This window comes from Pantoea phytostimulans (assembly GCF_046118715.1).
GTDB classification, from domain to species: Bacteria; Pseudomonadota; Gammaproteobacteria; order Enterobacterales; family Enterobacteriaceae; genus Pantoea; species Pantoea phytostimulans.
Genome location: NZ_CP173698.1, coordinates 1,037,765 through 1,095,435, shown reverse-complemented (window position 1 = coordinate 1,095,435; position 57,671 = coordinate 1,037,765). Strand labels below are relative to the sequence as shown.

Sequence of the window (57,671 nt, the reverse complement as noted above, 5' to 3'; positions counted from 1 at the left end):
GGACACGTTTCCCGACGACGGATTCCTCGGTGAAGAATATGGATTGCAGCCGGGAAGCTCGGCGTATACGTGGGTGGTCGATCCGATCGATGGCACCAGCCCATTTTTGAATGGCATGCCGAACTGGTGCGTGTCAGTGGCGGTACTGCATGAAGGCGTGCCGGTGATCGGCGTGATTTTCGCGCCTTTTTATCAGGAGTGTTACGTGGCGGCGTTGGGCCAGGGCGCGACGATGAATGGCCGCACATTACAGGTTGATGCTACGCGAACCTTACAAAATCATGTCACCGGTTTTGGGGCGAACAGCTATGTCAGCCCGGAAAAAGTTGGCGAAATCCTCGCGTCTCTGCTGGCTGCGGGGGGCAATTTTATTCGCATCGGTTCGGGTGCGCTGATGCTGGCGTGGGTAGCGGCAGGACGCGTCGTTGGCTATTACGAACCCTATATGCACGCCTGGGATTGCCTGGCGGGTTACTGTTTAGTGAAAGAGGCGGGCGGTTGGTATCATCCGTTTAATACCGAAGGCGAACGCATTACTAAGGGTGCGCAGGTTTTAGCGGTGGCACCGGGCGCCGAAGCCGATTTACGGCGCATTGCCGGTCTCTGACTCCTCGACACCGCAGGCCGTTAACCCCACCTGCGGTGTTCATTGACATCATCTTTGCGCCACTTCGATGCAAAGCGAGCGTCTCTTCTGTAAAGCTGCCCCTCCACCGCCGTAAAGACCATTACCCCGCTGTGCGATCACCTCCCGCTTAAATCATTTATTAGTTCAACTAAATAGGCTCATAAATGAATAGGCATAATGGCTAGAAATATTTCTGTTAGGATTTTTATTACACATCCTTGGTGTGGTTTTTGTGCTGCACAGTAAAAAGCACGCGACGAGAAGCTTGTCGGATTTTTTAATTTTAGCCGGTCGGTGTTTTACACCTTTATGGCCATTTCCCTTCACTGGACCAGGTAATCGCAATGTCTGAGAAAATAACTATTCAGTTGATGATCAACAATGAGACGCAACACCTGACTATTGATCCAAGGGTAACGCTGTTGGATGCGCTGCGTGAGCATTTGCAATTAACCGGTACCAAAAAGGGGTGCGATCAGGGTCAATGTGGTGCTTGTACTGTGCACGTAAACGGGCAGCGCGTATTGAGTTGTTTGACGTTAGCGGCACAAGCGCAAGGCGGGAAAGTCACCACTATCGAAGGGCTGGCGGATAAACAGGGCAAACTGCATCCGGTGCAATCCTGCTTTATGGCCAATGATGCCTTCCAATGCGGTTACTGCACGCCGGGCCAAATCATGTCTGCCGTCGCCTGCATCAAAGAGGGACACGCAGGTAGCGACGCTGAAATTCGGGAATATATGAGTGGCAATCTCTGCCGCTGTGGTGCGTACCCCCACATTGTTGAGGCGGTAAAACAGGCCGCAGCAGAAATGTCAGGGGATGCATCATGAATGAGTTTATCTTTAAAACCCCCGCCAGCGCCGACGAAGCCGTTAAGCTCAACGTGGCTGAATCCTCACGTTTTTTAGCTGGGGGGACCACGCTGCTCGACTTAATGAAATGCAACGTTGAAGCGCCGCCACAGCTGGTGGATATTTCCCGCTTAACCACGCTGCGCGACATCAATTTCAGTCACGATACTTTACGTGTGGGCGCCCTGGTTCGCATGAGCGAGCTGGCAGCAGATAAAGAGTGTCAACGTCTGGCACCTGCTATCTATGAAAGCCTCTGGCAGGCAGCCTCACCGCAAATCCGTAATATGGCGACCATTGGCGGCAATTTACGGCAGCGTACGCGCTGCGGCTATTTCCGCGATCCCGCTACGTTCCCCGCGTGTAACAAGCGTCAACCCGGATCGGGCTGCTCGGCAATTGAGGGAATCAATCGCGGTCACGCTATTTTAGGCGCCAGCGAAGCGTGCGTGGCGGTTTATCCGGGTGATTTGGCCGTGGCGTTAACCGCTTTTCAGGCGCAGGTGATCCTCCGCAATAGCCAACAGCAGGAACGTCGTGTACCGGTTGAAAAGTTCTTTCTGCTACCACGCGACACGCCACATCAAGAACATGATATTGCCGCCGACGAGATGATCGTCGGTGTAGAGGTGCCTTTGTCTGCCGCGTTACGGCAGTCTCACTATTTGAAAGTGCGCGATCGCGCATCTTATGAATTTGCGGCGGCCAGTGCGGCGGTGGGCGTTGAGATGCAAGGCGACATCATTAACGATGTGCACATTGCTATCGGCGGCGTGGCCACCAAACCCTGGCGTGCTTATGAAGTGGAAGATGCGTTGCGCGGTAAAGCCTTCAGTGAAGTGCTGATCCGTCAGGCATCCGAGTTGGCGGTGATTAACGCCAAAGCGCTGTCGCATAACCAAGCCAAAATTGTCCTGGTTCCGCGCGTCATCAGTCGGGCCTTATTAGCGGTAGGGAAGCCTTCATGAAAAATTACACTGACAAAACGCGCAGAAATTTGCTCAAGGCCACTGCCGCTGTATCGGTGATGGCCGCAGGAGGTCACCACGTGAAAAGCGTTCGTGCCGTACAACAACATCAACTGCCCCTTTCTGAACAGACGCCGCCTCAACAGGGTTTAGGTGCTGCGCCACAGCGTAAAGATGGCACGTTAAAAGTCAGCGGGCACGCCACGTATGCCGCTGAACATCAGGTTGAAAACGTGCTGTATGGCGTGGTAGTACAATCAACTGTCTCCAGCGGCCGCATAACGGCAATGGAGACACAGGCGGCCCGCCGCGCAGAAGGCGTACTGGCCGTTTATTCGCACCTCAATAGCCTGAAAATTAACAAACCGAGGTCGATTCCTGAGGGCGGTGCTGCCCAAACCACCTATCTCCCGATTCAGAACGATCGCATCATCCATAACGGGCAGAACATTGCCTTGGTGGTTGCAGAAACCTTTGAGCAGGCAACACATGCCGCCTCCCTGATTAAAGTGGCGTACGCCGAGACGCCTGCGCTGATTTTCCCGGAAGACAAAGGCGCTAAACCGCAGGATCAGGATTCGCTGACGATCACCATGGGAAATGCGCAGCAGGCAATGGAACAGGCCGAGGTGCGAATTAAAAATAAATTTATTACGCCGCGTGAATACAATCAGCCGATGGAACCGCACGCCTGTATCGCGCACTGGCAGGATGACAAGCTGACCGTGTGGGAACCGAGCCAATGGGTGGCGGGCGCGCGTACCGCCATTGCTGAATGGATGGGAATCGATATCAGCAAGGTTGAGATTATCTCGCCTTATGTTGGCGGGGGTTTCGGGTCAAAAGCGTCGCCTGCCACCCACGTTGCGCTCGCCTGCGTGGCCTCACGTGAACTGAAGCGTCCGGTGAAAGTCGCGCTAACGCGCCCGCAGACCTTTACCGGTTTTGGCGGCCGTGCGTCTACCCATCAATCTCTGGAGATGGGCGCAACGCGCGACGGTAAAATCACCGCCATTATCCATGATGGCTATAACGAAACGTCCCTTGATGATGTGTTTGCCGAAGGCACCAACCGTGTCACTGCGCGGATGTATGCGATTGAGAACGTGACCTCTCATCATCGCGTTGTCCCGATTAACACCGTGACGCCTGGATGGATGCGCGCGCCAGGTGAAAACCCCAGCGCGTTTAGCCTGGAAGTCAGCATGGATGAAATGGCCTATGCACTGAATATGGATCCGCTGGCGTTGCGCATAAAAAACTGGGCCGATCACGATTATCAACAGGGTAAACCCTGGAGTTCTCGCCAGCTGAAAGAGGCGTATCAAAAGGGCGCTGAAGCATTCGGCTGGAGTAAACGCAGTATGGAACCGCGTTCGATGCGCGAAGGGCGAGAGCTGATCGGCTGGGGAATGGCCAGTGGAACCTATCCAGTGAACCTGCAACCGGCGGAAGCGACTCTGGTTCTGCAACCGGATGGACACCTTACGGTGAAGAGCGCGGGGGCGGATATCGGGACCGGCACTTACACTATCCTGGCGCAGACCGCAGCCGATGTGCTGAAAATTCCTCAAGATCGTATTCAGGTTGAACTGGGCGATTCGCGCCTGCCGACAGCGGGCGTGGCCGGCGGGTCCCAGTTGGCAGGTAATCTCACTGCGGCCGTGTTTAAAACGGCGCTGGCGTTACGTGAACGTCTGTTCACGCTGGCCATCGAAACCCCTGATTCACCGTTGTTTGGCACACCGCGTGACAAGTTAGTGGTCATGGATAACGGCGTGGCGATGACTATGCGTCCCAACCGTAAAGTGACGTTTGAACAGTTGCTGTCACTAGCGGGTTTACCTTCGCTTGCACTTTCTGCTGATACCTTTAAAGGTAATGCCTCCGCTGAAGAGCGCGACAAAATGCTCAGCGCACTCAATACCATTACGCGCCCAGAAGATGTTTCGGCACATAGCTGGAGCGCGCTGTTTGTTGAAGTTCGCGTGGATGAAGACTTTGGCACAGTACGCGTGAAGCGTATGGTCGGTGCTTTTGACAGCGGAAGGCTCTATAACCCCGCGCTGGCACGCAGCCAGTGGATAGGGGGAATGGTGATGGGACTGGGGCAAGCGTTGTTGGAAGAAGGCACCCTTGATCCGCGTAATGGTCGGGTTATCAATAATAATCTCGCCGATTATTTGGTGGCGGTGAGTGCAGATGTGCCAGAAATCACTACGATTGATGTCGGTCAGCCAGATTACAAGGCTACAACGATGGGCGGCAAAGCGGTGGGTGAACTGGGTATTGTCGGCATGGCTGCGGCAATCAGTAATGCGGTGTTCCACGCAACCGGTAAGCGCGTACGTGAATTGCCCATCACCATGGAAAAACTGATTTGATTGGATACTGCGCGCAGGGCTTTTGCCTGCGCCTCGTTTGTGGCCTTTACCTCGGTACGCATAAATGAAAGTGGCAATTTTGGTGATGGCTGCTGGCTTCGGGCGGCGTTTTCGCGAGCAGGGCGGCGGTCAAAAACTGTTGGCTGAGATTCAGGGGCTTCCCATGTTATCGCATACCCTGCGCCACGCCCTGGCGACGGGCGCCGACGTGTACGTTGTTACCCAGCCAGAAGATCGGGCGATACACGCGCTGCTCAACGGGTGTCAGCCCATCTATTGCCAGAGCCAGGGGTTGGGTGAGTCGATTGCTGCAGGCGTCCGTGCAACGGCGGACTATGACGGCTGGATTATCGCGCTCGGTGATATGCCGTGGCTAAAAACATCCAGCTATTTGGCTGTTATACATGCGCTAGCGACTGAATCCATAGTCAGGCCGCTGGTGAATGCTCAGGCCGGTCATCCGGTGGGCTTCAGTCGAATTTTCTATCCCCAGCTGGTGGATTTGCACAAGGATGAAGGGGCGCGTTCGATACTGGCGGCGCATCCCGCCACCTTAATTACGTTGCACGATCCCGGATGCCTTAACGATATCGATTATCCCGTCAACCTGAACTCGGGAGAACAGAATGATTACGCTTGATCAACGGGTTATTGATTGTGCTTTGTGCTGGCATCAGTTGCAGCAGCCGGTGTGGCTCTGTACCGTTTTGCATACGTATGGCTCGTCACCGCGTGCGCCCGGCACCATGATGACCATTAACATTCAGGGTGAACATTGCGGCTCGCTTTCGGGCGGCTGTATTGAGGAAGATTTTCTGCAACAGCTGGCGTCAGGTGCCTATCGTGATAGCAGCCAAATTGTGCGTTATGGCGAAGGGGGATTACGTCCCAATGTGGCGTTGCCGTGCGGCGGCAGTGTGGATGTGTTGATCGAGTATCTTCCCGCTGACCCGGAGAGTTATGCATTGCTTACCGCCATGCAAACCGCGTTGATCGGTAAACAGCATCTGGTAAAGAATGTGCAGCTTGGGCAACGCGCCGCGTGGGAGATCGTTTCTACAGCGCATGTACTGCCCGCGTTATCGCATCAGCAGAATCAGGTCGTGATCCCCGTGGGTGCGGTGCCGCAACTGTTGATTGCCGGTTATTCGGTGGTGGCGTTTGAGTGCATTCGGCTTGCGCTGATCCTCGGTTTTAGGATCACCGTCTGTGAACATCGCCCCGAGCAGCTGGCTGAAACAGAACGCCATTTTGGCGCGGAATATCATGTCACTATTGTGCCGCAGCATCCGGCTAAGTGGCTGGAGAATCATGAAATCAGCAGTAAGGTGGCGATACTTTCTCTGACGCACGATCCGCGTATTGATGAACTCACCATGATGGAGGCGGTTAATACCCCTGCGTTTTATCTCGGTGTGATGGGTTCAGTTAAAAACAGCGCTAAACGCCGACAGCGGCTGGTGGAGATCGGGGGACTGAGTGAAGAAGAGCTGACGCGCATTCAGGCGCCCGTGGGCATTAGGATTGGCAGTAAAACACCGGCAGAGATCGCCTTGTCGGTGATGGCAGATGTGGTAAGGGTCAAAAACCTTTAACCGCTGAAGTGGGTTAGCCCGCAACAGGGCTAACCCAACACGTTAATTAATTTCTGTCGCGTATTGTTCAACTGGCGTGATTTTCTTAATCAGCTTGTTATCAAATAAAAACTGCTCATAAGCCTGATAACGCGGTTTATCTAACGTCGCAGGCTCCGTGGCAAACAGCGGCAGCGTCTTCATCCACGCCTGATGATTCAACGGGGTATTTAACTCAGGATGCTGACGAGCAAAAACCTTCCAGCTCTCTTCAGGGTGCGCACGTAAATAGGCTGTACCTTTCTCCAGCGCGATAAGAAACTTTTTGATCTTCGGTTCGGCAACGGCATCGCGGTTAGCCACAATAATTAATTCATCGTAAGCCGGGACGCCATAATCCTCGACGTTAAGCACGACCGGATCTTTACCCTGCAATGTCATCTCCAATGCTTCGATATTGCGGTAGCCGCCAATCACGGCATCCACCTTTCCGGTTAACAGGGCGCTGGTGAGCTGAAAGTTTACGTTGATCAGTTTGACTGCGTTTGCGTTGAGATTTTCATGTTTGAGCATGGTGGCCAATGTCGCCTGCTCGATGCCGCTCACAGAATATCCCACGGTTTTACCGTTGAGATCGGCTGGCGTCTTAATGCTTTTATCCAACGAAATAACGGTGTTAAGCGGCGTGTTAATTAAGGTGCCTACGCGTACCAGCGGCAAACCCTGATCGGCAAAAAAATGGATTTGCGGCTGATAGGTAATGGCTAAGTCGGCCTGTTTAGCTGCCACGAGGCGGGGCGGTAAAGCGGGATCGGAAGGGGGAATAATCTGCACATCCAGCCCCTGTGCGCTAAATGCGCCGATCTGCTCAGCCACCATGATCGGCGCGTGGTCGGGATTGATGTACCAGTCGAGCATGAGCGTGAGTTTTTCATTGGCGCTCGCGCTGGTGGCTAAAACGGCGCTGGCAATCAGGACGGTTAGGCGCATTTTAAACAGGGTTTTACGTTGGGGGTTGTGGTTATTCATCGTTGTCAGGTATCCAGTTGATCACACGTTTCAGCAAAGCATCAATCACGCTCCAAAGCAGAAGCGTCATCAGCACCAAAATAAACAGGGCGGCAAAGCACATATCACTCTGCATTCGAGCATTGGCATTCAGCATGACGTAGCCCAATCCTTCAGCCGAACCGACCCATTCGCCGATGATCGCGCCGATCGGTGCCACGGCGGCGGCCATGCGCAATCCTGAACCAAACGCAGGCAAGGCCGCCATCAGGCGTACGTGACGTAACTGGGCATACGGCGAAGCGCGCAGGGTGCGGGCTAAATCGAGGTAGTCGTTATTGACGCGGCGCATACCGTCGAAAAACGTAGATGTGACCGGAAAGAAGATCACTAACACTGCCATCACCACTTTTGCGCTCATGCCAAAGCCAAACCACAGCACCAGCAGCGGGGCCAGCGCAAACACCGGAATCGCCTGGCTGGTCAATACCAGCGGCATCAGCCAACGTTGCAGCCGTGGCGAGTAGATCATGCACAGCGCCAGGCTACAGCCGAGCAAGACACCGATGACGAATCCGCTGGCAATTTCTGACAGCGTAATCAGCGAGTGGTAGGCCAGGAACGGCGCATTATCCCAGGCGGCAAGCAACACGGCGCGCGGCGCGGGCAACAAGAAAGCAGGGATGTCACCCCATTTTGTTGCCAGCCACCAAACGCCAATCAGGCCGATAAAAACGCTGAGCCCACGCCTGCTGCGTGCAAGACGATTGTGTTTCATCCTGCCGCCTTGATCAGTCGTTGCAACAGCTCAGCCTGACTTCTCATCGAATCAAGATCGTCGGGCGCACGCGGCGGTAATCCAGCAATGCTGTGCGAGTCATCAATGCCGAAAGGATAGGGTGAAAGCACCAACAAACGGTGACTCAAGCGGCAGGCTTCAGCGGGATCGTGGGTAATCAGCAGCACGGTATGTTGTGCCAGTAATTCAGCCGCCAGGGTTTGAATTTGCGTGCGGGTAATGGCATCCAGCGCGGAGAACGGCTCATCCATCAATACAATCGGTTGCCGTTCATAGAGGGTACGGGCCAGCGCAGCACGCTGACGCATACCGCCGGAAAGGGTGGCCGGCAGGGATTTTTCTTCGCGGCTCAAGCCTACACGCGCCAGCAAATGCCTTGCCCAATCGCGATCGACTTTTTCGCCCCGCAAACGCGCGCCCAGCGCCACGTTATCTATCACCGATAACCACGGATAAAGCAGATCTTTTTGCCCCATCCAGGCTATGCGGCCCGCCAAGGGTTGATTATCGCTGCCCGTCACCGAGCCAGAAGTGGGTGGCGCAAGGCCAGCAATAATGCGTAACAAGCTGCTTTTCCCTGCACCGCTGGCACCCAGAAGCGCCACGAATTCGCCGCCGGTGATATCCATATTCAGCCGGTCAAAAATGATCTGCTCACCGAACTTTAAGCTGAGATCGCGCACTTTAATACCGGGAATGGCGCTTAGCGGCTGCATGCGGAAATCAACGCGTTTGAGGTGTTACCGGCATTGAGTCCCATTTGCCAAAATGCGCTCTCTAAGCGCGTTGCAGTGGTGAAGATATTGGCTAGCGCATCAAAACGGCTTTCACCACCGCGCTGGCGTGCGATATTTTCAAACAGCGTCAGCGAAGCCTGCACGCCAGCCAAATAGCTTTCATCGCCATAGTTTTGTATCCAAGCAGCATAGGGATTATTGCGCATCACAGTGGCGGGATTGTTTAATAAACCAAGCCCAATTTCGGCATAACCTGCGACACAAGGCATCAATGCCGCCAGCAAATCCAGCGCATCACCAGAATGTCCAATATCCAAAACGTAGCGGGTGTAGTTCAGCGTTTCTGGTGCTTCAGCGTCGTTGACGATGTCGCTTTCGCTCAATCCCCATTGCGCGCAATACGTGAGATGCAAGGGCAGCTCACTGACAATAGCGTTGAGGGATGTGGTTGCCGCACGCATTTCGGGTAGCGTGTGGAGTTTGCTGACCAACAAGGCGTAAGCGCGGGCAAAATGCAGCAGGAAGAGATAATCTTGCGTGAGGTAACGCTGAAAAGCGGCGTGCGGCAGGGTACCCGCAGCGAGCTGTTGCACAAAAGTGTGCGAGACATAATCGTGCCAGTGTTGACCCGCTTGCTGGCGAAGACGGCCATATAAGCAATCATTGAACATTGAGAGAGACATGGGACCTCCAGTGATAAGTGGAGATCCGGGCATACTGAGGTAAGAACAGGCATTTGCTGAGTGCAATATTGCCAACCCGTCCCTTCGCTGGCATGACCCAGATCAGGTTCAAAGGGTTCGGCTTACGCCATCTCAGCCCATTTCAGGACACCCCTCGGAGACACTTTTTATACGTCAATTAAAGGGTGAATTCAACGTGTCGATATTGTGGGTTTGGCCGAGTTAGCCACGCTTACTGCAAATTTCCCTCTGCTTTTAACAGAGAAACCTCTCTTTAACTCTTCAGGAGCACGTCATGGATTTGGATACACGCTATTCGCTACAAACGCTTTCGCCACCGCAATGCTTCCGTTATATCGCGGGCCCCGTTTTATCTGATGAAACCCTGAAGCAACGCGTGGTTGAAGTGGTTAATATGATGAAGCAGCACGGGCTGGCGCACTTGGTTATCTATGCAGATAAAGAACATGGCGGCAATTTTGAGTATCTGGCGGGGTTTATTCCGCGTTTTGAAGAGGCACTTTTAGTACTCAGTGATCAAGCTGCTATTAGTTACATCATAGGTAATGAGAACCTCAAACTTGTGCCTTATGCACGTAATGCAGGATTACCTCTGCATGCGCCGATCTTTTCGCTGCCCAATCAACCCATGACACATGAACAGCCGTTAGAGACGTTGCTCGCGAGCGCAGGTTTAATCGCTGGGCAAAAAGTGGGCGTCGTCGGGTGGAAGCTTTTCACCGGCAATGCTGAGCAGCGAAGCAGCCTGTTTGATGTTCCTGCATTTATTCTTGATGCGGTTAAGAAGGCGGTAGGGGGACAACATTGTGTTGTTAACGCAACGGGGATATTTATCTCGCCTGAATATGGCGTTCGCCGCATAAACCGGGCAGATGAAATCGCTTTTTATGAATATGGCGCCAATTTGGCCTCAACCAATGTCCTTAGCGCGCTGGACAGCATTGAACTCGGCAAAAGCGAAAAAGAGATCGGCCATTTGCTGGCTGCCGACGGTCAACCGAATAACGTTATTATGATTGCCGCCAGCGGGGATCGCTTTGCGCATGCCAACCTTTATCCTTCGGATAAACGCATCTGCCTGGGCGATAAGATCTCGCTGACGGTTGGCTTCAAAGGTGGACTCACCAGTCGCTCAGCCTATGTGGTTGCCGACGACACCGCGTTGCCCGACGCGGTTTCTGACTGGCTGACGCAGTTAGCCACGCCCTATTATCATGCCGTGGTGACCTGGCTCGAGAGTTTGCGGGTAGGCATCACGGGCGGAGAAATGTATGCCATTGTCGAGAATGTTCTACCAAAAGCGCGTTATCACTGGCATTTGAACCCGGGGCATTTGGTGGCGGATGAAGAGTGGCTTTGCTCACCAATCTATCCTGATTCCACAATTCCATTAACCAGCGGGATGCTATTGCAGATTGATATTATTCCCTCTTTGCCGGGTTATGGCGGCAGTAACATAGAAGATACGGTTGGGCTGGCAGACATTACATTGCAACAGCAGCTAGCGGCACAATTCCCCGAAGTATGGAAAAGGATGGAAATTCGCAAACGTTATTTGAAAGAGGTAGTAAATATTAAGGTTTCAGATGAGGTAATTTTACTTTCTAATACGGTAGGTTATCTGCGTCCTTTTTTGTTGGATAAAACTCGCGCACTGGTTCGCGTTAAGTAATGAGCAGGTCGCATTTACATTATGACTAACAGGCGTTAACGATGAGCAGTGACATTAAATCTTTATCTTTTCTTGGACCACGAGTCGCTATTATAGGGCCATCTAACAGTGGGAAATCGACGCTGGCCAATGCGATTTCTCATAAAACATCTTATCCCGCAATACACCTTGATCAGCTTTATCATTTACCTGGCACGCATTGGCAGGCGCGACCTAAATCGCATTTTTTAGACCTGCATCGGGCGGCTATCGATCAAGAGTGTTGGATTATTGAGGGTAATTACTCCAGCTGCCTGAAGGAAAGAATGGATCGCGCAACAGGCGTAATTTTACTGGATATCAGTTTACCCTTGATGCTCATGCGTTATTTCCGACGTACCGTCTTCCAGCGTGAACGAATAGGTGGCGTGCTGGCAGAACATCAGCGCGATCGCATTAATAGCGACATGTTGAAATATCTGCTTTTCACCACCCCGAAGAATAGAGCGCATCACCGGGCGATATTTGATGAATTAACGACGCCAAAAGTGGCCTTGTTATCAGCAGAGCAGGTGAAGCGTTGCTGGAAAGAGTGGGCGTTGAAATGAACCCGCTGCAGCGGACGTCAGTGGTTAAAAAGAGAAGGGGGTATATAACGAAGAAGCCAACGTGTTGGCCACAGGCATAAAATGATTTCCATATAATACAGGCTATTGGGTCAAGCAAAGTTAAACAGATTAATCTGCTTCTTAACGGATAAGGCGTAATAAAGATACGCCCAACGTGCTATTTTCAATGAATCTGAATGTTATTTACTGAAGGTTTAGACATGCGCGTAAATAATCTGCTCGAAAATTTTCGCATAATAGAATCATGAGACTTAAGTGATTGATTAACGTTATTATCACTCTGTAATAAAGGTGAGATTTTATTACTTTTAAGCATTTTCTAACAAGATTGTTATAGCTATATGTCGATAATTCCTACTTTTATTGTCTGCCTTTTTGCAGGTGCTTACCCGTTAAGGTCAGCGGCCTGGCAGATATTGCAGGAGGTATTTATGGCGATATTTTTACCGCTATTACGATTGTATGGCTTTTCCGTCGCCGCAGAGTCGCGAAGGGCGCAGATCGGGTCTATACCTAACGGAATTATCCATTTTTTCACTCTGGCCGTAGGCTAATTATGCTGCACAAAACTAAATATAATAATCTTACGCTGTGCTTCAAAGAGAGTCGTGTTCCGTATAACGAGATCCTGGAGGATTTTGTTCATTTACGTCTTCCGATACGTAAAGTGTTCCGCAACAAGGACAATACCAAGGTCATGCTGGTCCAGCACCAGGAACAATTATATATATTGAAAGTATTCAAGCCCAACGGTAAAAAAATCGAAAGGGTGCTTAAATCCTTTTTCAGAAAGGATTACTTTTTAAGTCTGATTCAACTCAACGACGAGCTCTGGTCAAGAGGCATGCGTTTTCAAAATGACGTTTACCTGTTAGCGCAGCGCAAACAGGGTCCTTATACCGATCTCTACATTATGTTGAATGAATACATTCCCGGCACGGTGCTGAATGAGTTTGATGTCATTCCTGAGGTAATCAAACAGGACCTTGTGCATAACATGGCGTTATTGCATCAACATAAACTCATTTCTGGTGACGCCCATAAAGGCAACTTTATCCTTTCTGAACACGGGCTGCGTATCATCGATTTATCCGGTAAGAAGTTCACCCGACGCAGAGTGGCAGAAGATCGCTTGGCGCTGGAGAGTCGTTTCAACATCAAGGAGATAGAGAGGGACTTTTCCTACTATCTGCTCAAAGCGAAATTCCACCTCCGACAAAAAATCAAAAGCGGTAAGCATGTTCTGGCGAAGATGTTTGCCTTTTAAAGGATATTTTCGGCAAGTGCGCAGTGTTTCTGTTTCGGCCAAAAAGTGACGCTTGCTGAGCTTTTCTGCGGCAAGTGCAGGCCGAAACCGGCGTAACTTTCGCGTAGCAGCGTCAAAATGGTTAGCCTGAAAAAGAGCGGTAAAGCTGACATATCGATATAGCCAAACGCGGACATCTGAATTTAGCCGCCATAAGCTAAAGTACGCATAATGTATATTATGTTAAATAGGATAATGAGGAACTTCGCCAATCTTGGGTTTACACGCACACTATTCTCTTCAGTCTTCTACTTAGCGCTGGATTAACTCTTCTGGCTGGTTTACACGCCATAACGGTAAGCCAGCGCTATGTCAGTATTTTTCTATATCACTTCACGATACCGAACGCCCGCTTCAGACCGCATAAAAAATGACATACAGCTTACGCATCTGTGTTTCGATAACCCCCGTGCCTTGGGTAGTTCTTCCAAAGAAAAAAGACTCTCCTGTATAACTATAAATAAATTTCGATTCGCACCTTCCCTGCCGCGTTTGCAGTTTCGCTGATGGCGTCGCTACGTGAATTGTGAGAAGTTTGCAGCACTCGGCCCTGCAAACTTTCGCGTAGTGACGGTAAAAAAAAGCCCGTCAACGTGCGTGCTGTTTGAGTGCCGGGCTGCCATGATGTTTCCTCATCCTCATTGCGCCAGGTACTTACCAGACAACAGGCATAAAAAAACCGGCTGCGTTAGCCGGTTTTCTGTCATTGCCTGCTGATTCAGCCAACAAGGCTCTCTAACGGAATATGGAACTGCTTGTGCAGATTACGAATCATTGGCAGCGTGAGCTCGCGTTTACGGTTAAGCACTTCATAGACGCGATTCTGCCGACCAATTGCCGGAGCCAAATCTTTTGCAGTCAGTCCCATCTGATCCATACGGAATTTAATAGCCTCAATCGGGTCAGGTGGCGCAATTGGGTAATGCTTTGACTCATAGTTTTCAATAAGCAGACACATTACTTCAAAGAGATCGCTTTCAGGTGAGCCCAGCACAGGCTCATTATCAAACATAGGCTCCACAATGCGGAGCGCCTCTTTATAATCCTGCTCGGTTTTAATCGGTTTAATATTCATGTCAGGGCTCCAGTGTAACTGTATTGGCGTCTATCCTGTCGTATTCTTTATGCGTACCGATAAACTTAACAAACAACCTTTTATGAGCATAAGCAACGGAAACAATTAAACGATAGTCGTTTCCTTTTATGTTAAATACAACACGGCTGTTTTTTAATATGCTCGCCGTTCCATACTGCGCCTTTATATCTACCGGGGTTTGCCAGTCGGCCTTTTTAACTTCATCTACCCAGGCGCGTAACGGTTGTTCTGAATCAGGATGAACCGTCCAAAAATCCTTTAATGGTGCGAGTGCAATAATGTTCATGCGGGTATAGTAGTCCCGCTGTGGGATATCTGCAACAATAAAATCCCACAGCGGGACTATCTTACTATGGACAGTGCTCAACTCTTTAATTGTGCAGATAATTTATCTTTTTTACGGTCTTCGATGATTCCGGCTCTGACAGCGTAAAGGTTTCGTCCAGCACTTCCAGAGAGTTTGACGTCCCATCATGGCCCATGCTGCCGGTTTGTAGATCCGCCCCGCTTAGTACCACTGATACGGCGCGGCATCGTTTGAAGCCGCAAAAAGCGGGTTTGGCGGCGTGATGAAGGCGGTGAACATGCGAGTAAAGGCTACAGCAGAGAATCTGTTTTACGTTTTTTAGGCCGTTTCACATCCGTTTTTAAAAAGAGGTTATTGGTTGCGCCCGCCTTGGTTAAAGAACGGCTGATCGCCGCCTGCAACTCAGGAAACTCGCCAAACAGATCTGGGTTTGCCAACTGATCGCTAATCAAATCAGCGAACTCTTCCAATACGCTGGCAGGTTTAACGATTTTAAGTTCGCGACCAAATTTGATCAGGCTATCCCGGTCTGGGAATAGCTTGCTTTTATTCATTTTCAGCGCCATTTCTTTATCGTTGGTAGGATAGATAAACGTGTTAACCACATCATAAAGCGGCGAAAGTGTTGGGGTCGGCTCACCGTTTGCGGAATATAACAGTGAGAAATTCTTGAGATGCGCATCGCCGTTGCCCACCATGCAGCTGAACAAAACGTAGCGCCAATAAAGCTCAACCTGAGACTGATCGCGTGTAAAAAGAGCGACAATTTTGGCGCCGGTTTCATAAGAGCCGGCGTACTTATGATCAGAGGTTTTCCCCGCCAGGACGCAGAAATCTTCCATCGCTAAACGCTTATCGCCCGCGATATCGAAACGCTCCATGATAAACAGCTCTTTATTATCGGACAGCCAAAACGGCGCAACCGGTAATCCACAGGTTTTGGCCAACGACATGCAGATAAATTCATTTTCTGCCAGCCGTGGATACTCTTCATCGCCGGTTTTCGCGATCAAATTGGGATAAAGCACTGCGCCTCGGCTTTCCGTGCTGATCATCACTTTGGGTTGTACACCGGAAATAGAGGTGTTGAGCAGATATTTATTCAGTAGATATTCGAATGCGCTCTCTTTGTGATCCCATTTCAGCAGCTCTTCAAGCTTTTCTGGCGCTGGCGTGGGCAAATCAATATTGCTCACGTATGAGAGTGCACCGATGCCCGTATCCTGCTGCAAAGCAAGAAACAGCATGTCTGAAATGTTTCCCACGTAGCGGCGTAGACGTTCAGCAATATGATAGCGAACGTAGCCTTCCGGGATATTCATTTCAAAGATGTTGAACAGCCGACTGGCGTTGTAACTCATTTTGTTGTCGGGCTGCATGGTCAGCGACACGCGCCGCCGACGGGTGTCAGCATAGGTGAAATTGTAACTGCCGTGTTCGTGGATGAGCTTGCCGCTGTATTCACCGCCGTTATACACATCGATATGACGTACAGGTTGTGAAAGCTGTTTGAGGTCAGTCATCGTCAAAGAGCGCCTCAAGTTCATCCAACTGCGGTAAACCTGAAGACTGAACGGTTAATATCAGTTCCACCGCCGTCAGATAAAGGGTCAAGGATTTCAGCGAGCCGGTGTAGGCACCGTTCTCAATTTCTGAAATTACCGTTCTTTGAATGCCAGCACGCAAAGCCGCAGCGGATTGCGTCCACCCTTTTGCTTTGCGTTTTTCACGGCACTTCATTCCTATCGCTTTCAAACCCGGCAGCATAAGCCCTCAAAATGTCACCATATAGTGACAATAATGCGTTATTCATCATAATGTCACTATATAGTGACACATTCAACCCGTTTTCCCTCTTAAATGCGTGACGTTAACAAGCGCGATGTTTGTAACAAACAGCCAAATAGCCTTGGTTTACCCGTGTTACCTCATCATCAGGGAATAATTAACTGTGCTTTACTTTATGCATGGAGATAAGAAACGTTTTTACACAGAAGCCCAGCGCGCAACCGGAGGCAGAACGCATTGCTCGTTCCCCGCTGGTCAGAAGCATTTGGATTTTTGGCGGCCTGCTGATCGTTGCCGTGCTGACCATTAATGCCTGGTCACTCAGTCAATCCTGGCAACGAATGATTCGCAACGCTGAGGATACAGCCATCAACCTTTCACTTTCTCAGGCGCGCCAGGCGGAAGATACTTTCTTGCAAACAGAAATTACGCTTAGAGAATTGCAACGCGATCTTCAGAGTAACATCGCCGCGGGTGCCCAGGGTTCCAGGCTGAGTTTAACCATGCGAGATCTTAAGAGCCGCCTGCCCCAGCTGCATGGCCTGTTTTTTTATGATGCCAGCGGTAAGTGGATTGCTACCTCGGCGCAACCGGTGCCGGTCGGCATTAATAACTCCGATCGCGACTATTTTGTCTATCACCGTAACAATCCGCGCAACAGTGTACATATCGGGCCGGTTATTCGCAGCCGCAGTACTGGCGAGCTCGTTATACCGGTTTCCATGCGGGTGACCAGTGCGGGTGGTGGGTTTGGCGGCGTGCTGTTAGCCACAATAAAGGTGGATTATTTCCGACATTATTACGGCTATTATGAGATGGGCAACAGCGATGTTTTGGTCTTGATGCTTGCTGATAGCACGGTGCTTTACGCCCGCCCAATGCCAGACAGTTACATAGGAAAAAACCTGTCTTCAAGTTGTCTGTTTCGCGAAATGTTGATGAAGTCTGATCGCGGTAGCGGGCAATGGAGTGCAGCGCTGGATGGAAAAAAACGCATCTTTGGATTTGCACGCCCTGAGCGTTATCCGCTGGTGGTCGCCGCCGGTTATGACAAACAGAGCCTGATAAAACAGTGGATGAAAAGCCGGGTGCAGGATGTCACGTTAAACCTGGCGCTACTGGCAGGCATCCTGATCATGATTTTTTTCATTCTGCGCCAGGCGCGCATGAATCTGCGTTATCAAGCTGAGCTGACTCAACTGCGTGATGAATTAACGATCGTGAACAACAGCTTAAAATCGATGGCAATGATTGATGGGCTAACTGGACTGGCTAACCGCAGGCAGTTTGATCTCTATCTGCACGAGAGCCTAATGCGCTCAGCTGTAAACGGGGAACCCGTTTCGTTGCTGATGATCGATGTTGATTATTTTAAGCGTTACAACGACACGTATGGTCATACTAATGGCGATGAATGCCTACGGCGTTTGGGTGATACGCTGAGTAAAATGCCCCATCGCAGCGCTGATTTAGTGGCGCGTTATGGCGGTGAGGAGTTTGCAATTATTCTGCCGAACACTCAGCAAAAAGATGCTTTACGCGTGGCTATGCGCGCTGTTGAAGCGGTCCGTAGCCTCTCGATTTCTCACCAAACAACTGACGTTCCAGCAGGTATCGTCACTATCAGTGCCGGTTGTGCCACGATCACGGCAAGTGGAAAAGAGAAAGATGTGCAACAGCTTCTCACCCATGCAGATGCTGCCCTTTACCGCGCCAAACACCATGGGCGAAATCGGGTGGCGCTATAAGAGTTCGATAATCTACAAAAGCGAATGGGGTTATTAGTGAACCGTAAGCGGATGCATAAAGCAAAAAAATCACCTGTATGCAGAGGATTGGGCGGATGTTGAAGATTCTGTTGTGTTTACCAAAACAGACTGACTTATTTAGCCTTGCGTTAATGCGCTAAATATATATCTATTAAACTTAATCGCATTATGAAATTTAAATGGAAAAAATTGCAATTTAGACGGAAAAATCAAGGAGCTATTCTTTAAAAATAAATGAGCACTACGATATTTAAATTAATTCCACGACTGACAATGCGGGTAATTTTATTAAAAATAGCGTACTAAAAAAAACATGGCCCCGACACTGAACGTGCCGGGGCCTGTGGCTAAAAGAAGCTAATCGCCCTTTTATTCAGACTTACGTCCGCCACCATGACTGCTTTGGCCGCCTTTTTTACCAGCCTCAGAAGCCTTCTCACGATCATTTGCGAAATTACCGCCGCTGTTCTGTCCGCCTTTTTTACCGGCTTCAGATGCTTTACCAGGGTTTTCCGCAAAATTACCTGAACCACCACGATGTTCGGCCATAAATTCCTCCTGAACATATTGTCATTAATTTAATGGCAAACAGCATAATGCTAATTACGCTGAACGTTTTCTTCGTGTTGCAGGATTAATAGTAGAGAAGGATGCCAGGCTTGCAAATATATTTCAGGGGATTTTTAGGCATATTTGTACAGGGCACATTAGCATGTACATTTATAAACAAAGCGGCAGCGATAAGTTTTACTTATATTATGCGGGTTTAGCGCCACGCATAGAGCGAGTCTTTACAGCTGTAAATTCACATAAAGTTACACTCTGACACCCATAGAAAATAATACCGAAACAGTTTATGCCTACGTTTTGCGACAGTTTCACCGCGTCAATCAGCCGCTGACTGACAAAAATCGGTACGAAAAAAGAATACAGAGAGTCTTGGCAGAAAGTCACCGTGCCTTATGCCCTTTGCTCAGAAGATCACGACGGCGCAGTGTTGTTACTGACAGATTTCAGCGAGAAGCCGCTGAAGGTGGAGATCAGCAAAGCGGGCGCTGAAGAACTCACGGAATAGTTGGCCGGAAGCGAATAATCGCTTTCCGGCTTTAAAAAATACCCGTGAGAAGATGATCTCAGCGGTTATGGTTATCGCGGGTTCACGGTTAAAAAAGCGCCAGGTAAATCTGCTGGGCAATGCCGGAAAACGCCGACAGTGCCCATACATTAACGTGCTTTTCCGTAACGTTTGCACAACGCCAGCAGCGCCAGCCCGGCTACCGTGAGCACGATGTTGCCGGGTAATCGGGCATCCACCGTTATCGCCTTCTCTTTTGCTTCCTGATCAAAACGTCCGTGCGCCTGATGTAAACCTTCCACTGGCTTATCCAGGTAGTCCGGTTTCGGTGTCGTGATGGGCGCTGACTCTTTCTGCCCTTCCCAAGCCTGTTTTGCCATCATCTTGTCGAGAAAGTCAGGAAAGAGAAAATGGCCCACAATGGACTGAAAGCTGGTTTTACCTACCCAAACTTCACGCACGTTGCGCTGTGAGGCGTTAAAAATAGCGTTGGCAGCCACCTCAGGTTGATAAACCGGCGCAACAGGCCGAAGCGGACGATCCAGTTTGTTGCGCGCCCAGTCAAACTGCGGCGTATTTATTCCCGGCAACTGCACCATTGTCAGCCTGACCGCGCTTTTCTCATGAATAAGCTCACAACGCAGTGAATCGGTGAATCCGCGAATAGCGGCTTTTGCAGCGCAGTAAGCAGACTGGAGCGGTATTGAACGATACGCCAAGGCAGAACCTACCTGGATAATGATCCCTTTATTGCGCGGCTTCATGAGTCGCAACGCTTCTCGGGTTCCATTGACACTGCCCAGATAAGTCACGTCTGTCACGCGGCGATATTCGTCATCGCTGAAGGCATCAAAAGGTGCCAGAACCGTACACATGGCGCAGTTAATCCACACATCAGGTGGGCCGAGTTCAGCATTAATACGATCTGCTGCTTGCGTAACCTGGCGGGCATCTGCGACATCTGCGCTGATACCGAGCGCTCGGACAGCGTACTTCTCTACGTTTTTCACGGTCTCTGCCAGACCCGCTTCACTGCGGGCAATTACCGCCACATCAAAACCCGCTTGGGCAAAGCGTTCGGCTGTTGCTCTACCCACGCCCGCCGTTCCGCCCGTAATCACCACTATACTCATAATGCCTCCTAAAGCCTGACGAGGAGCGCCAAGGCTGATTTGTCAGAGGGGATTATGTCTTTATAGACTCTGGCTGAGCAGAAGGCATAGCAGGCGTATGACGTTATCGCTCAGCAAGCCGCCAAGGGTAATGAGAAGCCAACCCACTGACAGAGAAAAACAACGGCGACAAACAGGAGCAGCGTAGGAGCCGCACAGCATGCTAGCCCATCAGTAATCAAGATTGGCAAGTAAACGCTTATATAACGGATCTCTGGCTAAGTTTTTCATTTTAACTTCACACATAATATCGAAATCTTTGAAAGATAACGCCCAGTCATTTAATGTTTCATTAAAATAGAAATCAGAATGCGCCCTTAACTTCGATTTAGAGAGACCTAAAACGTTTTGATCAGGAAAGCCTTGCTCAGGAATTAATCCCTCTTGGGAAATTGAGTAATGTAGAACGGGCCTTACGCCTCGCCACGATGCTTTGATTACTGCGATGCGAGGGTCATCAGGTTTAATAAATTCATTTTCTTTAACCCAGTGATGATGAATATCCAGCACGATTGGGCAGAGATCTTTGGCTTGTAACACATCATCAAGTGAACATGAAATCTCGTCATTCTCCACGGTTAACATACGCTGGGCTTCGGTACTGAGCTTCAAAAATGATGCCTTAAAACCGCTGAATCCAAGCTTGCCATTCATATGGATATTGATTTTGAAATCCTGAAATTCTTGACCATAACCCATTAATTTAGCGCAAGTTGTATGATACTCCACATCGTCGATAGCGCGCTCGACCACGGCCGGATTGTCTGAGGCTAATACGGTATATTGCCCTGGATGAAATGAGAGCCTGATATTATTTTTTTTGGCAACGTTGCCGCAGGCTAAAAACAGTGGGTATAAATCGGGTAATAAATTCGCATAAGGCTTTTTTGCTTCAGGAACGGTATATAACGGCAATAAATCGCTGCCAATTCTCATCATCCTCAGTGCTTCAGGTAATAAAGCTAACTGTTCCAGAGTTGAGCGAAGATGGGTTAAATTCAACGTTGCCAGATCGGCTAATACGCTTTCTCTTTGCGCTTCATTCAGGCTTAAAAACCGGGTGCGCGTAGTACCTTTCAGAGGAAAAAGTTGTTTTAAATCTGAATTGATATATTTACATACGAAGCCTAATTTCATTACTCATCCTCTTATACATCCCTTAAAAATAACAATATAAGTCTAACAAACCCGTAGCCGGGCGCTGAAAAATTTAGCGACTTTCCACTTATAGAGACGTGTACACAACGTAATGCACCGCGATGAGATGATTCAACGGCTTGCGTTAATGTGCTTTGGGCATTTGCAACAATCACAGATGCTTTCTACCCTTTCCTTCCATCACATTTATAACAAAACGTTTATCACAAGAAGATGCTTGCCCTCTGTGCCAAACCGCTTAATTAACCAGAAAGGGAGAATGAAATATGCAGTACAACAAGCTAGGTCATTCAGGATTACTGGTCTCGCAGTTCGCCTTGGGCACGGTGCCATTCGCAGGTAAAGCCGGGTTTGAAAAAACCGGTAACGTTGATGCAAAAGAAGCGCGCCGGTTTATCGACATTGCGCTGGATTATGGCGTGAATATGATCGATACCGCTGATCTTTACTCAATGGGCGGCGCAGAACAGGTTGTGGGTGATGCGTTGGGCGATAAGCGCGACAGCGTTATTCTTACATCTAAAGCGCGCAGTCCGCTGGGCGACGATCCTAACCACAGCGGTGCGAGCCGTTATCATTTAATCAGAGCCTGTGAAGCGAGCCTGCGCCGGTTGAAAACCGATCACATCGATTTATATCAAATCCACAATTGGGATGGTGTTACGCCCGTTGAAGAAACGCTTAGAGCGTTAGAGGATTTAGTAAAAAGCGGGAAAATCCGTTATTTCGGCACCTCAAACTACACGGCATGGCAAATGATGAAGACGCTGGGTTGCGCTGAAAAATATAACCTTCTCAAACCCATCAGCCAGCAAATTTATTACACGCCTGAATCGCGTGAAGCAGAATATGAACTGCTGCCGATGGCACGGGATCAAGATATTGGCACGCTGGTCTGGGGCCCACTTGGTGAAGGTTTGTTAACCGGAACGGTGCGCCGTAATGTCAAAACGCCTGAATCGTCACGTCAAGGTAATGGCTGGCCGGAACCCTATGTGCACGATATGGAACACGCCTATAACGTGATTGATGTGCTGGCTGAAGTCGGTTCAGAACTTGATGCCTCAGTAGCGCAAGTTTGTCTGGCCTGGCTCGCTACCCGTCCAGGCATCACGTCATTACTCATTGGCAACCGCACTGAAGCGCATTTGCGCGACAATTTGGCTGCCGTCGATCTGGTTTTAAGCGATGAACAGCGGCAGAAAATTGAACAAGTGACCCGTCCTGCTCCGCAATATCCTTACTGGCATCGGTTTACCAGCGGCATGGATCGTTTAGATGCCGCTGAAAAGCCATTTTTAGATGAACATCGGCAGACAATCGATAACAGAAAGGATTTGTCTATTAAATGATACGGTTAAGCCGCCTGCCGGGCGGCTTATGCCCCACACATCCCGGGTTACACCGATTGTTAGATCCTCGTTCCATCAAGCTTATTTTTAAGCGTGAAATCAGTGATCAAAGACGCTTAAACGCGTTTTAACGTTTGGTGTTTTCATAGCCCTCTATACTTTTAAGCGTTGATTGTCTTTCTGGGAGAAAAAAATGAAGATTGCGGCGTTTGATATCGGTGGTACTTCGTTGAAAATGGGTGTTGTAACTAATAAGGGTGAGATGCTGTGTCAGGAGAGCGCGGATGTCTCGCACAATTCTCGCGATAAAATCCTTAATGAAATATTGGGTTGGTTGAAGAAAAACAGTGAGTGTGAAGGTATTGCGATTAGCGTGCCGGGTTACGTTGATGCACAGCGCGGCTTTATATCCATGGGAGGCACGGTCAGAGAGTTTGATCAGTTCCCGCTTGCCGAATGGTTATCAGAAAAAACCGCATTACCGGTGAGCGTCGAAAACGATGCGCATTGTGCCCTGCTGGCAGAATATTGGTTGGGTAAAGCCAGCAAAATGTCAGATTTTTTGATGCTGACCATCGGCACAGGCCTGGGTGGTGCCGCCTTTTGTAATAACGCCTTGATACGCGGCAAACGCGATCGTGCCGGTGAGTTTGGCTGCCTCCTCACCTCTCGCCCTGCCAGCAGCAATATCATGCATTACAGCATGAGTAAGACCTGCACCATGACCGCGCTGCGCGAGTATTACAGCGAGCAGAAAGGTTTATCTACTAAAGACGTTTCTGGTAAGGATGTTTTTGATCACTATGACCAAGGCGACGCCATCGCCAGCCGCCTGGTGACGACCTTCTACCAGGATCTCTGCTCTGGCATCTTTAATTTGGCCTCCATATTTGACCCCGAAACGATATTCATTGGCGGCGGTATCGCCGAACGAGAATCCTTTTTAGACGAGGTCAAGTTTCATCTCGAATGGTTCAGTCAGGATATCTCGATTGATACGGCAACCCACGGCAATGATTCAGGCATGTTGGGTGCGGTTTATCACTTCCTGCAAAGCCAGGATGTTGATAAATGATTGCGCGGCTCCGGCATGTCGCCCGCTTATCATTAACATATCTTGCTGTTTTTGCACCCTATTCATCTTTTAAGGCGCATAAGAAAACAGTCAGTTCTATAGTTGTTGAAGGCCATTTCAGTCGGTAAAGCAAAAAGAGGTTTTCATGAGTCAACTTTTCTCCAACATCAGCATTGGTCAGTTAGCACTGGATAACAGAATCGTGATTGCGCCCATGTGTCAATATTCTGCTGACGCGGGCAAGGCAACAGCATGGCATCGCATACACCTCGGTCAACTGGCCTTTTCTGGTGCCGGCTTGCTGATTATCGAAGCAACTGCCGTTGAAGATATTGGCCGCATTACCCCGCAGGATTTGGGGCTATGGAATGATGAAACGGAATCTGCGCTTCGCACAGTACTGGAAGATATACGCCAATATTCATCTATACCGATCGGTATTCAGCTGGGTCACGCAGGTCGCAAGGCGTCATGTGCTGCGCCATGGGAAGGCGGTGAGCAGTTAAGTCTGGATGCGGGTGGATGGCAAACTGTTGCGCCTTCAGCGCTGGCCTACAGCGAACAACAAAACCCACCTATCGCCATGGATGAAGCCGCTCTGGAACGCGTTAAAAAAGCCTTTGTTGAAACCGCGCAGCGTGCCGTTCGCTTGGGGATTCAACTGATCGAGGTACATGCCGCGCACGGTTACTTATTGCATCAATTCCTTTCTCCATTATCGAATCAGCGCACCGATCAATACGGCGGCTCTTTAGAGAACAGAATGCGTTTCCCCCTGGAAGTCTTTCGCGCGGTGAGAGATGCCGTGCCAGAAAACATCCCTGTTGGCGTACGCATTTCAGCAACAGACTGGGTCGAAGGTGGATGGGATGTGACGCAATCTATCGCTTTCTCTAAACAGCTTGAATCACTGAACAGCGCCTATATCCATGTCTCCAGCGGAGGGTTGTCGCAGGATCAGAAAATTGAGGTCAAAGCGGGTTATCAGGTTCCGTTTGCCCGCGATATTCGTGAGCAAGTGACGATTCCAGTGATTGCGGTTGGGCTAATTACAGAACCGCAACAGGCAGAAACCTTGCTGCAAGAGGGCGAGGCCGATTTAGTGGCGCTGGCTCGTGGCATTCTCTACGACCCACGCTGGCCATGGCACGCAGCGGCAGAATTAAAAGGCAAAGTCAGTGTTCCGCCACAATATTTGCGCTCTGAACCGCACGGCGTCAAAGGCATACTGGAGTCAAACGAGTAATTGATAATGACTTATCGCAAAACGTGTCAGCGTCTTTATTGATGAAGGAATAAAAACGGGGCCATCGTGGCCCCGTTTTTTCATCGTACATTGGTAACTCTTAAGCGTGTCCGCCTGCGGCCTTATTCAGAATGATCACCTCTGAAGATTCAATATGCGCTGGCAGATCGGCAAAAAGCTTAACGATATGGGGCGCTTCCAGGTGCTTTTGCAGCGCCTCACGCGACGCCCACTCTTCAGTCCAGACAAACCGACGTGCATTGTCAGTGTCACGGTTGAGCTGATACGTAATGCAGCCCTCTTCCACCAGCGTCGTCTCAACCACGCCTTTGAACAGCGCTTCTACAACCTCTTCTTTGCCAGCTTTAGCGGTAAAAATAGCCACCACGGGTACGGTCATCTTTAACTCCTTGTCAAAAGGCTCACTCAAATGAAGCCCGAGCCTGTCGTTTGCAGGTTAGGGATTGTTGAGAACGCGTTGAGCGTTATGGCATCGCACTCTTGCGAGGCAATAACGTCACTTCAACCGCCGTTCGCCATGAAGCGTAGCCTCTTCAACAGGTTATGTCTGCGACATCCGTGCGGTAATACCCGTTTAAATGCGTCACGATAAAAAATTTCTTACCCCACAAACCGCTAATCCCTCTTGGTCAGGCTCTGCTAGACCTACACTCTAACGGAAGAACACCTTCGTTAATGCAGCACACTGAAGATGAAAAAGGAGAAATAATGTCGAATCAGCAACCGCAAAATCACGCATGGCTTTTGGCTTCACGTCCTGATGGCGAACCTACCAAAGATAACTTCCGTTTTGTTCAACAGCCGATTCCAGAACTGAAAGAGGGCGAAGTGCTGTTGCGCACCGCTTATCTGTCGCTGGATCCTTACATGCGCGGTCGCATGGATGACGGAAAGTCTTATGCCGCGCCTGCCGAATTGAATGAACCTATGGTGGGCGGCACCGTTTCTCAGGTCGCCGCATCAAAACATGCTGATTATCAGGAAGGAGATTGGGTCTTAGGCCAAAGCGGGTGGCAGGAATATGCCCTCTCCGACGGTTCCGGTTTAGCGAAGTTAGGCAATGACCTGCCCCATCCTTCATGGGCGCTGGGTATTTTGGGGATGCCTGGCTTCACGGCTTATATGGGCTTGATGGATATTGGGCAACCTAAAAAGGGTGAAACTTTAGTGGTTGCCGCAGCCACTGGCCCTGTGGGCGCAACGGTGGGTCAGTTAGGTAAAATGCAGGGATGCCGCGTGGTTGGCGTAGCGGGTGGTGAAGAAAAATGCCGCTATGCGGTAGAGACACTGGGCTTCGACGCCTGTATTGATCATCACAGCAACGATTTTGCTGAACAACTCGCCGCAGCCTGTTCAGATGGCATTGATATTTATTACGAAAACGTCGGCGGAAAAGTGTTCGACGCGGTGTTTCCTCTGCTAAATACCGCTGCACGCGTGCCAGTGTGTGGATTGGTTTCGGGCTATAGCGCAAAAGATTTGCCGGAAGGCCCCGACAGAACGCCGTTAATTATGGCGGGCATACTCAAGCGCCGCATCCGTATGCAAGGCTTTATCATTTTCCAGGATTACGGTGATCGTTATTCTGAATTCTTATCCGTCATGACGCCGCTGGTTGAGAACAAGAAGATTCATTATCGCGAACACGTTATCGATGGGCTGGAAAACGCGCCACAGGCGTTTATCGATATGCTCAACGGAAAAAACTTCGGCAAGACCGTGGTGAAAGTTTCTGAGTAGGCCGTTGGCGTTACGCTAAGACGCTTCACTTATCCCCGTGTCAGCCCTTTCTGACACGGGTTAACGCAGCAAAATCTCAACGCTTCGGCGCAGCGCATAAAACCCAATGAAATCCCCCTGTAATCACCGAGACGCAATAGCGGCGGAGCGTGGTTGCGTTTACTGTTGCATCCACTCTTTCCGCTGCAATTGGTTCATCAGAGGTAACAGCATGGATGTTGACATCATTACCGGGTCGATCACTGTTTTAATTGCACTCTCTGCCGGCAGTTTTATTAATGTGGTGGTCTATCGATTGCCACTACAGCTTCTTCAGCCGACGTCTCCGGTGACGCTCTGTCGCCCTCGATCCCATTGTCCAGACTGTAAAATCCCTTTACGCTGGCGCGATAACCTTCCTTTGCTAAGTTGGCTGCTGCTACGCGGTAAATGCTTTCACTGCCAGGCGCCGATTAGCCTGCGCTATCCGCTTACCGAAGCCCTAACCTTGTTAATCAGTGTCGTGTCCGCCTGGCAACTGCCACAGGATCGCTTTTTAATCATAGCGCTGGTGCTGTGTTGGACGCTGTTGGCTTTAACGCTGATAGATATCAAACACCAGCTGTTACCCGATGCCTTAACGCTTCCCTTGCTTTGGCTGGGTTTATTACTGCACGTTTATGCACTGTTGCCGGGAAGTTTAGGCGATGCGGTTATTGGCGCGGCCGCAGGTTATAGCCTGTTGTGGCTACTGGCCACCAGCTATCGCTGCTTGCGGCGTTGTGAGGGATTAGGAATGGGCGATGCCAAACTGCTGGCTGCGCTGGGCGCCTGGCTTGGCTGGCAATCTTTGCCTGAACTGCTGCTTATTGCTGCGGGAGGTGGGTTAACCTGGATGCTGCTTAATAAAGCTCTTTTCAACCAAGCCTTGTCCCGTGCAATTCCCTTTGGCCCGTGGCTTTCCCTGGCGGGTGTTGACCTGTATTTCAGCAATTGTCTATCGCGGCTGTAAAAACGTAATGCGGTATGGGGATTGCAAGCGGTGGAGCATCCATCCCAGCTGGCCTCTTTGAGTTTGATCGCTAAAAAGAACCGGTGGCACTTACCACCGGTCGAGCCAAATCGGCTCAATGGCACTTCGCTTCATGGATGACGACAAAACTGCCCTTTATTGCCGCTCCCTGAGATGCTGAGTAATCGGCTTAACTACCTTTTCACCATTAACGCCGTAGAACTGGAAAAGAGAGTCTGTTGCGGCTTCGGTCAGTACCATGATTTCGATACGACGGTTACGATCGGCCAGCGGATTCTCCGTATCCAGCGGCATGCGTCCCGCCATGGCGTTAACCTGGATAATGCGATTTTGTTCCAGGCCACCCTGCTCCAGCGTGCGACGCGCCGCTAAAGCACGATCGCCCGACAGATTCCAGTTGTTATAAGCCGCCTTGCCACTGTATTGCGCGGCGTCGGTATGACCGCTGATCATGATCTTGTTATCCAGGCGGTTAAACGCTGGCGCAAGTTCAACCAGCAACTTGCTGAAATAAGGGGTCAATACCGCGCTACCTCGCGGGAACATCATGCGATTACTGTCATCCTGAATCAGAATACGCAGCCCTTGCGGCACTTTTTCCAGCACTAAGTTGCCTTGGGTATTAAGGTTCTGCATGATTCGCATTATTAGCTGGCGTAACGCTTCCAGCTCGTTATCCGATCGACTTAACACGCTTTCAAGGCTCTCTTTGGGCGCGTTGTCTAAGGCGCTATCCAGCACGCTGTCAGCCTCCTCGCGAACGGGTTCAGACTGTGCTGCGAGGCTTTCTCCCACCAGCACTGCACCTTGTTCCCCGGAATCTTGCAGCGGATTAAAGGAAGACTCGTTAAAAATAGAGGTGCCGTGCAGCTGTGCAACGATCTCTTTGCGCTCCTCTTCTGTTACCGAACCCATGATCCACAGCACCATAAACAGCGCCATCATCGCCAGGGTAAAGTCCGCGAAGGCCACTTTCCACGCACCGCCGTGATGTGCGTTGTGCGCTTTTTTGGCCGATCGCTTGATAATCAACTTTGTGGTGGTCACCAAAGGCGCAGAACGTATTTCAGAGGTCTCTGCGCGCTTTACGCTGGACGCATTGCCCGGTAAACAGATGGCGATTGATGCCGATCTCAATGCCGGTTTAATTAATCAGGAACAGGCGCGCGACCGCCGCCGCGATGTGAGTAACGAAGCGGACTTCTATGGTTCGATGGACGGCGCCTCTAAATTTGTTCGTGGTGATGCGGTCGCAGGCATCATGATCTTGCTGATCAACGTGATTGGCGGGATTTTAATTGGCGTATTCAAACACAACTTGCCCGCCGGTCAGGCTTTTGAACAATATGTTCTGCTCACCATTGGTGATGGCTTAGTGGCACAGATTCCGTCATTGCTGTTGTCAACAGCGGCGGCGATCATCGTGACCCGCGTCAGCGATGGTAACGACATTGGCGAAGAAGTTAAGTCGCAGATTTTGGCTAAGCCGACCACGCTTTATAGCGCAGCGTTGGTGATGTTTATCCTCGCGGTTGTTCCTGGCATGCCACACACCGTCTTCCTGCTGTTCACAGCCCTGCTGGTGTTTGCCGGATGGCGTCAAAGCCGCCAGGTGGCAAAACCCACCCAGAATCCTGAAGAGATCGCAGCCCTGACTCAGGCACTCCAGCAGGAAGAGGACGTTGCGCCGATAAACTGGCAAAGCATTCCAATGGTTGAGCCGATTGGCCTAAACCTTGGTTACAAAGTGGTGCCGCTGGTTGATAGCTCACGCGGCAGCCCGCTGAAACAGCGCGTACGCGGCGTGCGCCAGGTGGTCTCTGAAACCAGTGGTGTGCTGCTGCCTGAAATTGCCATTCGCGAAGATTTTCGCCTTAAACCCGCCCAGTACGCCATTCAGATCAACGGGGTACGCTCGGCAACCGGCGAAGTGCATCCCGACCGCCTGATGGCGATCCCGACCCCGGAACAATATGGCGAAATTGATGGTGTGCTGGATACCGATCCCGCCTACGGCTTAACCGTGACCTGGATTTTGGCTGAGCAGAAAGCCAAGGCACTCAATCTTGGTTATCAAGTGGTGGATTGTGCCAGCGTTATTGCAACGCACGTCAACAAGATAGCGCGCGAAAATCTGCCTGAACTGTTCAATTACGATGACATTACTCAACTGCATGATCGTCTGGCTGCGATGGCACCCAAACTGGCTGAAGATCTCAGTCAGGCGTTGAATCACAGTCAACTGCTGCGCGTTTATCGTCTGCTGCTGACTGACCAAGTTTCACTGAAAGATATCGCCACCATCGCGACCACGCTGCTGGAATCAAGTGCCGTGACCAAAGATGCGATTCTGTTGGCTTCAGATGTGCGATTCGCGCTGCGCCGCGCCATGGTGGCGGCTATCGCGCCAGATCACAAGCCGCTTTCGGCTTACACGCTGAACAGCGAACTGGAAAACCTGTTACTCAACTCACTTAATCAGGCGCAGCAGGCGGGCAAAGTCTCGCTCGACAGCTTCCCGGTGGATCCCAATATTTTGACGCAGTTGCAGTCAACCTTGCCGGTGATCACCGAACAACTGAAAGCGCAAAACCTGACGCAGGTCTTACTGGTTACACCGCAACTGCGTCCGCTGATTGCGCGTTACGCTCGCTTGTTCGCCAGCAGCCTGCATGTGCTTTCTTACAATGAGATCCCGGATGACGCTAACCTGAATGTGGTTGGCGTGGTGGAGTGATTGACTGGACAGCCCTGACGTCATCCCTGGCATTATGTTGGGGTTGGCGTTTAAGTTTTTCTATTTTAATTAGAGTAAATCAACGACCGGTTAAAGCGTTTTCCCCTTTTTTTGCTAGCATTACCCAACTTGCAGTCAATTAAAACGGCACCAGCCGATTTTTTTGATTAGGTGAAACGTGAAAAGTTTAAGCGAGGCCGTTAGGTTATACTTACCTCTGAAATTGGATGTTTTTGTTTGTCTTTTTTAACTACCTGAAAGGTCAAAATAAAGGAGCAATAATGGACGATGCTGATTTAGCTCAGGAACGCGAGGAAGCGTTGATAACAGCCGCACTTTCGGCCAGACAACCACGACTCAAAAGTCCTGACGGAAAATGCATCTGGTGCAAAGATGAACCTGTCGTATCAGATACCGCATTTTGTTCAGCCGAATGCGGTGAAGATTACTCCAGGCATACGCGTGAGATGAAACAACGCATTAACGAGTAATTCAGTGATGACGCCATCCCAGATTTATTTAGGATGGCGTTTTTCTCTCTCTGCTTTATGGGGAAGAGACGAAGCATTGTGTGGCATCAAAGCGGAAATTAAAAACAGCGGCACTTACCAACATCACCCGTTTATTTATGTCTTAATCTGTAGATATCAGCAAAATAGAGATAACCTTTCTTTTGGTATTGTCGGTCAAGAGTGGCTTTTTCCTCCTGCGTGAGCAGGTTTCCGTTCAATAGTTCTTGTATAAACGCTTCCCGAACGTGAACTTCCATATACCAGTCGCCGGTGTAACAGTTTTTCCACGCCCCTTTATCGATATCTTTGGCTTTATAAGAGGGATTGATATGGAAAAAGAAGAAAAAGTTAAGCACGAAAAAGATCAGGCAGCAGACAATGACTTCGGCTTTGCCAAAGGTATCGACATACAGAAGCACGCCCAACGTGATGAGAAAAAGAATCCACATCAGAGCATAAAGCCCTGAATATTCCTTGATAAAGGAGATATCAAAATAGGGTTTATCGTCTCTTTTTTCTGTTGTGTTAATGTGGTCAAGTTCGCGTTGTAATCTCTGCTCTAAGGGCTCAATCATTTACTGTTATCCTGCGCGCAACGGTAATTAAAATAATTTCATGCTGCATTTTACACCTAATCACCCCCGTCTTCCAGTTTCGAAAACCCCCACTTTAAATTATAAATCAATAGGTTAAATAAAATAATAATCAGCCAAAGATCCCCTATTCACGCTGTTCTCTGCCTGGCCGCTGGAAAAGCAGTGGAAGCAGAAGACCTTGAGGCGCTAGCGGTTATTTATCAGTGCGGTTTAACGGGAGCGACGATGGTTTCGCCTTTTGCTGTGTGGCGATAACGCTGCCACCTCCATCACACTACAGGTTTAAAAACTTCATCTTTATGCGCAATCGCTGAATAGTAAGAACTGCCCTGTTTCGACCTAAGGGTAACTATTCCACTTCCTTTATTTTGAGGAGATAGCGTATGGAAAAATTTACGGGCGGTTGCCTGTGCGGCAATGTGCGTATTGAGGCTTCAGGACCTCCCTACCGGGTTGGCCTGTGCCACTGCCTTGACTGCCGTAAGCATCATGGCGCGCTTTTTCACGCCTCTGCCATATTCCCTCAGCAGGCGGTGACCATTGTGGGAGAAACGCGTGACTATGCTGGACGCTTTTTCTGTCCACACTGCGGCTCGTCTGTTTTCGCACGCTCCGACGATGAAATCGAAGTAAATCTGGGATCGTTGGATAGCGCCGACCAGTTAAAGCCGACTTACGAAAGTTGGATCGTGCGTCGTGAATCCTGGTTGCCTCCGTTTCCGCTGATAAGGCGTTATGAAGGCGACCGTGACGTCACAAGCCGATTCGAAGATTAAATCGGCGGACGTTGATGACGCCAACCTGAATAAGATCGACGTGGTCAGCGTGATTTACTGCGTAACAATAAAGTGGCTGCGCCATCCCTGAATCGTTTTAGGGATAGCGCTTTTGTCTTCCTGATTGGTCAGGTAATGGAATTCCAGTTTGTTCTGCGCATTGGGCGCAACACGCATTGCCCAAATACTGCCACTTGGGTTGTACATGATGATTGCCGCACGGCGATTGGCTTCGCCAATAACGCGCAAAGTCATGGCTTTCGCTGACACATTATCCAAATCTTGGGTGTAATGCAGGGCATTAGCTGTGGCGACATATTGCTCATATTCGTCACCTGCCAACTGGCGAAACGCACTGTCCAGTTTTTCATCGGGTAAGATTCCTGTATTCAGCAGCGTCGCGGCTGGACGGGGATCGTGATCTCCCCTTACATAAACGCCATCAGGCCGTACGTCGGTGGGGAAAAGTAATGCGCAACTGCCATTGCTTTGTGTGCTGACTTCCAGGTTGCCGTCTTGACGCGGTACCACAATCATGGCGCAATTTTCTGCCCCGTTGATATTGTTGACATAGAGCACGCCATAGTAGCGGCGCGCTTCGCTATCGATATCAATTTTGTAAGCCCCCCGTACGGCGTGCAGATCCAGTTCGGCAGAAAAATCACTGGCGTTTTTAATCACCAGACGTCCGCTTTCGCCATTGGTGGCGCTGACGTTCCACCACTCACCACTCCAGTCGATATGGCGATTAGCGTTAAACAGTTGGCCGTAACCCTGAAAATAGGCGCGCTTGAGGCAAAACGGGCTACTACAGGCTTTACGCTGTTGCAGCCACTCGGTATAGAGTTTGCCGTTGGGCTGTGCTTGCCCCACCAGCTGTTCAAGCCAGCGGGCATCTAAGGTGTGATCCAACCAGCGCAACTCGGGATCGCGACACACCATTTGTTCGGTCGGGCTGCTTGCACGCTGGCAATCAACTGCCTGCGCTGCGGTCGAGAGCAGCAAGACCAAACCTGTCAGCAGGAAGATAAAAAACGTTTTCATTTTTTCTCTTTAGTGGAACGTAAGGATAGCGAAGCGGCAGGATGCCAAAAAGGGCTGTAATTATAGGTTGAGGTGGCTGTTTTCGATAGCGCGAAGCTGAGGAATGGATGTAGAAGTATTGAATTAAATAATCGGCAAATCAGAAAGCTGAGTGCCAGACACGCTGGCACTCAGCCTGTTACGCTTACTTCAGTCGGAACGCGACCACGCTGTCACCCGCTTGTGTACCCAGCGAGCCGTGACCGCCTGCGGCGATAACCACATATTGCTTACCATCTTTACCCATAAAGGTTGATGGCGTGGCTTGTGCGCCAGCAGTCAGTTCAGTCTGCCACAGTAACTCACCGGTGCTGCTGTCATAAGCACGGAAGAAGTTATCTGCCGTTGCGCCGTGGAAAACCACATCGCCCGCAGTAACCAGCGGCCCACCGTGTGCCACCATACCCATCGGGAACCCGATTGGGAAACGACCCGGCAGGAAGCTGGTTTTCAGGTTTTTGGTGGTGCCTACGCGGCGCAGCCATTCAGTTTTACCGGTTTTCAAATCAACACCAACCATGCGTCCCCACGGCGGCGCGATACACGGAATACCGAGACCGGAAGCCAGCTGCTGGATATGAATGGCATAGTCGCCGTGGAAGTTTTCATTCCAGTAAGGCTGACCATCTTTGGTGAAGGTGCGCTGAGTGGCGGTCTCAGGCGTACGTTTGATCAAGTTGTATTTGTAGGCCAGACGAACAGGCGTCGCAATTAACATCTGACGTTCAGGATCAATAGCCACCGAACCCCAGTTAAACACCCCGATGTTGCCTGGGAAAACCAACGTGCCTTTTTCCGTTGATGGCGTCCATGGGTTGCCGTCGTAACGCAGTTCACGGAAATTCGCACGGCAGCTCATCTGATCAAACGGTGTGATGCCCCACATCGATTTTTCAGTCAGCGGTTGCGGAATGAAGTTCAGGCTGGAAACGGGCTGCGTAGCAGCAAACTTCTCGCCTTCCACCCCACCTTCGGTTGAGACCTTGACTTGCTCAACCGGATAAACCGGTTCGCCGGTAAGACGGTTCAGCACAAACAGGTTGCCGGTTTTGGTCGGCAGAATCACAGCAGGCTGCGCATTACCTTTGTAGGTGATATCAACCAACGACGGCTGAGAAGGATTATCGCGATCCCACAAGTCGTGGTTTGAACTCTGATAGCGCCATTTGAAGGCACCTGTTTTCAGATCCAGCGCGACCAGCGCATCGCGAAATTTCTCGGTGTTGCTGTTGGCATCACGCTCAATGCCCACTTCGTCCGGTGACGCATTACCAAATGGCACGTACACCAGGCCATTTTTCAGGTCAGCGCTTAGCGTGCCCCATGCGACTGGCGTATCTTGTGGATAGGTCGCATCAGCCGCAACCGGCGCGGTGTTTTCCGGGTTTGCTGGATCGAAGTTCCAGACCAAACGGCCGGTGATCACATCGTAAGCGCGGATCACACCCGATGGATTGCCGGTGTTAAAACCGTTATCCATCACCGAGCCCCCAACAATCACCAGATTGCCAGCGACCAGCGGTGCCGCAGTTTGCATCAGAGCGTGTGGACGCACTTCGCCCATATTGTCGCGCAGATTGACTTCGCCGTTCTGGCCGAAATCGGCGCAGCGTTTGCCGGTGTCAGCGTCAAAGGCAATCAGACGTGCATCGGTGGTCGCGTTGAAGATGCGCTTGCGACACATTGCGGGTTGCGCAGCACTGTTTTCTGCAGCCGCGTTGCTCTCTTCGTAATAACTCACGCCACGACAGGTTTGATGCTGTTGCAGATAAGAGCGATTTTTATCCGGTGTCGTTTTCCATTTCACCGCACCCGTTTCGGGGTCAAGCGCATGCACTTCGTTATGCGGTGTACAGAAATACAACATACCGTTGGCTTTCAGCGGCGTAGCTTCAAAGGTGTATTCGGTCGCGTCATCGCCCTGGCGCAAATCACCCGTGTGATACGTCCAGGCCACTTCCAGATCCTTGACGTTATCTTTGGTGATCTGATTCAGTGACGAGAAACGCAGGCCGTTGGTTGAACCGCCATACGCGCTCCAGTCATTACCCGCGCCCGTAGAGGCAGAAGGCGCACGCGTATTGCTGATAGTGCCCTGTTGCGGCAGCGGATCGTAAAAGCACAGGCCAATCACCAAGGCAACCATGATCACAACCGTACTGCCCAGCAGCGGATGGAAGCGGCGTTGACCTTGATAAAGCGGGCGGACGACAAACGGCAGCGCCAGCCATACGCCGATTACGCCAAACAGGTCGCCGCGTGGAATCCATTGCCACTTATCAAAACCGACTTCCCAGATAATCCAAAATAATGTGATCCACATCAGCAGTGCATAAAACGTTAAGGCGCTGCGTTTATTCAGGAACAGTAAAATTGCTGTGATCAATAAACCTGCCGCCATCAGCGCATAGAATGCACTGCCTCCAAGCAGCAGGAGTTCTCCCCCCATGTACAACATCACAACCGCGACGATTGCGATGATTACACTGGTAATTTTGTTAACCATGATCCTTCCTCAGGCCATCAATAATGATGATTACTCAAATAAAAACACATAAAATCAACGCGATTTTAACCAACGTAATGATTTTGTAAAATCACTGTAAAGGGAGAGTGTTTAGTTTAATTAACGAATTGGCGGGCGAAGATTAGCGTAGCGGCGGGCTTTGAAGGCTTTTAGTTAAGACTTTTCCGTGACATTCATCACATAAAATTAACCATTCCCCCTGATTTATCGCATCTTTTGTGCAAAACAAGGATTAATTCTCTCACCCATTCGTACGGATCTTTACGTAAATCCTGTTGAAAGATCAAAAATGGTTTAACAGTTAATTCATGTTGTCCTGCAATTATTCTTAATAGCGGATGAAGTATAACGATCAATTTAAATTGATTTAAGAACCAAAATAAAATAATTACTAATATTTTCAGCGGGTTGAGTTTTCAGCGCCCTCCATCCTCGTTATTGAAACTTATCATTCATCTCGACTTCTTCTTATTTCATAAAAATCATTTTTTAATAAAACATTAATTAATGATTGTATTTCATGCTCATTATTCTCTTTAGGATATTTCGCAGCTTTGAAATAATTCCTAACGTGTTATAGATAATATTAACATGCTCCTGATGATTCTCTGTTTTAACGCCACCAGAATGCGTTAAATCGCCACCTTAAAGGCAGGTAAATAATGGCCATACTTTATTCTATCTATCGGAAATTCCGTTTTCCGATCAAGTTCCTTCACGCTTCGGTTAAATACCCCGCAGCACAGAAAAAAGTAAATAAAATAGCGATCCTTTCAATTGAAGAAACGATAGATCTGTTATTAAGAAATGAAAAGCTCTCGCTGGCACGGTACGGTGATGGCGAACTGGAAATGACTTACTACAAGAATATTGGCTTTCAACCCTTTGATGAGCGCCTCTCTGCCCGGCTTAAAACGCTGTTGCAGCGCAGTCCGCAGGATAATCCCGATTGTCTGATCTGCCTGCCCGATGGTTTTCGTAACACCCGCCAGATGCGTTCAGGTGCCGCCCTGTTTTGGTTCTTCCATAAATCATTTTACTTTTCACGCTATGAGAACTTGTTGAGTAAGAATTATCAATATGGCAATACGTCCGTAACGCGCCCTTATCATGATTACAAAAGCAAAAATTTATCACGCGCCATTTTCGACAAATTTAAATTACTGTTTAAGGACCGAAAAGTATTAATCGTTGAAGGAAGCGGAACACGATTGGGATTAGGTAACGACTTACTGGATGGTGCAAAAGAAATTAAGCGGATAACTACGCTTAATCGCAACGCTTTTTCAGTTTATGACCCGCTCTATGCCTCTATTTTAGTCCACGCCAGTGAATTTGATCTGGTCCTTATTTCACTGGGCCCGACGGCAACCGTGCTGGCTTATGATCTCAGTTTGCAAGGCATTCGCTGTATTGATAGTGGGCATGTAGATATCGAATATGAGTGGATGCTGGCTTCAGCTACCACAAAAATAAAAGTTGAAGGGAAAAACGTAAACGAAGTGGGTGTGTTATTAAGTGAAAATAGCGCTGTGCTGGATAGCAATTATCAGCAACAAATTCTGTGTCATATCGATGAAACCACACCCGCCGCGATCACCCTTCATCAGCCGCCTTTGGCTTCTTCCCATGAAACGGCTGCCTGACGTTCGCTCAAAGGATTTATGCCGCCCCTCCAGGCGGTAAGCGATTGTTTGTTCAAGGCGCGCACTCACCGCTTGCAGCCACAATCCTTTCGCACCGTCAGGCTTTTAGCCGGGTGCGCGGAATAATTCCTATATCATGGATTTTAACGCTAACCTGCCAGCGTCAACAGAAGCATCTGGTTGTCATGTAGCGAGCAAAATCCGCACCAAATTGATGCGCAGGCTCATTATTAACCGTACAATTAATCAGCAATATTGATGTTCCGTCTCGCTACGGGCCTCTTTTATAGTTTTATGTCCCTGTTTTTACAATAGTTAATCATTTCAGGCATCTATTTTGCTTATCACTTCTGTCAGTTTTTTATTCAGGAGAGATGAGATGAACCCGGGTCGCTATCGTTACACTATATTTTCAATGCTGTTTCTCATTGCCCTGATTAACTATGTTGATCGCGGCGCACTCTCATTTGCCGCGAATGCCATTTCAGCGGAATATCACTTTTCAAAAGTGCAGCTTGGCGCGGTGCTGGGCTATTTTGGCTTTGGCTATCTGTTTGGATCGCTGTGTGGTGGCTTTCTGGCCGATCGTATCGGCACTAAAAAAGTCTGGATGATGGCTGGCGTGCTTTGGTCGATTCTGGAAATTGCCACTGCCTGGGCGGGTGATTTAGGCATGGCGCTGTTTGGCGGATCGGCCATCATGGGGTTTGCGGCATTACGCATCATGTTTGGCTTTTCGGAAGGCCCGGCGTACGCGTTGATGAACAAAGCCATCGCGCACTGGGCACCCGATAACGAACGCGGTTTCGCTCTGAGCATTGGCCTGCTTTCTACCCAAGTTGGATCGTTACTGACAGCGCCGATTGCTGTCGGTCTGCTGCTGCTGACCAACGACTGGCGCATGATGTTTATCCTGCTTGGCGTGATGTCGCTGCTGGCAATGCTGCTTTTTGCCCGCACCTTCAGCGATAGCCCAGATACCAGCGCTGCAACCCATGCCGCAGAACGTGAGTTTATTCGCCGCGGACAAAAGGTGACTCAACACGACGATACCCCGCTGCCGTGGTGGCGCTTTTTTACCAGCCGCACGCTGGTGTGTAATGCGCTGGGCTATTTCTCCTTTCTCTACATCACCTTTACGCTGGTGACGTGGATGCCGAAATATCTACAGGATAACTTTCATTACGATCTGCACGCATTGTGGTACGTCGCGATGATTCCATGGAGCGGTGCCTGTATTACCGTGCTGCTCGGGGGACGTTTTGCCGACTGGCTGCTGGCTCGCTTCAACAATCTGCGTCTGGCACGTAATGTTTTTGCCGCCGTCACGCTGTGCGGCACCGCTTGCTGTTTTATGGCGATTCCGTGGATGCACTCAGCGGCGGGTATTATCGCCTTGATGACGCTGGGCAACGCACTGAACGCCCTGGTGAACAATGTTTACTGGTCTGTGGTGATTGACGTAACGCCGAAATCATCGGTCGGAACCTACAGCGGCATGACATTGGCTATTGCCAATCTCGCCGCGATCATCTCCCCGATGCTCTGCGGTTGGTTGGCCGAATATTATGGCTATAACGCCATGTTTACCGTCACCGCTGTGATCGCGTTTGGCAGCATGTTGGCGATGACGCTGCTGCAACCGGAGAAGCGCTTGCACCCTCAAACTGAGGCTAACGTGACGCAGCAAACGGCCTGACGGCGCATCAGCGCGTTAACATGAAAAAAGGCGGAGTGGTTAGCTCCGCCTTGTCTCAAGTTCCGGTTAGTATGCTTTACCGGTCAGTTGCATAAGGGCAACGATGATCTGCAAAATGATTCGGATGATATCCAGAATCAGCCTTGTCAGTTCCATCACTTTCCTTCTCCTTTTACAGGAGCGCGCTGTTCGGCTACCGAGGCTTTGACTCTACCCGCCGGGTGCCTAAGCACATCTTGTGGAGAGAGCTGAGCGGCACTCAAGGTTAAAGCCACAGGCCAGCACCACCTGATGCCTGCCGGGATTTAAAAACCGTGCCCCTGGGAGCGGCCAGTCAATCTTGAGGCTGAACTCACCCCTCAACACCTGTATAACCATACAGTATTTTAGCCAAACTTGAAAACCTTCGCCGCACTATTTAGAATAACTTTTGTGGAGAGTGCTGAGCACCTCGTTCGAAGCCGGTTACCAGCCGGGGAACGAACAAAAAAATAAAGGATTTGGCCTCAAGCCAAATCCTTTTTTATTGCCCAGCATTTAACCGATTATTCGTTTGCTGCGCTAATGCGCCAGATGCTGTTACCCGCATCATCGGCGATCAAAACGCCACCCTGCTTATCTTCAGCTAATCCTACTGGCAATCCACGAACGTGCTTTTGATCATCCGTCAAAAAACCGGTAACAATCGGCTGCGGCTGACCCACCGGCTGACCCTGCTCAAATTTCACCCACACCACCTGATAACCATTTAACGGCTTGCGGTTCCAGCTCCCGTGTTCACTCACAAACGCGCCACCGCGATATTGCGCCATGTTGTCACCTTGGTAGAACAGGAGGCCCAGCGGCGCGACGTGCGAGCTCAGCGCGTAATCGGGCTTGATGGCCTTCTCAACCAAATCGGGACGCTGCGGTTCGGCACGGGGGTCAATGTGCTGACCAAAATAGCTATAAGGCCAACCGTAGAAGCCTTTCTCCTGCACCGACGTCAGGTAATCCGGCACCAGATCCGAACCAATTTCATCGCGTTCGTTCACAATGGCCCACAACTTACCGCTCTGCGGTTCCCACTGCATACCGGTAGGATTACGTAATCCGCTGGCGTAAATGCGACTTGCCCCGCTGGCAGCATCGACTTCAAGGATCGCCGCGCGGCGATATTCAGCGCCAATGCCGTTTTCAGTGATGTTGCTGTTGGATCCTATTCCCACATACAACTTGCTGCCATCGGGACTTGCCAGCAGCGATTTCGTCCAGTGATGATTGATCGGTCCGCCCGGCAGGTCAGCTACCTCTTCAGGCGCGGTACGAATCTCCGTTTCGCCTTCGGTATAAGGAAATTTCACCAGGCTGTCGGCATTCGCGACATACAGCGTATTACCCACCAGCTGGATACCAAACGGTGAAAACAGATTTTCGATGAAGCGATGTTTTTCCCACTTACCGTTTACGTTACGCAGCAGCGTTATGCTGTTGCCGCCTGCGCCGCCTTTGCCCGAAGATTTTTGAATCAAGCCTGTTATCAGCTCTTTCGGCCTGGCTGTCGCGTTTGGTGGCCCGTTAGACTCCGCCACCAGCACATCGCCATTCGGCAGTACGTAGACTTGACGTGGATGTTGCAAGTTCTCGGCGATCTTCTCGATTTTTAGCCCTTTTGCCACTTTCGGCATTTCACCCGCTTTCCACGGTACGCCCTCTGGCACCTGCATTGGCGGCATAACAAAATTTTGCGCCTGTGGCAGTTCAGGATTGGGGCCGGTTTGCTTTTGCGGATCAATCAGCGCGCCATCGTCACAGCCCGCCAGCAAGGCAATTAAGGTCACGGCGAGTAACGTTTTATGCTGCATTTTCATCTCGGCTTCTCCTTAAGCGGTGCGTTGACGTAACGCGAGTTGAACATTTGCCAGCAGCAATAGTGCCACCACCAGCGTAGAAAGTATGACGCCTAATGGCACCACCGCATAAGCATCACGGCTATGAATGAAGGCGTTTAGCACAGCAAGGATAATGGCCAGCAACGAGAGCCAAAAATGGGTTTTTTCGGGTGCTGCACTGCCACGAAATAGATAAATAAGGCTGATTAAACGTGGCAGAACCGCTATGACCAAACCAAAAACAATGAGCCAGCTGGCGGCATCGGTCCACATGATTTCAAAGCCTCGCATGTAGATAATATCGAATAGCCAGGCGGCGCTAAAAAAGCCCAACGGCAGCGGCTCAAGCAGAGCGTAAAGCGTAACGGCGAAAGCCGACCTTCCCGAGGTAGTGCGCATTTTCCTCTCCATATTCTGTTAATAAACGGGGTGAAGACGGCACTTCGCTTCCTCAAGCAACCGACTTCGCGCCTGTAAAATATTAGTAAACATGAAGAAAAGTGGCAGGTTAATTCAGCAAGAAAAAGAAATTAAATAGCGGCATCTCTGCCGCCGAGGGGAACATTAACGTTTATCTGCGGGTAACGTTACCCAATAACCAGGCTGGTAAGGTAGCGGTAAAAATTTCTGATGGAACTCACGGAAGGTCTTATCTGGATCAAGATCGGCAAACAGATCGGGATGCAGCCATTTTGCCAATGCCTGAATAGCAACAAACTGGTAAGGGCTGTCATAGAACTGATGCCAGATGGCGTGTGCATTGCCGTTATGTGCAACCGGTAGGGTTTTGAAAGCATCACGCATCATCAGCGTTTTTAAGCGCGCCGTTGCCTCCGTGACGTCAGCCCCCGGCCCAACGCCAATCCACTTCCCTACCGTATTGTAATTTTTCCAGTTTGCACCCGTGACCACCACCACATCTGGGCGGCTGGCAATGATTTGCTCTGGATTGAGAGTACCGAAGGTGCCAGGAATGAGATTTTTGGCAATGTTATCGCCGCCGGCCATTTCCACCATTTGCCCAAAATTCTCATTGCCGAATGACATACAACATTCGTCGCTGTAACCGCCTGCACGATCGATCATGACTTTCGGGCGATAGCCGTTGAAACTGTGCAAACGTGAGGTGACACGCTGAATTTGCTGGTGGCGGAAGTCGATGATCGCTTGCGCACGGGCTGGTTTGTTCACCAACTCACCCATAATACGAATACTTTTCTCAGCATTCACAAACGGCGCTTCACGGAAATCGATAAACACCACCGGGATACCAACAGCCTGCAATTTTTCAATCAGTTTGCCCTCATCCGTTGCCGCTTTGGACTCAAGGTTCATCAGTACTAAATCCGGTTTTAACGTCAGCGCCTGCTCTACGTTAAACGTGCCATCCTTTGCCCCGCCAAAGGTCGGCAGTTTTTTAATTTGCGGATAGCGCTGTTCATACGCCTGATAACCATCCCAATCCGCTTTGTGAAAGTCATCGCGCCAGCCAACTACCCGTTGAAACGGCGCCTCGGTATCAAAGGCAGCCAACAAATAGATCTGTCGTCCTTCACCTAAAATAATACGTTTTGATTCATTGGCGACATCGACTTGACGCCCGGCGACATCAGTAATTGTTTTAGCCGATGCCGATCCCACCAGCGTGATTAACCCCAGCGCTAACATCCATTTTTTCATCGAAATAACCCATATAAATGATAATGAGAATTATTATTGTAAATCGCCGTTACTATCACTCATAAATCAGATAAGGGGAAGCGATCGATGAAAATGATTTTAGGAATACTATTAGCGCCGTGAAGTGAAGGCCTGAAGCTCGCGTGCATCGTGGCTGCAAAACATCGTGACCTCATCGTTGTGCTGCAACGACAGTTCACGTAAGCGTTGTTGGTTAGTACGCCATGCTTGTGTATCGCTGCGCATCATCCACTGATAGAAGCGCAAACCGGGCGTGCAATGGCGCGTTTCCTGGTGCATTTCGCCGCGATAAAACCAAGCGTCGCCACCATGCAACATCCAGCCTTTTCCATGACGGATCGCGACGCCAGCGTGCCCTAATGTGTGTCCCGGCAGCGGCACCAGCAGAATGTCATCGCTTAACTCATCAATGGCCCTGACGGCGTCAAAACCGAACCAGCGCTCGCCCCCATCAGGATAACCACGCCAGCCATCGTGGCTGCCCCACTGTTGAGGCCGATAGCGCTGACGTCGTAACCAGCTTTGTTGCCCGGTTGCCGTTTGCAGTTCTCGCTGTAACAGATGCACACGCGCTTGTGGAAAATCGGTGATGCCGCCAGCATGATCAAAATCGAGATGCGTCAGAATGATGTGGCGAACATCGTCGGGCTTGAACCCTAAATTCACCACCTGCTGCCAGGCGCTGAGTTGCTTATCGTAACGGATGTTATTCATGGCGCGGAAAAAGCCCGAAAGGCGATCGGCGGGACGTTGGATATCCTGTAATCCCATGCCGGTATCCACTAAAACCAAGCCGTGTGCATCGGTCTCCAGCAACAGGCAATGACACACTAAATGGGCGAAAGGTGATGCACTGAAACCATCGTACAACGCGCCACCGACTGGACACATACATCCACAGTTCAGATGATGAATGCGCATGACTTCTCCTTTTATTCAGCGTGCCTGCGTAAACAGGCACGTCTCCCAATCACTGCTGCTCTTTTGGTATGCCTTTGCCCAGATCGGTTCCGGTTAAAGGATTGATGGTGGGATCGGATTGGGTGCGGATGGCCATATTTTCAACATGCGTATTTTGTTTATCAGACAAGGTCACTTTGGATAAACCATCGCCACCGTCTACTGCAGGTTGCGGATCGGCTACATAATCGAAATTCTCATCTGAATTCCAGCTACCGCGAATATCGCCCCCTTCAGACATGTTGTAATACGTGTGCGCGTACTGCTCGATTGGCGGTAATTTTCCTGGCGGGAAATTATCACGGATTGCATAGAGCGCTTTTTCAAACGAGATCTGGTGCGCCACTTCGCGCGTCATCAAAAAGCCCAACGCATCTTTTACGCCGGGATCATCGGTTACGTTGATCAGACGTTCGTAAATGATTTTAGCGCGCGCTTCAGCGGCGATATTGGATCGTAGATCGGCGGTAACTTCGCCAATGGTATCGATATAGGCTGCTGTCCAGGGCACACCGGCGGAGTTGGTTAACGCCGGGCCGCCACCGTAAAGTAACGCGGTGGTGTGGCTGCCGTTGCCGCCGTTAGTGAGTGAACGATAAAGTTCGGCTTCCTCTTCCACACCTTCAGCCAGATCGCCTTTAGCACCTTTGTTGAGCATGCCAACCAGACTACCGATAATTTCCAGATGGCTTAACTCTTCGGTAGCGATATCCAGCAGCATATCTTTACGACCCGGATCTTCATCGCCCAGCCCTTGGGTAAAATAACGGCATGCTGCCGCCAGTTCCCCTTGAGGCCCACCAAATTGTTCTAACAGTAAGTTAGCCAGCCCCGGATTTGGACCAGCAACGCGAACGGTATATTGCATTTGTTTAACATGACGAAACATTGCGCTCTCCAGATAAAGTCAATCAATCTCGCTAAAAGGCTTATCTGCATTTAAGGCGCTTTTCACTGCACCTCAGGATAAACCCGCTAATTATGTGACTATTAATTTATTGAAGAGAAACAGATAACCCGCAAGCCAACTTTAGAAAGCGAGGCGTGGAATGTTTATATTTTACGAAAATAACTTATTGATTTTTATATCAATAATATATTTTATTAAAATTTATTATTTATTTAATCCTATTAAAATTTCCGCCCATAAATACGCAGCGGTAAAAGTGATCAGCTTCTTAAATAGCACTTTAAATAATGACAGGAAAAACAGAGATTATTAACGCTTCGCTAACAGGCGTTAATTTTTGAATTAACTGGGGAAAATACGCTGAAAAGTATCACTGCCCAATCTGCTTAAACCCTATCTCTGCGTGCCCTGGCTCACAAAACGCCGCGCTTTCGTGAATGTGTTCACAACGCCTTAGGCAACTGCACACATATTAGTCAGCAATGTTCTTGTTTTGGCTAATGCGTTAATAAAATGTGAAGGCTAGATTATAAAAATGAAACGGCGTTTTATTTATTACGCCAAACGATCAGCTACAGGAGCTTAACCGTGAAGATCAGCGCAATCGATGTCACCCTTTTTACTTATCCTACTCAGCGCCGGTCAGACAGCGCCGGCCACTCTCATCCCGGCCCCGAAACAGATGCGCAAATGGCGTTATTAACGATCACCAGTGATGAAGGGGATTGCGGCTATGCCTTTGCACCTGCCGAAGTGGTGCGTTCACATGTGGTGAATGCCTTTTTTCGCAAAGTACTGATTGGGCAAAACGCCTTTGACCGCGAACGTTTGTGGCAAGATCTAGTGCACTGGCAACGCGGAAGTGCACATCAGCTCACCGAACGCGCGCTTTCTGCCGTTGAACAAGCGATGTGGGATTTAATTGGTCGCAAACTGCAGCAACCGGTGCACAAATTGCTGGGCGGCTATCGCGAGAAGATTCCCGCCTACGGCAGCACCATGTGTGGTGATGAACTGGAGGGGGGATTATCAACTCCTGATGAATATGCACGCTTTGCTGAAAAGCTGGTACAGCGCGGCTACAAAGCGATCAAGCTCCACACCTGGATGCCGCCCGTTTCGTTTGCGCCCAGCACGGCCATGGATATTAAAGCCTGTGCGGCGGTACGCGAAGCGGTAGGACCCGATATTGCGCTGATGCTGGACGGTTATCACTGGTACAGCCGCAGCGAAGCGCTGACCATCGGCAGAGCGTTAGAAAAATTAAATTTCAGCTGGTTTGAAGAGCCGATGGAAGAAGAGAGCATGGCCTCTTACGCCTGGCTGGCTGAAAACCTGTCGATTGATGTGCTGGGACCGGAAAGCCTCGGCGGTAAACATCACAGCCGTGCTGATTGGGTGCGAGCAGGCGCCTGCGACATTTTGCGTGCGGGTGCCAATGGCGTAGGGGGAATCTCAGCGACCATGAAAGTTGCCAGCCTCGCAGAAGCCTTTGGTATGGATTGCGAAGTCCATGGCAATGGCGCAGCCAGCATTGCGGTGGTCGGCGCGATCCGCAATTGCCGCTGGTATGAACGCGGCCTGTTACACCCTTTCCTTGATTACGAACAGCCTCCTGCCTATCTCAACAGCCTGGTCGATCCGATGGATGACCAGGGTTTTGTGCATTTGCCAACCCGCGCTGGATTAGGAGAAGACATTAACTTTAGCTGGATAGAAACCCATACGCTCGAACGCTGGTAAATCGCCATAACCAAGTACGGCAAACAATAATAACCTCTGACCTGCTGGACTGACATTATGAAACTCTACAACCGCTGCGGCGCGTGGCTTGTCACGCTGCTGCTGCTGGCGGGCAGCGCGTCGTTACAGGCGAAAACGCCTGACGATCAGCTGATCGTTGGCATGAACATGAATAACTTGCTCACGCTGGATCCCGCCGCCATGACCGGTAATGAAGTGGTGGGTATTGTGGTGAATCTGTATGACGGCTTGGTTGAACTCGATCCTAAACAACTGACCAACGTGCGCCCTGCACTGGCGGAACGCTGGGAGATCAGCCCGGATAACAAGCAGCTCACCTTCCACCTTCGTGACGATGTCACTTTTCATTCCGGCAATGCGTTGAGCAGTGACGATGTGATTTGGTCAATGCGTCGTGTGCTGCACCTGAATCTGGCGCAAGCATCGGTGTGGAAATCGTATGGTTTCACGAAAGAAAATGTGGATCAGATGATCACCGCACCCGATGCACGCACCGTGGTGATGACCCTGCCGAAACCCAATGATCCCAAGCTGGTGATCTATTCGCTGGCGGCGTTGGGCAGCATGGTGGTGCTGGACAGCAAAACGGTGAAATCGCATGAAGTTAAAGGCGATTGGGGCAACCGCTGGTTAACCACCAACGAAGCGGGTTCAGGTCCCTTCCGCCTTGATGTCTGGCAGGCCAAAGATGTGCTGCGCATGAGCCGAGCAGATCATTACTGGCGCGGCGAGGCAAAAATGTCACGCGTGGTATTTCGCCATTTACAAGAGTCACAAACCCTGCGTTTGATGATGCAAAAAGGCGATCTGGATATTGCCAGCAACATGGCGATTCCCGACGTACGCGCCCTGCGTAACGATCCCGACCTGGCTATCGACGCGGTACAGAAAGGCACTATTTACTATCTGGCGATGAGCATGAAGGATGACCACTTCGCGGATGTCAAAGTGCGTGAAGCGGTACGGTATCTGGTAGATTATCAGGGAATTAATAAAAGCTTGATGACCGGATATGGCGTGCTGCATCAGCGTCCGATTCAGGCAAATATGCCTGCCACCTTGCCCGATCCTGGCTACAAACTGGATGTTGCACGCGCCAAAGCGTTGCTGGCTGAAGCGGGTTATCCCAATGGATTTGACACTACGCTGCGCGTATTAGCTGACCAACCCTTTCTGAACATCGCTATCGCGATACAGTCCACGCTGCTGCAAGGCGGCATCCGCGCCAAAATTGTCACTGGCACCGGTAATCAGATCTACGGCGCAATGCGCGATCGCCAGTTTAACTTGCTGGTGGGCCGTGGCGGCAGCGGCGTTGAACCTCATCCTCACTCCAGCCTGCGTTCGCTGGTCTATAACCCAAACAATGCCGACAGCGCACGCCTGACCAATTTTCAGGGCTGGCGCACCGGTTTCTACGATGCCCAGCTCAATAGCATGATTGATCAGGCGCTGGTCGAGCGCGACAGCACCAAACAGCAGCAAGAATATTTCGCGATTCAACGCCGATATGACCAACTGGTGCCGGCCTTGATGCCGATATCACAAATGGTGGATTCGGTGGTGGTTAATAACCGTGTGCAGGATTATCAGCCGCATCCATCGGCCACCACTTTCCTGCGCGACGTATGGAAAACACCGGATACCTTAGCGGGAGGCCGCCCATGACGCTGACTCAAAACCAGGTTCGCCGCATCAGCAAACGTGGCGTACAGGTGCTTATTACGCTGTTTGGCCTGCTGCTGCTGACTTTTTTCATTGGCCGCGTGATGCCACTGGATCCCGTGTTAGCGATTGTTGGGCCCGACGCTGACAACGCCACTTATCAGCAGGTTTATCAGCAACTCGGCTTCGACAAACCTTTGTGGGTGCAGTTCGGTATCTACCTTAACGCGCTGTTGCATGGCGATTTAGGTCATGCGCTGCTTACCGGCCAACCGGTGGTCAACGATATCCTGCGGGTGTTTCCCGCCACCGTTGAACTGGCCACGTTGGCGATTGTTATTGGCGCCGGATTAGGTGTGCCGTTGGGTGTGCTGGCAGCGGCTCGACGCAACAGCGTGATCGATTACGTCGTACGTGTGATCAGCCTGGCGGGTTATTCCACGCCGATTTTCTGGGTGGGAATGATTGGTTTGCTGCTGTTCTATGCGCATCTGGGTTGGGTGGGCGGCGCGGGCCGGGTTGATTTCAGTCTTGACGGCATTGTGCCGCGCCGTACCGGTTTCATGCTGATAGATGCGCTTATAGCGGGCAACAGCCAGGTGTTTTGGAATGCGCTCAATCATTTGGTGTTACCCGCTTCGCTGCTGGGTTTTCATTCGCTGGCCTACATCAGCCGCATGACGCGCAGCTTTATGCTCGCGCAACTGTCGCAAGAGTTCATTCTTACTGCCCGCGTCAAAGGATTAACGGAATGGCAGGTGATCTGGCAGCACGCCTTCCGCAACATTCTGGTTCAGCTGCTCACGGTGGTCGCCCTCGCCTACGGTTCCCTGCTGGAAGGCGCGGTATTAATTGAAACGGTGTTTTCATGGCCCGGTTTTGGTTCTTACCTGACCGGCAGTTTGATGCTAGGCGACATGAATGCGGTGATGGGCTGCGTGCTGGTGGTCGGCCTGATTTTTGTGATGCTTAACCTGCTCTCTGACCTGCTTTATCAGGTATTTGATCCGAGGACCAAAGTATGACGATCTCCTACGACACGCCTCATGTCAGCGCGACGCGGGAAAAGCTGGCGCGCTGCCAACGCTTTGCTGCGCGTACCGCTCATTTTCTCTGGCGCATGGCCTGTAATCCGCTGACGGCGATTGGCGGCGGCATTGTGCTGGTGCTGTGCATTGTGGCGCTGTTCGCACCCTGGATTGCGCCTTATCACCCGCTGATTCAGGATTTAAATAATGCGTTAACGCCGCCCAGCGCCGAGCATTGGTTCGGCACCGACGAATTTGGTCGCGACATCTTTAGCCGGTTAGTTTGGGGGGCACGCATCACGCTCTACATCGTGTTGCTGGTGTCGATTACTGTTGGCCCGCTCGGGCTGCTGCTGGGCGTGACGGCTGGCTACTTTGGCGGCAAGGTCGACAGCGTGCTGATGCGCGTGACCGACATTTTTATCTCTTTTCCCAGTCTGGTATTGGCGCTGGCGTTCGTGGCGGCGCTAGGTCCCGGCCTGGAACATGTGGTCATTGCGATTACGCTGACAGCCTGGCCACCCATTGCACGTCTGGCACGCGCTGAAACGCTGTCGCTGCGTCAGGCTGACTTTATCTCTGCGGTGCGGCTACAAGGTGCTTCTCCGCTGCGCGTGCTGTGGAAACACATCGTGCCGCTGTGTTTGCCCTCGGTGATTATCCGCATCACCATGAACATGGCGGGTATCATTCTGACTGCTGCTGGGCTGGGTTTCCTCGGCCTTGGCGCACAGCCACCCGATCCTGAATGGGGTGCGATGATCGCCAGCGGCCGCACCTACATGTTGGAATGTTGGTGGGTAGTGACCGTTCCGGGTTTAGCGATTCTGATTAACAGCCTGGCGTTTAACTTTTTAGGAGATGGCCTACGTGACCTGCTCGATCCCCGCAGTGAGTAACGCTTCGCCGTTGCTCGACGTGCGTGATTTGCACGTTAACTTTGTCAACGGACGCCAGACCACCGCCGCAGTGCGGGGCGTCTCCTTTCAACTTGGACAGGAAAAGCTGGCGATTGTGGGTGAATCGGGTTCCGGCAAATCCACCGTGGGCCGTGCGCTGCTGCAACTGCACCCCGCGAAAGCCCGTATTGAAGCCAGCCGCATGCAATTCGGCGATATCGACCTGCTGCGCGCCAGCCCGGCACAAATGCGTGCCGTACGCGGTAAACGCATATCGATGATCATGCAGGACCCAAAATATTCGCTTAATCCGGTGATCCGCGTCGGCGATCAGATCGCTGAAGCCTGGCGCAGCCACCATCGCGGACAACATGCCGCCGCCCGTCAGCGGGCGCTGGAGATGTTGGAGGTGGTGCGCATCCGCGATCCTGAGCGTGTTTACCAACTCTATCCGCACGAAATCTCTGGCGGGCAAGGCCAGCGCGTGATGATTGCCATGATGCTGATTACCGAGCCTGAATTGGTGATTGCCGATGAACCGACTTCAGCGCTGGACGTATCGGTGCGATTGCAGGTATTAGCGCTGCTTGATGACTTGGTAAAAGCACGTGGTTTAGGACTGATTTTTATCAGTCACGATATCAATCTGGTGCGCAGCTTCTGCGATCGCGTCCTGGTGATGTACGCCGGACGGGTGGTGGAATCGCTGGCCGCCAGCGAACTGGATCAAGCGCAACATCCTTACACCCAAGGTTTACTCGCCGCGTTGCCAGATATCGATCATCGCCGTGCGCGCCTGCCGGTGTTACAACGTCACGTTAGCTGGATGAACGGGTAAGGAGTCAAGATGATTACTGTTAACAATCTCAACCTGAGCTTTGGCGAAGATGGCGCGCGTAATCAGGTGCTGTACGACGTTAATCTCAGTGTGAAAGAGGGTGAGATTTTTGGTCTGGTGGGTGAATCGGGTTCTGGGAAAACCACGGTGCTGAAATGTCTGGCGGGCCTGTTTAATCACTGGCAAGGCGAACTGGCGATTAACGCAAAGCCTCTTGATCATCGTATCGATCACACGCGCTGCCGCCTGGTGCAGATGGTGTTTCAGGATCCTTACGGCTCGCTGCACCCGCGTCATACTATTGGCGATATTTTGGAAGAGCCCTTGCAGATTCACGGCATCGGGCAGCGGCAACAGCGGGTGATCAGCATGTTGGAGAAAGTGGGATTGAACCGCGCTTTTCAGACGCGTTATCCGCACCAGCTTTCTGGCGGTCAGCGTCAGCGCGTGGCCATTGCCCGCGCTCTGATTCTTGAGCCGCGCGTGCTGCTGCTGGATGAGCCAACCTCCGCGCTGGATGTCTCGGTGCAGGCAGAAATCCTCAACCTGCTCAGCGACCTGCAACAGCAAGGTAATCTGACCTATTTAATGGTGACGCATGATTTAGGCGTGGTGGCGCATATCTGTCATCGCGTGGCAGTGATGCAGCATGGCAAGGTGCTGGAAACGCTGGATGTTGACACGCTAGTCGCCGATCGGGCGACCATGCCCTACACGCGGATGCTGGTGGACGCGAGTCGTCATTACAATCCGGCGCTGGCGGAACAGGAATAAAAAAACGGGCGGCCTGAGCCGCCCTTTCACTCCGTCACTTATTTACTGCGTCAGCTGACGTACGAAGCTGATGATTTCCTGATTTTGTCCGTGCTCGAACAGGCAATGTTGGAAACGTGGGCCGCTCACTGCGGTGCGCACCAGTTCAGGATCGATAGCGCGCAGCGTATCCAGATAGTTCTCTTTAATCACTGCCGCTTTAACCTGATTCAGCAAGCCAGCGTTACGCACCTGTGGCTCTTTACGCTCAGGTGGATAGCCCAGCCCTTTTTCGCCGGTAAAGGCTTTCTCAAAGATAAAGCGCAGGTTAAGTTCCGCACCCCAGCCAAAGCCTTTGGCAAACGGCAGCGACAGCGCATTACCGTTGTTAATTTGCGCAAAAAGATAGGCGTCCGCAGGATCGATACAGTAGCCACAGACCACACCCGGATGAATATTCAGCGACATCAGTGCGCCTTGTCCGGTGCCGCAACCCGCTACCACAAAATCCACCGCCTGGCTGTTAAGCAGCACGCTGGCTTGAATGCCGAGGTGAATGTAGGTCAGATGGTGATCTTGCTCGTCGCTCATCCCGACGTTAAAAACCTGATGGCCCAATGGCTGAGCAACGCCTTCCAGTTCTTTCACTACGGTGGCGTTTTTAGCCGCCTGGCTATTTTCCATCATTAACGCAATTTTCATGATCTACCCTTAGCATTTAATTGAAACACCGTTTCATTTTAATAAAAAAACGCTAAAGTGCATGGGTTAAATCACCCCATCGCTGTGAGTGCTGTCACAAAACGACCACCGCATGCCCGACCAACATCAGGAGTTCACATGTTTATCTATAAACAAGACCGCCCGCTTGAAGATTTAGGCAATGGCGTTATGCGTCGCCTTTTGGCTCACGGCGGCGGCATGATGGCTGTTGAAGTAATCTTTGAAAAGGATGCGGTTGGTCCTTTACACCATCATCCACATGAGCAGTTAACGTATGTGTTAAGCGGACGTTTCGCCTTTACGATTGGGGGTGTCACGCAGGAAGTCGCTGCAGGCGATACTTTGTATAAAGCACCCAACGTGGTGCACGGCTGTGTCTGTCTGGAAGCGGGAACGCTCCTGGACACCTTCACGCCGCAGCGCGAAGATTTTTTGACCGCCAATACGCAGTAAATCGCGCTTTTGCTGTTTAATCATCTGACTGTTTGCCGCACCTTGAGCCTGCACATGCTCGTACAGGCTTGAGGTTTCAGCGATTTATTTAGCGGATCCATGCCGGGTGAGATAGCGTTTAACCAAGACAAAAAACAGCGGGACGAAGAACAGCGCCAGTACTGTACCGGCTAACGTCCCGCCGATAATCCCGGTGCCTATCGCAATGCGGCTGTTTGCGCCCGCACCTGTCGCAATCGCAAGCGGCACCACACCGGCAATAAAGGCCAGCGAGGTCATCATGATCGGGCGCAGACGCGTTCGGGCAGCCTGTAGCGCGGCTGAACTCAGTGAGCGTCCTTGCCGTACAGCATCTTCTGCGAACTCAATAATCAATATCGCGTTCTTCGAGGTCAGCCCAACCGTGGTTAACAAAGCGACCTGGAAGTAGATGTCGTTGCTTAATCCGCGTAGCGCCACGGCTATCACCGTGCCAAGCACACCCAGCGGCACGGCAAGTAACACAGAAAACGGCACAGACCAGCTCTCATACAGCGCCGCTAAGCAGAGAAACACCACCAAAATGGAGATGGCATACAGCGCGGTCGATTGCCCCCCCGCCTGCTTTTCCTGCAATGAGAGTCCACTCCATGCCCCGGTTGTTCCCGCAGGCAGCGCGTTAGCCAGTCGCTCCATGGTCGCCATCGCATCTCCCGAGCTGTATCCCTCAGCATTTTGGCCCTGAATTTCAAACGCGGCAGAACCGTTATAGCGGTTCAGGCTTTCCGGTCCCATAGTCCAGCGCGTTGACGCAAAAGCAGAGAAAGGCGTCATGCCGCCTTCGCTGTTGCGGATAAACCATTTGTCCAGATCGTTAGGCGCCGATCGATACTGTCCATCACCTTGAATGTAAACGCGTTTGACGCGACCACGATCGATAAAATCATTGATATATGCGCCGCCCCACGCGCTGGTTAACGTATCGGTGATGTCATCCAGCTGCAGACCCAGCGCCACCGCTTTGTTGGTATCAATATCGATTTGTAGCTGTGGCATTTGCGGCAGAATATTTGCCCGCACCGCAGAGAGTGCCGGGCTTTGCGTGGCCTGCTGCAACAACTGATCGCGCAGGTTTTCCAGTTCGCTGCGCGTGGTACCGCCGCTGGCGAGCAGTTCATAGGTAAAGCCGTTGTTCTGTCCCAAACCTGGCACGGACGGTGGCGTCAGCGCGAAGATTTGCGCGTCACGGATTGAGGAAAGCGCATAGGTAGCGCGCCCGGCTATCGCCTCCGCTGAGTTTTCACGTCCCTCACGCTGATCCCAGTTTTTAAGCTTGATAAATGCCATACCGGCGTTTTGCGCCGCGCCGCTGAAGTTAAAGCCGTTGATAGTGAATACCACATCGATATTCTCTTTTTCTTGGGTGAGAAACCAGTCAACAATCTGCTTATTAACCGCTTCCGTTCGGCTGGCTGTTGCCCCGGCTGGCAGCGTTGCCTGTAGCATGATACTGCCCTGATCTTCTGTCGGCAGAAAACTGCCCGGAAGGCGGGTAAACATAAAAAACAGCACCAATCCCATCGCACTGTACAGCGAGATCATGATCAGCGGCCGACGCAGCGTGCTCACGACTTTATGGCGATATTTACGCTCGGTTGCCGCATAAAAGCGGTTAAAACCACCAAAAAATCCTTTTTGATGCGGCTTGCCAGGTTTAAGCAACATGCCGCACAACGCTGGTGTTAACGTCAATGCCACCAGCACGGAAAAAGTCATTGCGGCAATAATGGTGACAGAAAATTGGCGATAAATTACGCCTGTTGAACCGGCGAAAAAAGCCATGGGCAGAAACACCGCCGATAGCACCAGCGCGATAGCAATCAATGCGCCGGAGATCTCTTTCATCGATTTTTCTGTTGCTTCTCTGGCAGGCAAACCTTCGTCATGCATGATGCGTTCGACGTTTTCGACCACCACAATGGCATCATCTACCAGCAAGCCGATGGCCAGTACCATGGCAAACAGCGTCAACGTGTTGATGGTATAACCGCACAGCGCCAACACGCCGAACGTCCCCAATAACACCACGGGCACCGCCAACGCAGGAATAATGGTTGCGCGAATATTTTGCAAAAACAGGTACATGACGACGACGACCAGCACGATAGCTTCAATCAGCGTAATCACCACATCCTCTACGGAAATTTTAATGAAGTCGGTACTGTCCAGCGCGTATGCCACTTCATACCCGGCAGGCATGGAATGTCGATACTCTTCGACTTTCTGCTTAACCAGCGTAGCGGTATCGAGCGCATTCGCGCCCGGTGCCAGCATCACACCGATACCCGCAGCCGGATGTCCGTTGAGACGCGTGGTCATATCGTAAGTTTCACCGCCCAACTCAACGCGAGCTACATCGCCGACACGAACAATCGCACCATTTCTGTCACTTTTTACGATGATATGTCGGAACTGTTCAGGCGTTTGAAGACGCGACTGCGCCCTGACGGTTGCAGTAAGTTGTTGATTATCTGGAGAGGGAAGCCCACCGATTTTCCCGGCAGAGACCTGAATATTCTGCGCGCGAATGGCCGTGGAAACATCCGAGGGTTGCAGTGAATAGGCATTGAGTTTGAAAGGATCAAGCCAGATTCGCATGGCATATTGCCCGCCAAACACCTGAATATCTCCCACGCCTTCTGTCCTTGCCAACGGCTCCTGCATGTTGCTGACCAGCCAATCCCCAATGTCGGTGCTGTTGCTTTTCCCGGTGGTGTCATACAGCCCCATCACCAGCAAAAAGTTTGACTGCGATTTCGTTACGGTCACGCCCAGTTGCTGGACTTCGCTGGGTAATCGAGTCAGTGCCTGCTGCACCTTATTTTGCACCTGAACCTGCGCAGTGTCTGGATCGGTTCCTTGGCTGAACGTGACAGTCACCGAAACGTTGCCCTGTGAACTGCTGCTGGAAGTGAAGTAAAGCAAATTATCCAGCCCGGTCAGCTGCTGCTCAATGACTTGGGTAACGCTGTTTTCTAGCGTCTCGGCCGATGCACCGGTATAGGTTGCGCTGATGTTGACCGCAGGCGGTGCGACGTCAGGGTATTGTTCTACGGGCAACAGGGTAATGGAAAGCGCGCCGAGCAGCATAATCAAGATAGCTATCACCCAGGCAAACACCGGGCGATAAATAAAAAAACGGGAAAACATTCAGTGGGCCTCTTCCTTTTTATCAGGCGGAAACGATACCTACACTCCTGCAGGCTGATTAAGGCTATAGCATTATGAAATTAGCGCGGCATTGTTTACGATTCATTACTGAACAGAAAGGCGCTATGCCTGGTGTATCGTGGAATGACGCTGGCTTTGGATATGTTTTCAAGGGGTTGTTAAGAGAAAAAAGCAGTATAGACCGTAGAAATGATAAAAGCCCTGACTGTGATAGCCAGGGCTTTTAAGGTACTACTTTTTCAACATTTAACATTAATTAACTTAATAGAGACTTACTACTTTCAATACTGCTTTATGAACAAGTTTTCACAGATAATAATGGCTTCTCAGAATCAAACGTCATTATTATTAACGGTTTTAAACCACCTGATAGGCTTTTTTAGAGGCAAAGTCATGTCAGGCCCGGCTAAACTTGCACACCCCATCGCGATATATACTTTTTGATGCGTTGCCTTACTTTCATTACGGCTTTATGAATCAACAAACCCACCCTGCCGTAACGTAAATAACTTAAAAAAACATGGCCTTACATCATCGCGATTTACTACAACTTCAGGAACTTCTCAACGTACTCTTACAGTATAGACCACATCAAACTTTCTGGGCTTGATGTAACGGAAATATATTTTCTCTCTCCGTTGAGTTCTAATTTACCGCTTTTTTTAACAGTGTCAACACTGTTTTTAAAGACATGTTTATATGTTCAGTGTCAAAAATTTAATACTTTAAACGCGCTATGTTGCTGTTATTCAACGTCGAGAACACGTGCCCTGCACCAGCCACTTTTTGTCATATATACACGATGAACGTTTAAGGGGCTGGCACTATTTTTGGACTATTCGACTAAAAACAGGCCGTTAACGCATACAAATAACGTATTGATTTAAAAATGAGCTAACCACAATCGGAATTCAAGCCCCCAGCGACTGGTCCAGCCGCTGGTGCTGCTGGTCACTTTGCCTTTATGCAGCACGATAAAAGTCGGCGTTGCCGCAATATCCCAATGTTGCGTCAGCTCCCCTTTTTCATCATTAATGCCCGGCCCGTTAAGCCCCTTCTTACTCATCCACTGCTGCACGCGTGCGTTGTCACCTGAACGCAGCGCCACATTTAACACCGTCTCACCGTTGGCGATCATCTTTGCAACGCTGGGTGTGGTCAGTTTGCAAATACCGCACCAACTGGCCCAGACGTAAATCAGCAGTGGCTGCGATTCGCTGAGTTCCGCCAAAGAAAGCGGATTCCCCTGCATATCTTTCACCACCAA

At 50.6% G+C, this 57,671-nt stretch carries 51 protein-coding genes, 1 pseudogene and 1 riboswitch (2 of these 53 running past the window's edge); of the genes and pseudogenes, 28 read left to right on the top strand and 24 right to left on the bottom strand.

Features of this window, described 5'->3' with window-relative positions; all coding sequences use genetic code 11:
- The 6 genes from ACF2G4_RS05215 to ACF2G4_RS05190 form a co-directional block, all read left to right on the top strand.
- Positions 1–607: the 3' portion of an inositol monophosphatase family protein gene (locus ACF2G4_RS05215; protein WP_409075640.1), read on the top strand. Its footprint begins 191 nt before the window's first position; the window shows 607 of its 798 coding nt (coding positions 192–798); its start codon lies off the left edge, out of view; its stop codon occupies positions 605–607.
- 365 nt (positions 608–972) lie between these two features.
- Entirely contained in the window at positions 973–1,461 is a 489-nt protein-coding gene (locus ACF2G4_RS05210; protein WP_409075639.1) for a (2Fe-2S)-binding protein, read from the top strand.
- Positions 1,458–2,450, top strand: a complete 993-nt coding sequence (locus ACF2G4_RS05205) for a xanthine dehydrogenase family protein subunit M (protein WP_332628006.1) — start codon at positions 1,458–1,460, stop codon at positions 2,448–2,450. Before ACF2G4_RS05210 ends, ACF2G4_RS05205 begins: the two co-directional genes overlap by 4 nt.
- The gene (locus ACF2G4_RS05200) at positions 2,447–4,834 is read left to right on the top strand and encodes a xanthine dehydrogenase family protein molybdopterin-binding subunit (protein WP_409075638.1); all 2,388 of its coding nucleotides are present in this window, start codon (positions 2,447–2,449) and stop codon (positions 4,832–4,834) included. The genes ACF2G4_RS05205 and ACF2G4_RS05200 overlap by 4 nt, the downstream gene beginning before the upstream one ends.
- 64 nt (positions 4,835–4,898) lie before the next feature.
- Positions 4,899–5,474 (top strand): NTP transferase domain-containing protein, encoded by a 576-nt coding sequence (locus ACF2G4_RS05195; protein WP_409075637.1) that lies wholly within the window; start codon positions 4,899–4,901, stop codon positions 5,472–5,474.
- Positions 5,461–6,429 carry an XdhC family protein gene (locus tag ACF2G4_RS05190; protein ID WP_332628000.1) on the top strand — a complete coding sequence of 323 codons (969 nt, stop codon included), beginning with the start codon at positions 5,461–5,463 and terminating at the stop codon, positions 6,427–6,429. The genes ACF2G4_RS05195 and ACF2G4_RS05190 overlap by 14 nt, the downstream gene beginning before the upstream one ends.
- A 42-nt stretch (positions 6,430–6,471) precedes the next feature.
- On the opposite strand, the gene ACF2G4_RS05185 is transcribed toward ACF2G4_RS05190, so the two are convergent.
- From ACF2G4_RS05185 to tenA, 4 genes are read right to left on the bottom strand one after another with little or no spacing between them, the layout of a single operon-like run.
- Positions 6,472–7,398: an ABC transporter substrate-binding protein gene (locus ACF2G4_RS05185; protein WP_409075947.1), complete on the bottom strand. Its 927-nt coding sequence runs from the start codon at positions 7,396–7,398 to the stop codon at positions 6,472–6,474.
- A 31-nt stretch (positions 7,399–7,429) separates the two neighbouring features.
- The gene (locus ACF2G4_RS05180) at positions 7,430–8,194 is read right to left on the bottom strand and encodes an ABC transporter permease (protein ID WP_409075636.1); all 765 of its coding nucleotides are present in this window, start codon (positions 8,192–8,194) and stop codon (positions 7,430–7,432) included.
- Positions 8,191–8,931, bottom strand: a complete 741-nt coding sequence (locus ACF2G4_RS05175; protein WP_409075635.1) for an ABC transporter ATP-binding protein — start codon at positions 8,929–8,931, stop codon at positions 8,191–8,193. Before ACF2G4_RS05175 ends, ACF2G4_RS05180 begins: the two co-directional genes overlap by 4 nt.
- Complete coding sequence (gene tenA / locus ACF2G4_RS05170; protein WP_409075634.1) at positions 8,919–9,635, bottom strand: thiaminase II; 717 nt, start codon at positions 9,633–9,635, stop codon at positions 8,919–8,921. Before tenA ends, ACF2G4_RS05175 begins: the two co-directional genes overlap by 13 nt.
- Before the next feature lie 62 nt (positions 9,636–9,697).
- Positions 9,698–9,800: riboswitch (TPP riboswitch) on the bottom strand.
- 130 nt (positions 9,801–9,930) lie between these two features.
- On the opposite strand from tenA, the gene ACF2G4_RS05165 reads away from it, so the two are divergent.
- The 4 genes and pseudogenes from ACF2G4_RS05165 to ACF2G4_RS05150 all read left to right on the top strand — a co-directional run bounded on the left by ACF2G4_RS05165 (position 9,931) and on the right by ACF2G4_RS05150 (position 13,203).
- Positions 9,931–11,328 carry a M24 family metallopeptidase gene (locus ACF2G4_RS05165; protein WP_409075633.1) on the top strand — a complete coding sequence of 466 codons (1,398 nt, stop codon included), beginning with the start codon at positions 9,931–9,933 and terminating at the stop codon, positions 11,326–11,328.
- A 41-nt stretch (positions 11,329–11,369) separates the two neighbouring features.
- Positions 11,370–11,471 (top strand): annotated as a pseudogene (locus ACF2G4_RS05160) (GTPase); the annotation flags it as partial.
- A 162-nt stretch (positions 11,472–11,633) separates the two neighbouring features.
- Complete coding sequence (locus tag ACF2G4_RS05155) at positions 11,634–11,915, top strand: DNA topology modulation protein FlaR (protein WP_409075991.1); 282 nt, start codon at positions 11,634–11,636, stop codon at positions 11,913–11,915.
- A 577-nt stretch (positions 11,916–12,492) separates the two neighbouring features.
- On the top strand, positions 12,493–13,203 hold the full coding sequence (locus tag ACF2G4_RS05150; protein WP_215846814.1) for a lipopolysaccharide core heptose(II) kinase RfaY: 711 nt from the start codon (positions 12,493–12,495) through the stop codon (positions 13,201–13,203).
- 757 nt (positions 13,204–13,960) lie between these two features.
- On the opposite strand, the gene ACF2G4_RS05145 is transcribed toward ACF2G4_RS05150, so the two are convergent.
- The 4 genes from ACF2G4_RS05145 to ACF2G4_RS05130 form a co-directional block, all read right to left on the bottom strand.
- Positions 13,961–14,317 carry a transcriptional regulator gene (locus tag ACF2G4_RS05145; protein ID WP_224933197.1) on the bottom strand — a complete coding sequence of 119 codons (357 nt, stop codon included), beginning with the start codon at positions 14,315–14,317 and terminating at the stop codon, positions 13,961–13,963.
- A gap of 1 nt (position 14,318) precedes the next feature.
- Positions 14,319–14,624 carry a type II toxin-antitoxin system HigB family toxin gene (locus ACF2G4_RS05140; protein ID WP_409075632.1) on the bottom strand — a complete coding sequence of 102 codons (306 nt, stop codon included), beginning with the start codon at positions 14,622–14,624 and terminating at the stop codon, positions 14,319–14,321.
- Positions 14,625–14,935: 311 nt separating this feature from the next.
- Positions 14,936–16,168: a type II toxin-antitoxin system HipA family toxin gene (locus ACF2G4_RS05135; RefSeq protein WP_243077942.1), complete on the bottom strand. Its 1,233-nt coding sequence runs from the start codon at positions 16,166–16,168 to the stop codon at positions 14,936–14,938.
- Positions 16,161–16,412, bottom strand: a complete 252-nt coding sequence (locus ACF2G4_RS05130) for a helix-turn-helix domain-containing protein (RefSeq protein WP_215846822.1) — start codon at positions 16,410–16,412, stop codon at positions 16,161–16,163. The genes ACF2G4_RS05135 and ACF2G4_RS05130 overlap by 8 nt, the downstream gene beginning before the upstream one ends.
- A gap of 200 nt (positions 16,413–16,612) precedes the next feature.
- On the opposite strand from ACF2G4_RS05130, the gene ACF2G4_RS05125 reads away from it, so the two are divergent.
- Complete coding sequence (locus tag ACF2G4_RS05125; protein WP_409075631.1) at positions 16,613–18,181, top strand: diguanylate cyclase; 1,569 nt, start codon at positions 16,613–16,615, stop codon at positions 18,179–18,181.
- A 390-nt stretch (positions 18,182–18,571) separates the two neighbouring features.
- Here ACF2G4_RS05125 and ACF2G4_RS05120 read toward each other — a convergent pair whose 3' ends face one another.
- The 3 genes from ACF2G4_RS05120 to ACF2G4_RS05110 form a co-directional block, all read right to left on the bottom strand.
- The gene (locus ACF2G4_RS05120) at positions 18,572–18,751 is read right to left on the bottom strand and encodes a general stress protein (protein WP_215846823.1); all 180 of its coding nucleotides are present in this window, start codon (positions 18,749–18,751) and stop codon (positions 18,572–18,574) included.
- A 675-nt stretch (positions 18,752–19,426) separates the two neighbouring features.
- On the bottom strand, positions 19,427–20,410 hold the full coding sequence (locus ACF2G4_RS05115; protein ID WP_409075630.1) for an SDR family oxidoreductase: 984 nt from the start codon (positions 20,408–20,410) through the stop codon (positions 19,427–19,429).
- A 210-nt stretch (positions 20,411–20,620) separates the two neighbouring features.
- Positions 20,621–21,586: a UV damage endonuclease UvsE gene (locus ACF2G4_RS05110; RefSeq protein WP_409075629.1), complete on the bottom strand. Its 966-nt coding sequence runs from the start codon at positions 21,584–21,586 to the stop codon at positions 20,621–20,623.
- Positions 21,587–21,873: 287 nt separating this feature from the next.
- On the opposite strand from ACF2G4_RS05110, the gene ACF2G4_RS05105 reads away from it, so the two are divergent.
- The 3 genes from ACF2G4_RS05105 (at position 21,874) to ACF2G4_RS05095 (ending at position 25,280) form a co-directional block, all read left to right on the top strand.
- On the top strand, positions 21,874–22,959 hold the full coding sequence (locus ACF2G4_RS05105) for an aldo/keto reductase (RefSeq protein WP_409075628.1): 1,086 nt from the start codon (positions 21,874–21,876) through the stop codon (positions 22,957–22,959).
- A 193-nt stretch (positions 22,960–23,152) separates the two neighbouring features.
- Positions 23,153–24,034, top strand: a complete 882-nt coding sequence (locus ACF2G4_RS05100; RefSeq protein WP_409075627.1) for an ROK family protein — start codon at positions 23,153–23,155, stop codon at positions 24,032–24,034.
- 145 nt (positions 24,035–24,179) lie between these two features.
- Positions 24,180–25,280, top strand: a complete 1,101-nt coding sequence (locus tag ACF2G4_RS05095) for an NADH:flavin oxidoreductase/NADH oxidase (protein WP_215846828.1) — start codon at positions 24,180–24,182, stop codon at positions 25,278–25,280.
- 100 nt (positions 25,281–25,380) lie between these two features.
- On the opposite strand, the gene ACF2G4_RS05090 is transcribed toward ACF2G4_RS05095, so the two are convergent.
- Positions 25,381–25,680 carry a putative quinol monooxygenase gene (locus tag ACF2G4_RS05090; protein ID WP_409075626.1) on the bottom strand — a complete coding sequence of 100 codons (300 nt, stop codon included), beginning with the start codon at positions 25,678–25,680 and terminating at the stop codon, positions 25,381–25,383.
- Between the two features lie 329 nt (positions 25,681–26,009).
- On the opposite strand from ACF2G4_RS05090, the gene ACF2G4_RS05085 reads away from it, so the two are divergent.
- Together ACF2G4_RS05085 and ACF2G4_RS05080 are read left to right on the top strand one after the other, a co-directional pair.
- Positions 26,010–27,041 (top strand): NADP-dependent oxidoreductase, encoded by a 1,032-nt coding sequence (locus ACF2G4_RS05085; RefSeq protein WP_215846830.1) that lies wholly within the window; start codon positions 26,010–26,012, stop codon positions 27,039–27,041.
- A 211-nt stretch (positions 27,042–27,252) separates the two neighbouring features.
- Positions 27,253–28,032 (top strand): prepilin peptidase, encoded by a 780-nt coding sequence (locus ACF2G4_RS05080; RefSeq protein WP_409075625.1) that lies wholly within the window; start codon positions 27,253–27,255, stop codon positions 28,030–28,032.
- Between the two features lie 156 nt (positions 28,033–28,188).
- On the opposite strand, the gene lafU is transcribed toward ACF2G4_RS05080, so the two are convergent.
- Positions 28,189–29,100 carry a putative lateral flagellar export/assembly protein LafU gene (gene lafU / locus ACF2G4_RS05075; protein ID WP_409075624.1) on the bottom strand — a complete coding sequence of 304 codons (912 nt, stop codon included), beginning with the start codon at positions 29,098–29,100 and terminating at the stop codon, positions 28,189–28,191.
- On the opposite strand from lafU, the gene ACF2G4_RS05070 reads away from it, so the two are divergent.
- Positions 29,090–30,790: a flagellar biosynthesis protein FlhA gene (locus ACF2G4_RS05070; protein ID WP_409075946.1), complete on the top strand. Its 1,701-nt coding sequence runs from the start codon at positions 29,090–29,092 to the stop codon at positions 30,788–30,790. The two genes, lafU and ACF2G4_RS05070, sit on opposite strands and share 11 nt — an antisense overlap.
- Before the next feature lie 281 nt (positions 30,791–31,071).
- Positions 31,072–31,281 (top strand): hypothetical protein, encoded by a 210-nt coding sequence (locus tag ACF2G4_RS05065; protein ID WP_215846832.1) that lies wholly within the window; start codon positions 31,072–31,074, stop codon positions 31,279–31,281.
- A gap of 131 nt (positions 31,282–31,412) precedes the next feature.
- Here the strand turns inward: ACF2G4_RS05065 and ACF2G4_RS05060 are convergent, their stop codons facing one another.
- On the bottom strand, positions 31,413–31,877 hold the full coding sequence (locus ACF2G4_RS05060; RefSeq protein ID WP_409075623.1) for a YlaC family protein: 465 nt from the start codon (positions 31,875–31,877) through the stop codon (positions 31,413–31,415).
- Positions 31,878–32,281: 404 nt separating this feature from the next.
- On the opposite strand from ACF2G4_RS05060, the gene ACF2G4_RS05055 reads away from it, so the two are divergent.
- Positions 32,282–32,674 (top strand): GFA family protein, encoded by a 393-nt coding sequence (locus tag ACF2G4_RS05055; RefSeq protein ID WP_409075622.1) that lies wholly within the window; start codon positions 32,282–32,284, stop codon positions 32,672–32,674.
- Between the two features lie 54 nt (positions 32,675–32,728).
- Here the strand turns inward: ACF2G4_RS05055 and ACF2G4_RS05050 are convergent, their stop codons facing one another.
- Entirely contained in the window at positions 32,729–33,718 is a 990-nt protein-coding gene (locus ACF2G4_RS05050) for a lysozyme inhibitor LprI family protein (protein ID WP_409075621.1), read from the bottom strand.
- 184 nt (positions 33,719–33,902) lie between these two features.
- Complete coding sequence (locus ACF2G4_RS05045) at positions 33,903–36,263, bottom strand: membrane-bound PQQ-dependent dehydrogenase, glucose/quinate/shikimate family (protein ID WP_243077955.1); 2,361 nt, start codon at positions 36,261–36,263, stop codon at positions 33,903–33,905.
- Between the two features lie 683 nt (positions 36,264–36,946).
- Here ACF2G4_RS05045 and ACF2G4_RS05040 point away from each other — a divergent pair.
- Positions 36,947–37,930, top strand: coding sequence for a GT-D fold domain-containing glycosyltransferase (locus tag ACF2G4_RS05040; protein WP_409075620.1), 984 nt, complete (start codon positions 36,947–36,949; stop codon positions 37,928–37,930).
- Between the two features lie 379 nt (positions 37,931–38,309).
- On the top strand, positions 38,310–39,629 hold the full coding sequence (locus ACF2G4_RS05035; RefSeq protein ID WP_215846838.1) for an MFS transporter: 1,320 nt from the start codon (positions 38,310–38,312) through the stop codon (positions 39,627–39,629).
- A 545-nt stretch (positions 39,630–40,174) separates the two neighbouring features.
- On the opposite strand, the gene ACF2G4_RS05030 is transcribed toward ACF2G4_RS05035, so the two are convergent.
- The 5 genes from ACF2G4_RS05030 to ACF2G4_RS05010 all read right to left on the bottom strand — a co-directional run bounded on the left by ACF2G4_RS05030 (position 40,175) and on the right by ACF2G4_RS05010 (position 45,050).
- Positions 40,175–41,479 (bottom strand): PQQ-dependent sugar dehydrogenase, encoded by a 1,305-nt coding sequence (locus ACF2G4_RS05030; protein ID WP_409075619.1) that lies wholly within the window; start codon positions 41,477–41,479, stop codon positions 40,175–40,177.
- Positions 41,480–41,491: 12 nt separating this feature from the next.
- Positions 41,492–41,899, bottom strand: coding sequence for a DUF2231 domain-containing protein (locus ACF2G4_RS05025; RefSeq protein WP_243077964.1), 408 nt, complete (start codon positions 41,897–41,899; stop codon positions 41,492–41,494).
- Positions 41,900–42,064: 165 nt separating this feature from the next.
- Positions 42,065–43,180: an ABC transporter substrate-binding protein gene (locus ACF2G4_RS05020; protein ID WP_215846840.1), complete on the bottom strand. Its 1,116-nt coding sequence runs from the start codon at positions 43,178–43,180 to the stop codon at positions 42,065–42,067.
- Positions 43,181–43,291: 111 nt separating this feature from the next.
- Positions 43,292–44,122: an MBL fold metallo-hydrolase gene (locus tag ACF2G4_RS05015; protein WP_243077966.1), complete on the bottom strand. Its 831-nt coding sequence runs from the start codon at positions 44,120–44,122 to the stop codon at positions 43,292–43,294.
- Between the two features lie 49 nt (positions 44,123–44,171).
- Positions 44,172–45,050 carry a manganese catalase family protein gene (locus ACF2G4_RS05010; RefSeq protein WP_215846842.1) on the bottom strand — a complete coding sequence of 293 codons (879 nt, stop codon included), beginning with the start codon at positions 45,048–45,050 and terminating at the stop codon, positions 44,172–44,174.
- A 609-nt stretch (positions 45,051–45,659) separates the two neighbouring features.
- On the opposite strand from ACF2G4_RS05010, the gene ACF2G4_RS05005 reads away from it, so the two are divergent.
- The 6 genes from ACF2G4_RS05005 (at position 45,660) to ACF2G4_RS04980 (ending at position 52,039) form a co-directional block, all read left to right on the top strand.
- The gene (locus ACF2G4_RS05005) at positions 45,660–46,814 is read left to right on the top strand and encodes a mandelate racemase family protein (protein ID WP_243077967.1); all 1,155 of its coding nucleotides are present in this window, start codon (positions 45,660–45,662) and stop codon (positions 46,812–46,814) included.
- Positions 46,815–46,976: 162 nt separating this feature from the next.
- A complete protein-coding gene (locus ACF2G4_RS05000; RefSeq protein ID WP_409075945.1) occupies positions 46,977–48,503 on the top strand; it encodes an ABC transporter substrate-binding protein in 1,527 nt (508 codons plus the stop codon).
- Positions 48,500–49,525, top strand: coding sequence for an ABC transporter permease (locus ACF2G4_RS04995; RefSeq protein ID WP_215846844.1), 1,026 nt, complete (start codon positions 48,500–48,502; stop codon positions 49,523–49,525). The genes ACF2G4_RS05000 and ACF2G4_RS04995 overlap by 4 nt, the downstream gene beginning before the upstream one ends.
- Entirely contained in the window at positions 49,522–50,427 is a 906-nt protein-coding gene (locus tag ACF2G4_RS04990; RefSeq protein WP_243077969.1) for an ABC transporter permease, read from the top strand. Before ACF2G4_RS04995 ends, ACF2G4_RS04990 begins: the two co-directional genes overlap by 4 nt.
- On the top strand, positions 50,399–51,265 hold the full coding sequence (locus tag ACF2G4_RS04985) for an ABC transporter ATP-binding protein (protein ID WP_243077970.1): 867 nt from the start codon (positions 50,399–50,401) through the stop codon (positions 51,263–51,265). The genes ACF2G4_RS04990 and ACF2G4_RS04985 overlap by 29 nt, the downstream gene beginning before the upstream one ends.
- Before the next feature lie 9 nt (positions 51,266–51,274).
- Positions 51,275–52,039: an ABC transporter ATP-binding protein gene (locus ACF2G4_RS04980; protein WP_332627940.1), complete on the top strand. Its 765-nt coding sequence runs from the start codon at positions 51,275–51,277 to the stop codon at positions 52,037–52,039.
- 42 nt (positions 52,040–52,081) lie between these two features.
- Here the strand turns inward: ACF2G4_RS04980 and ACF2G4_RS04975 are convergent, their stop codons facing one another.
- Positions 52,082–52,720: an RpiB/LacA/LacB family sugar-phosphate isomerase gene (locus tag ACF2G4_RS04975; protein ID WP_215846847.1), complete on the bottom strand. Its 639-nt coding sequence runs from the start codon at positions 52,718–52,720 to the stop codon at positions 52,082–52,084.
- A 138-nt stretch (positions 52,721–52,858) separates the two neighbouring features.
- On the opposite strand from ACF2G4_RS04975, the gene ACF2G4_RS04970 reads away from it, so the two are divergent.
- On the top strand, positions 52,859–53,194 hold the full coding sequence (locus ACF2G4_RS04970) for a cupin domain-containing protein (RefSeq protein WP_215846848.1): 336 nt from the start codon (positions 52,859–52,861) through the stop codon (positions 53,192–53,194).
- A gap of 84 nt (positions 53,195–53,278) precedes the next feature.
- Here the strand turns inward: ACF2G4_RS04970 and ACF2G4_RS04965 are convergent, their stop codons facing one another.
- On the bottom strand, positions 53,279–56,383 hold the full coding sequence (locus ACF2G4_RS04965) for an efflux RND transporter permease subunit (RefSeq protein WP_332627938.1): 3,105 nt from the start codon (positions 56,381–56,383) through the stop codon (positions 53,279–53,281).
- A gap of 904 nt (positions 56,384–57,287) precedes the next feature.
- On the bottom strand, positions 57,288–57,671 hold the 3' portion of the coding sequence (locus ACF2G4_RS04960) for a protein disulfide oxidoreductase (RefSeq protein WP_409075618.1). It continues 117 nt past the right edge of the window; 384 of the gene's 501 nt are visible here — the last part of the coding sequence; its start codon lies off the right edge, out of view; its stop codon occupies positions 57,288–57,290.

Coding starts and splice junctions, on each gene's coding strand:
- ACF2G4_RS05210 (WP_409075639.1), top strand. CDS start 973: ATGTCTGAGAAAATAACTATTCAGTTGATGATCAACAATGAGACGCAA.
- ACF2G4_RS05205 (WP_332628006.1), top strand. CDS start 1,458: ATGAATGAGTTTATCTTTAAAACCCCCGCCAGCGCCGACGAAGCCGTT.
- ACF2G4_RS05200 (WP_409075638.1), top strand. CDS start 2,447: ATGAAAAATTACACTGACAAAACGCGCAGAAATTTGCTCAAGGCCACT.
- ACF2G4_RS05195 (WP_409075637.1), top strand. CDS start 4,899: ATGAAAGTGGCAATTTTGGTGATGGCTGCTGGCTTCGGGCGGCGTTTT.
- ACF2G4_RS05190 (WP_332628000.1), top strand. CDS start 5,461: ATGATTACGCTTGATCAACGGGTTATTGATTGTGCTTTGTGCTGGCAT.
- ACF2G4_RS05185 (WP_409075947.1), bottom strand. CDS start 7,398: ATGCGCCTAACCGTCCTGATTGCCAGCGCCGTTTTAGCCACCAGCGCG.
- ACF2G4_RS05180 (WP_409075636.1), bottom strand. CDS start 8,194: ATGAAACACAATCGTCTTGCACGCAGCAGGCGTGGGCTCAGCGTTTTT.
- ACF2G4_RS05175 (WP_409075635.1), bottom strand. CDS start 8,931: ATGCAGCCGCTAAGCGCCATTCCCGGTATTAAAGTGCGCGATCTCAGC.
- tenA (WP_409075634.1), bottom strand. CDS start 9,635: ATGTCTCTCTCAATGTTCAATGATTGCTTATATGGCCGTCTTCGCCAG.
- ACF2G4_RS05165 (WP_409075633.1), top strand. CDS start 9,931: ATGGATTTGGATACACGCTATTCGCTACAAACGCTTTCGCCACCGCAA.
- ACF2G4_RS05155 (WP_409075991.1), top strand. CDS start 11,634: ATGGATCGCGCAACAGGCGTAATTTTACTGGATATCAGTTTACCCTTG.
- ACF2G4_RS05150 (WP_215846814.1), top strand. CDS start 12,493: ATGCTGCACAAAACTAAATATAATAATCTTACGCTGTGCTTCAAAGAG.
- ACF2G4_RS05145 (WP_224933197.1), bottom strand. CDS start 14,317: ATGAATATTAAACCGATTAAAACCGAGCAGGATTATAAAGAGGCGCTC.
- ACF2G4_RS05140 (WP_409075632.1), bottom strand. CDS start 14,624: ATGAACATTATTGCACTCGCACCATTAAAGGATTTTTGGACGGTTCAT.
- ACF2G4_RS05135 (WP_243077942.1), bottom strand. CDS start 16,168: ATGACTGACCTCAAACAGCTTTCACAACCTGTACGTCATATCGATGTG.
- ACF2G4_RS05130 (WP_215846822.1), bottom strand. CDS start 16,412: ATGCTGCCGGGTTTGAAAGCGATAGGAATGAAGTGCCGTGAAAAACGC.
- ACF2G4_RS05125 (WP_409075631.1), top strand. CDS start 16,613: ATGGAGATAAGAAACGTTTTTACACAGAAGCCCAGCGCGCAACCGGAG.
- ACF2G4_RS05120 (WP_215846823.1), bottom strand. CDS start 18,751: ATGGCCGAACATCGTGGTGGTTCAGGTAATTTTGCGGAAAACCCTGGT.
- ACF2G4_RS05115 (WP_409075630.1), bottom strand. CDS start 20,410: ATGAGTATAGTGGTGATTACGGGCGGAACGGCGGGCGTGGGTAGAGCA.
- ACF2G4_RS05110 (WP_409075629.1), bottom strand. CDS start 21,586: ATGAAATTAGGCTTCGTATGTAAATATATCAATTCAGATTTAAAACAA.
- ACF2G4_RS05105 (WP_409075628.1), top strand. CDS start 21,874: ATGCAGTACAACAAGCTAGGTCATTCAGGATTACTGGTCTCGCAGTTC.
- ACF2G4_RS05100 (WP_409075627.1), top strand. CDS start 23,153: ATGAAGATTGCGGCGTTTGATATCGGTGGTACTTCGTTGAAAATGGGT.
- ACF2G4_RS05095 (WP_215846828.1), top strand. CDS start 24,180: ATGAGTCAACTTTTCTCCAACATCAGCATTGGTCAGTTAGCACTGGAT.
- ACF2G4_RS05090 (WP_409075626.1), bottom strand. CDS start 25,680: ATGACCGTACCCGTGGTGGCTATTTTTACCGCTAAAGCTGGCAAAGAA.
- ACF2G4_RS05085 (WP_215846830.1), top strand. CDS start 26,010: ATGTCGAATCAGCAACCGCAAAATCACGCATGGCTTTTGGCTTCACGT.
- ACF2G4_RS05080 (WP_409075625.1), top strand. CDS start 27,253: ATGGATGTTGACATCATTACCGGGTCGATCACTGTTTTAATTGCACTC.
- ACF2G4_RS05065 (WP_215846832.1), top strand. CDS start 31,072: ATGGACGATGCTGATTTAGCTCAGGAACGCGAGGAAGCGTTGATAACA.
- ACF2G4_RS05060 (WP_409075623.1), bottom strand. CDS start 31,877: ATGATTGAGCCCTTAGAGCAGAGATTACAACGCGAACTTGACCACATT.
- ACF2G4_RS05055 (WP_409075622.1), top strand. CDS start 32,282: ATGGAAAAATTTACGGGCGGTTGCCTGTGCGGCAATGTGCGTATTGAG.
- ACF2G4_RS05050 (WP_409075621.1), bottom strand. CDS start 33,718: ATGAAAACGTTTTTTATCTTCCTGCTGACAGGTTTGGTCTTGCTGCTC.
- ACF2G4_RS05045 (WP_243077955.1), bottom strand. CDS start 36,263: ATGGTTAACAAAATTACCAGTGTAATCATCGCAATCGTCGCGGTTGTG.
- ACF2G4_RS05040 (WP_409075620.1), top strand. CDS start 36,947: ATGGCCATACTTTATTCTATCTATCGGAAATTCCGTTTTCCGATCAAG.
- ACF2G4_RS05035 (WP_215846838.1), top strand. CDS start 38,310: ATGAACCCGGGTCGCTATCGTTACACTATATTTTCAATGCTGTTTCTC.
- ACF2G4_RS05030 (WP_409075619.1), bottom strand. CDS start 41,479: ATGAAAATGCAGCATAAAACGTTACTCGCCGTGACCTTAATTGCCTTG.
- ACF2G4_RS05025 (WP_243077964.1), bottom strand. CDS start 41,899: ATGCGCACTACCTCGGGAAGGTCGGCTTTCGCCGTTACGCTTTACGCT.
- ACF2G4_RS05020 (WP_215846840.1), bottom strand. CDS start 43,180: ATGAAAAAATGGATGTTAGCGCTGGGGTTAATCACGCTGGTGGGATCG.
- ACF2G4_RS05015 (WP_243077966.1), bottom strand. CDS start 44,122: ATGCGCATTCATCATCTGAACTGTGGATGTATGTGTCCAGTCGGTGGC.
- ACF2G4_RS05010 (WP_215846842.1), bottom strand. CDS start 45,050: ATGTTTCGTCATGTTAAACAAATGCAATATACCGTTCGCGTTGCTGGT.
- ACF2G4_RS05000 (WP_409075945.1), top strand. CDS start 46,977: ATGAACATGAATAACTTGCTCACGCTGGATCCCGCCGCCATGACCGGT.
- ACF2G4_RS04995 (WP_215846844.1), top strand. CDS start 48,500: ATGACGCTGACTCAAAACCAGGTTCGCCGCATCAGCAAACGTGGCGTA.
- ACF2G4_RS04990 (WP_243077969.1), top strand. CDS start 49,522: ATGACGATCTCCTACGACACGCCTCATGTCAGCGCGACGCGGGAAAAG.
- ACF2G4_RS04980 (WP_332627940.1), top strand. CDS start 51,275: ATGATTACTGTTAACAATCTCAACCTGAGCTTTGGCGAAGATGGCGCG.
- ACF2G4_RS04975 (WP_215846847.1), bottom strand. CDS start 52,720: ATGAAAATTGCGTTAATGATGGAAAATAGCCAGGCGGCTAAAAACGCC.
- ACF2G4_RS04970 (WP_215846848.1), top strand. CDS start 52,859: ATGTTTATCTATAAACAAGACCGCCCGCTTGAAGATTTAGGCAATGGC.
- ACF2G4_RS04965 (WP_332627938.1), bottom strand. CDS start 56,383: ATGTTTTCCCGTTTTTTTATTTATCGCCCGGTGTTTGCCTGGGTGATA.